Raw genomic sequence first — 56,430 nt, 5'->3', positions numbered from 1 at the left:
TGTGGAACATGTCGACCGTGCTGCCGATCCTGCAGGACACCACGATCGTGGCGGCGGGGCCAAGCGTGCAGAACGTCAGCCTGACCGGGGCCGTGCCGGTGGGCATCGTCGGTGACGCCGGCAATTGGGTGAAGACGACGCAGTAGCGTGCGGGCCTGGTCCCACGGGTTATCATATGTGATAACCAAGGAGCGCCTATGGTGGACTTTGACGACGTTCTGCGGTCGGCGGCGCGGCTGCAAGAGCTGGTACCCGACGCCGTGCTCGAGGGCGGGTCCGCGGCAGTCCTCTATGCCCGCCATCGGACTTCCTTCGATCACGATCACGTCTTGGCCGACCTCACCCACCGGTTCGACGCTGTTCTCGAAGCACTGGACAGCGATCCTGAGTGGGTCTTGAACCGCGCCGTACCGGGCAAGATCCTTCTCGGCAGCCTGGGCGAAATTGAAGTCGGCATTCGTCAGCTCATCCGTCGGCGTCCGCTGGAGACACAGACAGTCAATGTGCCCGGCGGTGGGAGCGTCGTGGCACCGACACCCGAAGAAACGTTGCGCATCAAGGCTTATCTGCTTGTGAAGCGCAACCAGACGCGCGACTACATCGACGTGGCCGCATTGGCCGACCGCTTCGGAACGCCATGGGCCGCAGAGACACTCGCCGACATCGATCGGTATTACGACGAGGGCGAACCGGGCGAGAATACCGTGGCGGCACAGCTTCTCCGTCAGCTCAGCGAGCCCCGGCCTGCGGATTCGCGAACGACAACCAAACTCGGTCAGTACAAGAATCTGGACCCGAAATGGCAGTCATGGTCGACCATCGTTGCTCAGTGCCAAGCAGTCGCAGATGCGATGCTGACCGTAGAGGGGTAAACGGTATGCGCACTCTGCAGTTTCGAAATATCAATGCTAGTCCTGATGACCCCGTCGAATGTTGGGGTGTCGAAGGCATTCTGGCTGCGATCGATCGAGGCTCGCTGCCGCACTGGCGGCGCATCGCTGCCGCGGTGCGTCAGGATCCGTGGGGTCCCGTCGCGACCGATCTGGAAGAGGCGCTAGATCTTGCCGAGGACGTTGGAGTGGTTGCGGCTCTTCGGCGTTCGCTCGCTAGGGTGCGTTCCGATGCTGAGGCGTCGGCTCGCGCCGAAGTGCGCAGGCGCCTGCAGGAGTTGGTGGATTCCTCAGGGCTGACCGCCGCGGAGTTCGCGCGCCGATTGGGCACCTCTGCATCTCGGATGTCGACATACTTGAGCGGCAAGGTGGTGCCGTCGGCGGCGCTACTCGTGCGAGCTGAAGCTGTCGCCGGAAGCACTCAGCGCGCGGCGAAGCGTGGCCGCCAACATTAGCCGCTGACCTCGTCGCTCACTGCGTCGCCGACCTTTTCGGCCGCATCGCGCGTAGTGTCGGTGACGGTCCTGATGGCGCCAGCCCGTGCGACGATGCCCGGAGGCGTCAATTCATCATCCGTTTACTCTGCAGTTGCGCGAACGCGTATGACCAAAAACAGTGGGCCCCTCCGAGGGGCCCACTGCATTACTGGCGGGTTACTCAGTGCCGCTGTCGGATTCGCTTTCGCCTGAGCTGCTGCTGCTCGAATTGGCTGAGCTGCTGGAGCTCTCGCTCTTGCCGCTGAGGCGTTCCGTAAAGTTGCGAACGCCGTTGCGGAATCCGTCGACGGCGCCGCTAATCCCGTCGCGGAGGTTCCTGAGCGGCCTGACCTGATCGGCTTCGCCTGAATCGGTAGCGGTCACGCCGGGTGTGGCGACGAGGCTGTTCCTGACCAGATCCGCGTCATCGGACTTCCCCGTGTTGTCTGTGGGAGCCGGATCCTCGGGTTCCGTGCTCGCCGTCTCCGGTGCTTCTGCGGCAACGCTGTCGGCCTCACCTTGTCCGAGACCTTCTGCACCTTCGGCATTTTGAGCGAGGTCAACCGTCACCGTCGCCGCGGCTTCGCTCGTCGTTGCGTTCGCGGCCAGCCCGGGCGGCTCCGGGGGAGTGATCGCCTCGACGAACGTGTTCCGAATCGTCAAGAAGACCGAGATGATCCCAAGTCCTGGCGAGAGGAGACGTGGCGTTTGCGTCGGGTCATACCCATTGAGCACTCCGTCGACAATGACGGCCGGGCCGCCGACGACTGCGTTGAGGATCGCTTCGGGATCGCCTGCGGCCACGGCATCGGCAACGGATTGCAAAGGCACCCGTCGACTGGATGAGCGCCGCCGGCGGACCGATCAGCCCGATGCCGCCGAGTAGGACGGCCGTCGGCAGTTCGTTGACAACGTTGACGAAGTTGTTCAACGGCGCGACCAGGGACGGCAGGACCGCGAAGGCCAGTTGCAGAATGGTTTGCACCAGGGTCTGAGAAGCGAGTTCGATGTCACCAGCGAGTAGCTGGTCGACTGCCTCCTGCAGCATGGCCGGCACGCCGAACGGATTCTCGGGATCGAGCGCGTTACAGAGACTTGGCCACCAACAGCTCTGCATTCGCGATGCCGTTCTCGAGTATCTGGGTCAGCAGCGGCGCCGGTCCGTTCGCGAACGCTTGGTCGGCGAGGAGACCGACGTTGGTGACGGTGTTTTCGATCAGCTGGACATAGGGGTCGAAGGGGCTGGCAGTCAGCTGGACTGCCGGGTTCGCGACCCTGACGTCCGGTACCGGCGGCGCGACCGGACTGATCGCTATGGCGCCGGCCCCACCAGCGCCACGCCAGCTGCGAAATATGGACGAGCAGCAACTTGCATGGCATCTCCTTGTGTCGATGTAAACCCCCGACGCCGCAGAAGCTACCTGAGAGTAAGTTAACAAATTGGGCGATTTGGAAAGATTGAATTGATCTCAAAGGGGCGGCCCGGCAGTGAGCAACCAACGTTATTGACGCGCGAAACTAGCTGTTCAACAGGCAAATTGATGGCTGGCGCCGCTTCGTCAGGAGTTGCAAACTGGAACTGGCCGTTGTCATTATGTGAATGCAAATTCACTGCTAGCGAATTGATGGCGGAAGCCGTCAGTTGTTAGCCATACGTGGCACTTGAGATCGGATCGCCTACTGCGCACAGGATGAATACATCGCGCGGGGATCGTGGCGATGTTAACGAGAGAATTTGATTGCCGGCCCACGTTGATCGTAGGCGCAGTCGTGGATTGATCCGGCGACCGACAGGGGCGAGCGACTGCGACGGCTCTGCGGCATGCAGTTTGCTGCTTAGTTGTTATTGCAAAGACATGTCAGCTGTTGCCACTTTCAATGCGGCTACCGACCGAAGCAGTGGGCCCCCTCCGAATGTGGAGGGGGCCCACCGTCGGCCTGGCGAAGCTACGCGGCGTCGCTCGAGCTCGATCCCGAGCCCGCGCCATCGCCCGAGCCGGCGCTCGAGTTTGAGCCGCTTGTGCTTTCGCCCTTCCGGTTCTTCCCGCTGATGCCTTCAGCGGCCTTCTTCAACCCGTCGGTGACGTTTTTGACCGTCCCGCGGATGCCATCGCGGACCTGCTTGACAGGGTTCGTCCGCTCCGACGTCGTCGTACCCGTCTTGCCTGGCACTGCCATCGGGCTGTCCTTCACCGTCGTCGTTCCCGCCGCGGTCTGGGTGTTGTCGGCAGAGGCGTCGACCTTCTCCGACGGCGCGACTTCCTCCGTCGTCGATGCCTCCACTTTGTCCGCGGTCACGGCGGCTGCACCGGCGGCCGCCGTATCAGAGGCGCCCGTATCGACAGACTCGGTCTTGCTCGCTGCCGGCTTCGTCGGCTCGGCTACCTCTGCTGTGCTCAGGTTGACTGTCGCGGCGGCCTCGCCTGCCGTCTCGTTAACAGCTGGGAGACTTGCCTCTTCCGCCGCCGGGACCAGTGGCTCGATGGCGTCCGCGACTGCCTGCCGAAGCGTGAGAAGCGAAGAGACGAGGCCGTACGGGCCAATCAAGCCACTGCCGTACTCACCGTTGAGGATTGCTCCGGTGAGTTTCGGCGCGAAGCTCAACGCGGCGTTGGCGAACGCCTCTGGATTCCCTTCTTCCACCGCGCCGATGAGCGCTTCTCCGGTGGAACCCAGCACGAGGTTGATGTCGCTCAACATGGTGACGGGCGCAAGCGCGGCGGCCAGCAGGCCCGGCGTCAAGGGATTGGTGATGGCGTTGACCACGTTCGAGAGGTTCTCGAACGGGTTCTGGATGACCGCGAACGGATCCAGTTCACCACCCACCAGCGGTAGGGCCGCCGCAACCACGGGTCCAAGTACAGCGCCGACGATGTTGTTCAGCGCGTTGGTGATGTCGCCAGCCGCAAAATCCGCTAGCGCCTGCTGAATGAGCGCCGGTGAGTCGGTCGTGAAGCCTTGCAGCAATCCGCCGCCAAGGACCTGAGCGACCTCTGCGAGCATCTCCGCGCTGCTCACCTGGTTGGCGAGCACGGCCTGGAGGATCGGAGCAGGGTTGGCAGTGATGGTTGCGCCCAACGCCTGGGCGTTCTCGAAGGCCTTCTGGAAGACCTGTTGGAACTCGGTGAGTGGATTCGCCAGGGCCGTGCCGGCAGGGTGTGGCCCCGGCCGGGGGTTGTGATATTGGTCGGCGTAGTGGCAAGCGCGGCCCGACGGCAGTGACTAGCGACACGCTAGTCCGCCAATTGTGACGCGGCCTACGCCAATACTGAACTATCAGTCCGTCCCACATAGCGGGACGGACTGCGGCCCCTCTGCGATGAAGGTCTATCAGACGGTATGAAATCGGTCTATCTCAGGCCGTTTGCTGATGGGCGTTGGCCCCGACGGGATCGGCTGGAGCCCGGCGTCGTTCACCGTTGCGCGCTAGGGTCGCGGCGATGCCGTCGCATGAAGTGCCCCGTCTGCTGTTCGTCCATGCTCATCCCGATGACGAGACGCTGACCACCGGCGGAACCATCGCGCACTACCTCGCTCAAGGCGCCGACGTGCACGTCGTCACCTGCACGCTCGGCGAAGAGGGCGAAGTCATCGGCGAGCGTTACGCCCAGCTCGTCGTCGACAAGGCCGATCAGCTGGGCGGCTACCGGATCAGCGAGTTGACCGCGGCGCTCGACGCTCTGGGCGTCGACGAACCCATCTTCCTCGGCGGACCCGGCCGCTGGCGCGACTCCGGCATGGAAGGCACCCCGCCGCGCCACCATCAACGCTTCATCGACGCCGACATGCGCGAGACGGTCGGCGAACTCGTCGCGATCATCCGGCAACTGCGCCCGCACGTCGTCGTCACCTACGACCCGAACGGCGGCTACGGCCATCCCGACCACATCCAGGCCCACCGCGTCACCACCGCGGCCGTCGAGGCTGCTGGCGGCGGCGAATTTCCGGGACAGCCCTGGAAGGTGCCCAAGTTCTACTGGACCGTCGTCGCCACCAGTGCGATCGAATCCGGGCTGAACGCCCTGACCGACGTGCCGCCGGAGTGGGTTCGCGTGTCGATCGACGAGGTGCCGTTCGGCTACCCCGACGACAAGATCGACGCCGTCATCGACGTGGCCGACTGCCTGCCCGCCAAGGTGGCAGCATTGCGTGCCCACGCCACCCAGGTCACCGTCGCGCCAAACGAAGCGTCGTGCGCGTTGTCGAACAACATCGCGATGCCCATCCCGACCCAAGAGCACTACATCCTCGTGGCGGGAACGCCGGGGGAGCGCGACGCCCGCGGCTGGGAAACGGATCTGCTGGCCGGGCTGAACCTGGAATAGCGCCGATGCGACGGGGTAGGCTCCCGGGTCATGGACCCCGATCTGGACCCGAACCTGCAACACCAGCAGGACCGCGCCGACAACTTCCAATGGGTGGTGGGTTCGCTCGTCGCACTGCTCGACAGCATCCCGACCTGATCTCGACGACGCCGCGCGCCACCGTCGACCCTGGCGCGGAAGACCCCTCGATTCGCGTCGTCGTCCTGAGCCTGCTTGCCGTTGACGGAATCATCTCGGCGGTCGCCGGAGCCTTGTTGTTGCCGTTCAGCATCGGCGCCATTCCATTTCCCGTCAGCGCCTTGGTGACCGGCGCCGTCAACGCCGCATTGGTCTGGGCGGCGATGTACTGGACCGATTCGATGCGCCTGGCCGCGCTGCCGTTGTGGACGTGGCTGGCGACCGTCGCAGCGATGACCCTCGGCGGGCCAGGCGGCGACATCATCTTCGGCGGCCGCGGCGTAATGGGTTACAGCGTGCTGATTTTCATCGCCCTCGGGACGTTACCCGCGGCGTGGCTGCTGTTCCGTCGGCGCTGACTACTCGTCGTTGTCGCTGCCTTTGTCGTTGTTCCCATTCTTGGCGCCGTTGTCTGTGCTCTGACTGCCTTTGTCTGCGTTGCCGCTGACAGCGTTGCGGGCCTGATTACGGGCCTGCTGAAGACCCTTGGCGGCCTCAGTTGCCCCGTCGCGCAGACCTTTCGCCACCGTGCCAGGAGCCTTCGCGACTTCTTGTGTGACCTTGCCCGGCCGACCTGTACGCGCCGCGCCGGTGACGTCCTCGGTCGCCGTTTCGATCGACTCGCGCACTTCACCTTGGGCCTGCACGAGACCCTTTGCGACGGCCTCCGGTGCCTTGGCGAGCCTTTGAGCCTGCTCGGCGCGGCGCTCGGCCGCCGCGGACACTGTCGCGAGGGCCTCAGAGCGCGCCGCCTCCGCGGTCTTGCCGAGTTCTTCAACGGGCTTGACCGCGTTGTTCACGAGCGGAGTTTGGCCGGCGTCGTCGGCGCCTCCCGCCAGTAGCACATCGAGGCCGGCGTCGACCGAACCCGCGTCTTCCGGCGTCGTGGCCACCTCATTGGCGGCGGTGGCGGCGAACGGAATCCACCCGCCGCCAAGGACGTAATCGACCTCAGCGATTCCCGTGTTGATGAGTGCGTTGATGGTTGCGTTGCCGACATTGAACGCGCCGTCGATGTAGCTGTTGATGTTCAGCGGGTCATTGAGCACTGGGTCGATCAACCCGAAGACGACGCTGTCGGCGATTGGTTCGGCGAGGACGTCATACAGGAGGTTCACCTGGTCGCCGACAATTTCGACGAAAGGAATCGGGTCAAGTACAGCCTGCAGTACGTCGACGCCGTAGCTGATGCCGTCTCGCACTGGTATGTAGATCGCGTTGACGAGGTCGCTTGCGGCATTCGTGACCCCAACATCAGGCGGCTGCAGCGTTTCGGCGGCAAGGAACGGGTCTTGCGCCGGCGGTCGCGGTGGTAGCGGGAAGGGCAACGGGGGCAGGGGAGGCAGGAAGTAATTCCACTCGTCAATACCCAGCCAGATAAAGGCTGCGCCGACATCGAGGCCGAAGTCGACCACGTTCTCGATGATGCCGCCCTGGCCTCGGAGCCAATCGGTGAAATTGAAGACGGCACTGGCGACAATGCCTTCTCCGAAGGTGTAAAAGACCATGATCTGGCCGGCGAACCAACCGACGGCCGGGATCCAGGACACCACATCGGTAGCAACCTCGAAACCCCACCGCACCCAGGGTTCCGCCCAGATATAGACCTGGTCGATGGTGTTCGCAATGTTGGGTGCGATCGGTATTGCGGACAGCTGAGGGGAAGGCGTAACCGACCCGAGCGGCGCTGCAGGCCCCAGGAGGCGCACCGGGTCGTCGAGCAGGACTTGCAGCAATGGGTCCTGCGGTGCCGCGAGTTGTCCAGCCGCCGCCGCTGTTAGCGCGCTGTTCGAAACCGGACCTGCCACGGTCTGCGTCATCCGCTGCGCCGCTGCCAGCAGATCGACCATCGCCTGGGACATGGCCGGTGTGCTGGCGGTCTGCTGCGCCGGAACAGTGATGTCAGGCAGCGTCGGGTGGATCGGCGCGAGGGCGACGGCACCGGCGCTGACCGTGGCTAGACCTGCCATGAGATACGAGCGGACGGATACGTTCATGACAGCTCCTTCGCCTTCCGCCCCGACAGGTTCTCAACTTACGCGCAAGTCAACGTGGCCGCGCAGCTATTCCGGCCGTGTCGGCGACGGGCGACGCACCCACCTGTTGCGCTCGGACTACCCTGACCGATATGCCAGGCGCTGTGGTTTCAGATAGTGAGACACGCGGATGAATCTTGACGACATCGGGGTTACACGGGAGTGGCTCTGAACCCCCAGCCCGGCGCCGACTTGCCTAGCCCGGTGGTCCCACCGAAATCCGGCTCTGCGGCCCTGAGGCGCGTGCTACGACGGGCCCGCGATGGCGTGGCGCTCAACGTCGACGAAGCCGCCATCGCGATGACCGCTCGCGGCGACGACCTGGCCGAGCTGTGCGCCAGCGCGGCGCGGGTGCGCGACGCCGGCCTCACCTCTGCGGGACGACGCGGCCCCAACGGCCGCCTTCCGGTCAGCTACTCGCGCAAGGTGTTCATCCCGATCACCCATCTGTGCCGAGACACCTGCCACTACTGCACCTTCGTGACCGTCCCGGGCCGGCTGCGCGCTCAGGGGATGGGCATGTACATGGAGCCCGACGAGATTCTCGACGTGGCCCGTCGCGGCGCCGAACTCGGTTGCAAGGAAGCCCTTTTCACGCTCGGCGACCGGCCGGAGACGCGTTGGGACGAGGCCCGGCAGTGGCTTGACGAACGCGGTTACGACTCAACGCTGGACTACGTGCGGGCAATGGCCATCCGGGTGCTCGAGGAAACGGGCCTGCTGCCGCACCTGAATCCCGGCGTCATGACCTGGTCCGAGCTCTCGCGGCTCAAACCGGTGGCCCCGTCGATGGGCATGATGCTGGAGACCACCTCCCGTCGCCTCTTCGAAACCAAGGGCCTGGCGCACTACGGCAGCCCCGACAAGGACCCCGCGGTGCGGCTGCGGACGCTCGACGACGCCGGGCGGCTGTCCATTCCGTTCACCACCGGACTGCTCGTCGGCATCGGCGAAACGCTTGGCGAGCGCGCTGAGACCATGCACGCAATCCGACGCTCGCACAAGGAATTCGGGCACGTTCAAGAAGTGATCGTGCAGAACTTCCGGGCCAAGGAACACACCGCGATGCAGTCGGTGCCCGACACCGATATCGACGACTTCCTCGCCACCGTCGCCGTCACCCGCCTGGTGCTCGGGCCCAAGATGCGTATCCAGGCGCCCCCGAACCTGGTGTCGCGCTCCGAGTGCCTGGCGTTGATCGGGGCCGGGGTGGACGACTGGGGCGGTGTCTCGCCGCTGACGCCGGATCACGTCAACCCCGAGCGGCCGTGGCCCGCTCTGGACGACCTTGCCGCCGTCACCGCCGAGGCCGGCTATGACCTGGTGCAGCGGCTCACCGCGCAGCCACAGTATGTGCAGGCCGGGGCGGCGTGGATCGACCCGCGTGTGCGTGGGCACGTCGACGCGTTGGCCGACCCGGAGACGGGTTTCGCGTTGGACGTCAATCCGGTCGGGCAGCCATGGCAGGAGCCCGACGAATCCTTGGAGTCCTTGGGCCGCACCGACTTACACGCCGCCATCGACAGTGAGGGCAGGCTGACGGAGACCCGCAGCGATCTCGGCAGCGCGTTCGGCGACTGGGAGTCGATCCGGGAGAAGGTGCACGAGCTTGCCGCCCGCGCGCCGGAACGCATCGACACCGACGTGCTGGCGGCGCTGCGCTCGGCGGAGCGTGACCCGGCCGGCCTGAGCGACGACGAGTATCTGGCGCTGGCCACTGCTGACGGTCCCGCGCTGGATGCCGTTGCCGCGCTGGCCGATTCGCTGCGCCGTGACGTGGTTGGCGACGACGTCACCTTTGTCGTCAACCGCAACATCAACTTCACCAACATCTGCTACACCGGCTGCCGGTTCTGCGCGTTCGCGCAGCGCAAGGGCGATGCCGACGCGTACTCGCTGTCGACGGCCGAAGTCGCCGACCGCGCCTGGGAGGCGCACGTCGCCGGTGCCACCGAGGTATGCATGCAGGGCGGCATCGACCCCGAACTGCCCGTCACTGGGTACGCCGATCTGGTGCGCGCGGTCAAGGAACGCGTGCCGTCGATGCACGTGCACGCCTTCTCGCCGATGGAGATCGCCAACGGAGTCACCAAGAGCGGGTTATCGATTCGCGAATGGTTGATCTCGCTGCGCGAGGCAGGCCTGGACACCATCCCGGGCACCGCGGCTGAGATTCTCGACGACGAAGTGCGCTGGGTGCTGACCAAGGGCAAGCTACCGACATCGATGTGGATCGATGTCGTCACCACCGCGCACGAAGTGGGGCTGCGGTCGAGCTCGACGATGATGTACGGGCACGTGGACCAGCCACATCATTGGGTGGGCCATCTGCGGGTGTTGCGTGAGATCCAGGACCGCACGGGCGGTTTCACCGAATTCGTGCCGCTGCCGTTCGTACACCAGAGCTCACCGCTGTACTTGGCCGGCGGGGCGCGTCCCGGGCCGACGCACCGCGACAACCGTGCCGTTCATGCTCTGGCGCGGATCATGTTGCACGGCAGGATCTCTCACATTCAGACCAGCTGGGTCAAGCTGGGTGTCGAGCGCACGCAGGTGATGCTGCAGGGCGGGGCCAACGATCTGGGCGGCACACTGATGGAGGAGACCATTTCGCGGATGGCCGGCTCGGAGTTCGGTTCGGCCAAGACCGTCGAGGAATTGGTGGCGATCGCCGAGGGTATCGGCCGCCCGGCGCGCCAGCGCACCACCACGTACGCACCGTTGGCGGCCTGAACCGGTTGTGGCGCTGCGCCAGAGTGCGGTGCCGCTACGAGACTGTGATGACTTCGATGTCTTAGTCTTTGAGGACGTCGGTCTCCTCGCCCGCCTCGACAGGTCGCAAGACTTCGGCGGTGTGGTTCCGAAGATCGCGCGGCGGGATCGTAGCCACGCCACGAACGCAGCGCGAAGCCACTAAGACCTACAGCCGCGCCGCCAGCTCGGTGCCTTGCCTGATCGCCCTCTTCGCGTCGAGTTCCGCCGCGACGTCGGCCCCGCCGATGACGTGCGGCTCGATGCCGTTGGCGCGCAGCTCGTCCACGAGATCGCGCACCGACTCCTGACCCGCGCAGACCACCACGTTGTCCACGGCCAACACCCGGCGGTCGGCGCGCTCGGGTCCGAAGCTGATGTGCAGCCCGTCGTCGTCGATGCGCTCATAGTTCACGCCCGAAAGCTGATGCACTCCTTTGGCTTTCAAAGATGCCCGGTGGACCCAGCCTGTTGTCTTGCCCAGCTTTCGGCCCTGTGCCCCCTTGGTCCGCTGCAGCAGGTACACCTCGCGCACCGCCGGTGCGGGCAGCGGCGTCACCAATGCGCCGCGAGCCTCCTGCGGATCTGCCACACCCCATTCGGCCTTCCACTCCTTGAGGTTCAGCGTCGGGGACTCGTCGGTCACCAGAAACTCGCTCACGTCGAAACCGATGCCGCCGGCCCCGACGATAGCCACGGACCGGCCCACCGGCTTGCCCGTGATCGCCTCCGCATATGACAGCACCATCGGATGGTCGATGCCCGGGATGTCCGGAATCCGCGGCGCCACACCAGTTGCCAACACGACCTCGTCGAAACCCTGTAGCACCGACGCGTCGGCCCGCACACCGAGCCGGGCGTCGACGCCATGCTTATCCAGCATCGTCTTGAAATAGCGGATGGTCTCGTTGAATTCCTCCTTGCCCGGAATCCTTCGTGCCAAGTCGAATTGGCCGCCGATCACCTCTGAAGCCTCGAATAACGTGACCGCATGCCCGCGCTGCGCGGCCGTCACCGCCGCAGCCAGCCCAGCCGGTCCGGCGCCCACCACCGCCACCCGCTTGGACACCCGCGTTGGTCCCAGCACCAGCTCCGTCTCCCGGCCGGCTCGCGGATTCAACAGGCACGACACCTTCTTGTGCACGAAGGCGTGATCCAGGCACGCTTGATTGCATGCGATGCAGGTATTGATCTCGTCCGCGTGATCGGCGGCAGCCTTCAACACCCAGTCCGGGTCCGACAGCAGCGGGCGCGCCATCGATATCAACTGCACCTGCGTCTCGGCGAGGATCTGCTCGGCCGCTTGCGGCATGTTGATCCGATTCGATGCCACCACCGGGATCGAGACCTGCTCGGCCACCGCGCTGCTGATGTCGACGAACGCGCTGTTGGGTACTGACGTGACGATCGTCGGCACTCGCGCTTCGTGCCACCCGAAACCCGAGTTGATCAGCGTCGCCCCGGCCTCTTCGACTTCCTGTGCCAGCGCGACGATTTCGTCCCAGCTCTGGCCGTCCTCGACGTAGTCGGCCATCGACATCCGGTAGCAGATGATGAAGTCGGATCCGACCGCCGCACGGGTCTGGCGCACGATCTCGACCGGGAAACGCCGCCGGTTCGACGGCGAGCCACCCCACTTATCCCTGCGCTTGTTGGTGCGCGGCGCCAGGAACTGATTGAGCAGATACCCTTCGCTGCCCATGATCTCGACGCCGTCGTAGCCGGCTTCCCGCGCCAGCAGTGCACACCGGACGAAATCGGAGATAGTGCCCTCGACGTCGCGCAAGGCCCGTGGCTTGAACGGATTGATCGGCGCTTTGATCGGGGACGCGCTGACCGAAAACGGATGGTACGCATAGCGGCCCGCATGCAGGATCTGCAGGAGGATCTTGCCGCCGGCCTCGTGCACGGCCTCAGTGACCTGGCGATGCTGCCGCGCCTCCGACGACGACACCAACTGCGATGCGAACGGTAGCAGCCATCCCGTTCGGTTGGGGGCGTACCCGCCGGTGATGATCAGTCCGACGCCGCCACGGGCCCGCTCGGCGAAATACGCTGCCAGCTTGTCGATATCGCGCGCACGGTCCTCAAGCCCGGTGTGCATCGAGCCCATCACCACGCGATTGCGCAGTGTGGTGAAGCCAAGATCCAACGGTGACAACAGGTTCGGATACGTCACGAAGATCCCTTCAACGCCGCCAAGACTTCGTCGAGCCAATCGATGGCACTTTCCTCGGCGCGGATGCCGCCGCGCAACACCAGGTATTGATGCAGCGCGCTGCCCTTCAACGCGCGAGGGGATGGAAACTGTCGCTTCTCGAATTCCCGGTAGGTGTCCAGCAATTCGGCTCGCTCGGCACGCAATGCCTGTGCCTGGGCCTGTACGGAAGAGATGTCGCCGTAGGCGGCGGCGCGCACCTTCACCGCCAGATCGCGGGTCCGGTTGTCGGCGACGGTGCTGCCTCGACCGGACAGCGGCGCGGCGATCCAGCGTGCCAACTCGACGCGGCCGGCGTCAGAGACTGTGTACACCTTCTTATCGGGCCGCCCGCGCTGTTCGACCACCTCGACATGGACCCAGCCATCGGACTCCATGGTCCGTAGCGTGCGGTAGATCTGCTGGTGCGTGGCGGCCCAGAAATAGCCGATGGACCGGTCGAACCGGCGGGCCAGCTCGTAGCCGGAGCCGGACTGCTCGCACAGCGACACCAGGATCGCGTGGGGGAGTGCCACCCGGGCAGCCTAGGGCCGTCCAGGGTTCATATGCAACTAGTTGCACTGCACCGGCGTGCATAGACCCTGTAGTAGGCGTGCGGTAAATGCAACGATTAGTATCTGTAACCACGCGGCACCCATAACGGGTGGCGCGGAAGTTAGGGCACACTGAGACCGGCGTCCAGCTATTGGGCAGAGATACTTTCTGCATACTGGCGTCGACTTCGGCGGACCCCGACAACGACGGACAGCCCCACCGGACAGGTAGACCGAGAGGACTTGAGGAGAACTCAGTGACGTACGTCATTGCCGAACCCTGCGTCGACGTTAAAGACAAGGCGTGCATCGAGGAATGCCCAGTCGACTGCATCTACGAGGGTGCACGCATGCTGTACATCCACCCCGACGAGTGCGTCGACTGCGGTGCCTGCGAGCCGGTCTGCCCGGTGGAGGCTATCTACTACGAGGACGACGTGCCCGACCAGTGGAGCAGCTACACGCAGATCAATGCGGACTTCTTCACCGAGCTCGGGTCGCCCGGTGGTGCCTCGAAGGTGGGCCAGACCGACAACGATCCGCAGGCCGTCAAGGATCTGCCGCCGCAGGGTGAGGACTGATAACGGCTCGCCCCGCACTGCGTAAGCGCGTCTCGGCGGCGCTGCCGGTTTTTCCGTGGGACACGCTGGCCGACGCGACCGCGCTGGCGCGTTCGCATCCCGACGGCATCGTCGACTTATCGGTCGGCACGCCCGTCGATCCCGTCGCGCCGCTGATCAGGGAGGCGCTGGCGGCTGCCAGCGCCGCGCCCGGCTACCCGACCACCGCAGGCACCCCCGCACTGCGCGCATCGGCGGGAGCCGCGCTGCAACGGCGCTATGGCGTCACCGACCTGGCGCCCGACGCGGTGCTTCCGGTGATCGGCACCAAGGAACTCATTGCGTGGCTGCCAACGCTGCTCGGTCTCGGCCCCGACGACCTCATCGTGGTGCCCGAACTCGCCTATCCCACTTATGAAGTCGGCGCACAGCTGGCCGGTACCCGGGTGGCGCTGGCCGACTCGCTGACGCAGCTGGGGCCGCAAACGCCCGCGCTGATCTACCTCAACTCGCCGAGCAACCCCACCGGCCGCGTGCTGGGCGTCGACCATCTGCGCAAGGTGGTCGGCTGGGCGCGCGAGCGCGGTGCACTCGTCGCGTCCGACGAGTGCTATCTGGGCCTGGGCTGGGACGCCGAACCGGTGTCGATCCTGCATCCGTCCGTGTGCGACGGCGAGCACACCGGCCTGCTGGCCATTCATTCGCTGTCGAAGAGCTCGTCGCTGGCCGGGTACCGCGCCGGCTTCGTCGCCGGTGATCCCGAGGTGGTCGCCGAACTGCTGGCGGTGCGCAAGCACGCCGGGATGATGGTGCCGACGCCGGTGCAGGCGGCCATGGTGGCGGCCCTTGACGACGACGAGCACGAGCGCGAGCAGCGCGATCGCTACCAGCGGCGCCGCTCACAGCTGCTGCCGGCGTTGCAGGCGGCGGGGCTGACGGTCGACCACTCCGAAGCCGGGCTCTATATCTGGGCCACCCGTGGCGAGCCCTGCCGCGACACCGTCGGATGGTTCGCGCAGCGCGGCATCCTCGTCGCGCCCGGCGAGTTCTACGGGCCCCGCGGCGCGCAGCATGTGCGAATTGCGTTGACCGCCACCGACGAACGGATTGCCTCCGCGGTCGCGCGGCTGAGCTAGCGTCACACCATCGATGCGAAGCGCCGGAACAGCGGCGCGGCCTCGGCGACCAGCGCGGCTTCCTCGTCACTCATCTCCGACAGTTGGCGGCGAACCGCGTCGACCCAGAACGCATCGATCAGCTTCTTGTATTCGACGGCTTTGCCGGTGAGCTGCAGCCGGATCGACCGCCCGTCGCGGGCATCGGGGATGCGTTCGACGAGTCCGCGCTGGACCAACCGCCGCACGGTGGTGCTGACATTGCTGGGCTGCTGCGCGAGCAATCTGGCCGCGTCCGTCACGGTGATTGCGGGATTGTCGGCCACGGTGCGCAGCACCTCGAACTCCGAATGTGGCAGCGGTTCCAGGCCGACCTGACTCGAGCACGAGCCATTCCCGCTGATCTGGATCGGCGTGTTGGCGTTGCTCACCGCGGTCGCACCGCTGGCCACCGACATGTACCTGCCGGGACTGCCGGCGAAGGCCGACGAATTCGGCACCAGCACATCGGCGATTCAGCTGACCCTGACGACGTTCATGGTGGGCCTGGCGGTGGGTCAGCTCGTCATCGGCCCACTGTCCGACCGCTTCGGCCGGCGCCCGCTGGTGTTGGCCGGCACGTTGGTCTGCATCGCTGCGAGCGCGGCCTGCGCGCTGGCGCCCTCCATCGAACTGCTTGCCGCATCTCGCTTCGTTCTGGGTTTCAGCGGTGCGGCAGGCGTGGTGCTGAGCCGAGCGGTAATCACCGACCGAGCGCGCGGCGGCGCCGCTGCCAAGATCTTCAGCCTGATGATGATCATCAACGGCGCTGCACCGGTCGTTGCGCCGTTGCTGGGTGGCGCGCTGCTCGCGCCCATCGGCTGGCGCGGTGTGTTCTGGGTGATCACCGGACTCGCGGTGGCGATGTTCATCGGCGCGCTGGTGTGGCTGAGCGAAAGTCACCCGCACGAACACCGCACCACCGGCGGTCTCGTCGCGTTGGCCCGCAATGTGCGTACCCTGCTCGCCAACCGCCGCTATCTCGGATACACGTTGGCATTCGCGTTCAGCTTCGCCGTGATGTTCGCCTACATCGCTGCCTCGCCCTTCGTCCTGCAAAAGACGCTCGGCCTGTCGACGACCCTGTATTCGATTGCGTTCGCGAGCAACGCGATTGGCTTGATCGTGATAAATGCCGTCAACGCGAAGATCGTCGAGCGGTTCGGTCAGCGGTGCCTGCTGCACACCGGCGTGGCGCTGCTGGTGATGTTCTCCACGCTGCTGGTCATCGACGCGGTGCTGGGGCCCGTGCTGTGGGCCACGCTGGTGCTGCTCGCGTGCACCGTGGCCAGCCTCGGTCTCATCGTCGCCAATGCGACGTCACTTGCACTCGAGGAGGCGAGGCACGCGGCAGGCACGGGTTCGGCGCTGATGGGTGCGCTGCAGTTCGGCCTGGCCGCACTGGCGGCGCCGATGGTCGGGGCGGGCGGCGAGTTCACCGCCATCCCGATGGCGTTGGTCATGGTCGTGAGCGCGACGGTCGCAGCCGGCTCGCTGGCGCTGACAAAGTGATATTACAAATATTCTTCACCTGACTACGAAACTGTAATACCGTCGTCGCATGAGCGATTACGACGTGGAGGCGGTGGACCGGCTTCCCTTCACGACGCCGGAGAAATCCGAGCGCTACCGCACCGAGAACTACCAGGGCGCCGTGGGTTTGAACTGGTATACGACCGATCCCATCCTGCAGACCACGATGGCCTACTACCTGCGGCCCGACGAGCTCGCGGTCGCCGAGCCGCACTTGACGCACATCGGCGAACTGATGGGTGGCCCGGTGGCGCGGTGGGCCGAGGAAACCGACCGCAACCCGCCGCGGCTGGAGCGCTACGACCGCTGGGGACACGACATCAGCCGGGTGGTGATGCCGCCGTCATTCACCGAGTCCAAACGCGCGGTGCTCGACGCGCAGGCTCGGCTACGGGCGGACGCTCGAAAAGCCGGGGTGAGCTCGTCGCTGATGCTGTTCGCGTCGAATTACCTTCTGGACCAAGCCGATATCGGGATGGGCTGCGCGCTGGGCACCGGCGGCGGCATGGTGCAGTCGCTGGTTTCCGCGTATGCGCCCGCCGATGTGCGCGATTACGTGCTGGGCAAGTTCGCGTCCGGCGAGTGGGCGGGGAAGACCGCGCAGATGCTGACGGAGCGCACCGGTGGATCGGACCTCGGCGCGCTGGAGACGACGGCTCGGAGAACGGGTGGGCGCCACGGCGACGCCTGGCTTCTCAACGGCTTCAAGTGGTTTGCGTCGAACTGCAACGGCGAGGCGTTCGTCGTGTTGGCCAAGCCGGAGGGCGCACCGGATTCCAGCCGTGGTGTCGCGAATTTCCTGGTGCTGCGCACGCGACGGGACGGGTCGCGCAACGGCGTGCGGATCCGGCGGCTCAAGGACAAGCTCGGCACCCGCTCGGTGGCCTCCGGTGAGGTGGAGTTCGTCGACGCCGAGGCGTTTCTGCTCTCGGGTGAACCCAGCGCTGACGCCGGACCCGCCGACGGTAAAGGCTTGGGCCGCATGATGGAGCTGACGAATGCGGCGCGGCTCGGCATCGCGCAGTTCGCGTTGGGGAATGCACGACGGGCGCTGGTCGAGTCGCTGTGCTACACGCGGACGCGGGATGCGTTTGGGGGCAAGCTGATTTACAAGCCGTTGATGCAGCGCAAGCTCGCCGAGATGATCGTCGACGTCGAAGCCGCCCAAGCGATGGTTTTCGACGGTACCGGCGCCGTCAACCACCGTCAGCCGCGGCAGGTGCGTCAACGCATCGCGGTGCCCGTCACCAAGCTCAAGGTGTGCCGGCTCGGCATCACCATGGCGTCGGATGCGATCGAGATCCACGGCGGTAATGGCTATATCGAATCCTGGCCGGTGGCAAGGATATTGCGTGACGCGCAGGTGAACACCATCTGGGAGGGGTCCGACAACATCTTGTGCCTCGACGTCAAGCGGGGTATCGAGAAGGCCGCCGCACACGAAGCGCTGTTGCAGCGGCTGCACGACGCGGTGTCGGTGTCCGACGACGACGCTACGACGCAGTTGGTGGCGCGTCGCATCGAGGATCTCGACGCGGCGATCACCGCCTGGACCAAACTCGAAGGCGCGGTTGCGGAGGCGCGGTTGTTCCCGCTCGCGCAGTTCATGGGCGATGTGTATGCCGCGGCACTGCTGTGCGAGCAGGCGGCATGGGAGCGGGAGACCGGTCGCGGGGACCGCAAGGCGTTGGTGGCGCGGCTATTTGCGCGGAGATACCTGGCCGACGCGGGACCGCTACGCGGTATCGACGCCGACACAGACGAGGCGATCGAGCGCTTCGACGAGCTGGCCGCGGGCGCGCTGACTTTGTAGCGCGAACAGACGCAAAGCTGCCCTAAATGCCTTGAAAAAGGGGAGTTTTGCGTCTGCTCGCGAGTTAGAGGAGGCCCAGTCCCATGGCGGTGGTCACCGCCGCGGTGCGGTCGGACACGCCGAGCTTGTTGAACGCCCGCAGCAGATGTGTTTTCACCGTGGCCTCGCTGATGTGCAGGTCACGTCCGATGTCGGCGTTGGTCTTGCCCTTCGCCACCAGTGCGAGCACCTCGATTTCGCGCGACGACAACGACGCCGAAACAGGCTGGCGCACAAAACGAACCAGCCGATCAGCCACCGAGGGCGCCAGCACTGTCTTGCCACGGGCGGCATCACGGACAGCGTCGGCGAGCTCGGCGCGCGACGCGTCCTTGAGCAGATATCCGGCCGCGCCCGCCTCGACGGCCCGCAGGATGTCGGCGTCGGCCTCGTACGTGGTGACGACGATGATCCTGGTCTGCGGTAGCGCGGCGAGGATTCGTTCGGTGGCAGTGACGCCGTCGACATCTGGCATGCGCAGATCCATCAGAATCACGTCGGGCCTTAGGGCTTCAGCCAGCGCGACCGCCTCGCCGCCGGATCCGGCCTCGCCGACGACGGTGAGGTCAGGTTCGGCGTCGATCATGCCCCGCAGGCCTTCTCGGACGACGGGGTGGTCGTCGACGAGCATCACCTTTACGGTCACGTCGGCACCTCGATGTCGATCCGCATTCCGTCGTCAGACGACACCGACATCGTCCCGCCGACTTGAGCTACCCGGGCTCGCATGCCACGCAGTCCGAATCCGTCGGCATGTTCGACGGGTAAGCCGACGCCGTTGTCCGACAACGTCAATCGCACACGATCAGCAATCCGGGTCAGCTCGACGTGCACGGCGCTGGCCTGCGCGTGCTTGCGGATGTTGGCGAGCGCCTCCTGCGTCGCCCGCAGCAGCACCACGTCGACCGCCATGCCCAGCGGAGGCAAATCCTCGTCGGCGTCGACAGTCACGGCGATACCCGTTTCCGCGGTGAGCCTTTCGCACTGCCGCCGGATCGCGCCGGCCAAGGAACCTTCGTCGAGCGCGGCCGGAGTCAGCCCCGCCACCATCACCCGTGCCTCGGCCAGATTCTCCCGCGCGGTGCTGCCGATCAACTCCACATGCTTGCGGGCAGCGGCCGGGTCGGTGTCCAATTCCGCGTCGACGGCCTGCGCTAGCGTCGCGATGCTGGTGAAACCCTGCGCCAGCGTGTCGTGGATCTCGCGGGAGAGTCGCTCACGTTCGGCCGCGGCGCCGGCTTCCCGCGACAGCCGGGCGCTCTCGGCGCGTGTCGCCGCCAGTTCGCCGACCAGGTCGGCCAGCATCCGGCGCTGCCGCATCGACGTCATGATCGCAGTGCCGATGACGGGGGCCGCAACGAGTCCGATGAGCGTCGTGGCAATGGCGAGCGGCAAATTCGGCGACCGCACGCCGCCGCCGATCACTACCAAAGAGAGCGGGATGAGGTTCACCACCGTCGTCACGACCAACGCGGCGGACAGCGGAAGTGCCGCGAAGAACAGTGGGTACAGCGCGGCGATCGCCGCGATGCTCACCGGCGACGCCCACAGCGCGATCACCCAGAGCCCGACGACGGCGCCGATGAACGTCACCGTTCGCCAGTCGACCGTCTCCGCACGGATCACCTTCTGGCCGAACGCCGAAACGCACGCGATGATGCCTGCCAGCGCCGCGATGGCGACCGGCGCGTTGCCGGGGAAGCGGTCGTTCAACAGCACAACGCCGACCATCGCCGCGACAAGGATGCCGAAGACATAGAGCTTCCACAGCCAATGCCACTCGTCCCCGTGCGACGCGGTCATGGGGCGATGTTATCCCTCAGTCGGCACCCAGTTGCCGTGAAAGCCGTGCGGTACCCGGACCGGAAGGTGCACGGTCGCGACCGTTTCCAGCGTCTGCCCGTCCAACAGCACCAGATCGCTGCGGTCGGTTGCGCCGTCGTAGACGAATCCCATTGCCACACCGTCGTCTTCGGCGGCATCTGCTGAGGACGGGACGAAGACGAACTCGCCGGGTTCACGGCCCTCTCCGAACACCACCGCCTGGGTGCGCTGTTCGGCCGAGTCGTGCTTGAGGATTGCATCGGGCGCTTCGTTCGAGAAGCCGACCGCGTAGCCGTAGCGGTGCGGCCGGCCGACCAATCGTTCGTCGACGCGCGGGAACTCCTGCGGCGTGTCATCGAGCCTCTCTTCGACGACCTTTCCGGCGGTGAGGTCGACGGTCCACCGGTCAAGCGATGGAGCCTCCGGCACGATGCGGTGTCCGCTGTTGAAGACCGATGCATGGCGCACGACGTCGAGGACGATGCGCTCGCCGTCTGGATCCGAGATGTCGTAGGCGTTGAGCGGATGGAAGACATAGCACGGATTCACCTCGAACCAGCGAATGTCGGCGGCCGTACCTTCGTGCGGTAGCACGCCGACGCGCGCCTGCCGCTCCGGCGCCCAGCGGTAGGGCATACCGAGTTGCGGCGGCCCCGAGCGTTCGGATCCCCGCATCGCGGCACGCAGCAGGAAATCCGGTGCGGCGTGGCGCTCGGCCAGGCGCGTCAGCAGGTTGGCGACCGCCTTGACGGGCCTGCGGCTGAGCGACCCGCCGAGGTCCAGTGCCACCGGCAGGTCGTAGAGCACCACATATTTCTCGGTCAGCGAGAAGTCGTGCATCATCGTCTGCGCCTTCAGCCGGATGTTGACGGTGCGACGAATCTTGCCGTCGACGCCGGTCACCGTGTATTGAACGATGTTGCCGCGCATCGGGTTATAGCTCACCGCGTGCAGCTCGCCAGTCGCAGGGTCGCGTTTGGGGTGGGCGGTGTAGCCGCCGAACAGCGTGCCGCAGAAGTCGGACGGCCCAACGGTTTCCAGCTCCTCGGTCAGCTCGTAGGGTCGAACACCGGACTCCGCGATGGCCAACGTCTTGCCGGCGTGGCCGATGATGTTGGTGTTGGCAGCGAAATCGAACCCGCCGCCGTGGGCGCCGCCTGACCACGTTTCACCGAGTGCGCGGGCGACGTCGGCGGATCGCACCCACCGGTTGCGGTACCAGTGTGCCTTGCCGTCACGAAGACGCAGACCATGCGCCATCCCTGTACCCAGGAACCAGTGATACCGGCTCGGGTCGGGATTTCCCATCGGGTTCGGCCCGATGCGCAGGTAGCGGCCGTCGAGGTAGTCCGGAATCGTCCCGGTGACGTCGAGATCGATGGCCGTGATCTCCTCGCGCACGGGCGCGAAGTTACCGTTCAGGTAGGGGTTTTCGGACTCGCGCAGCGGGGCAACGGTCGTCATCGTCTCTCCTTCAAATCGATTGCGACTGGATTCCCAGTCTTGAACCAATAGCGGTGCAAATCTTGGACTTTGGTACGCGACGGCAACCCGCGCACATGCAGTGCGCACTCGCAGTAGTCGGTCGGAAACACGTTGTCACAGAGCAGTCGACGTGCATGTTCTCGTTCCGCTGCGTCGTCGATCTCGCGGGCAACACCGTCGTATGTGCCGCCGCGAATCCGCAGGCGCACCAGCGGGTTGGCGCGAATGTTGTGCACCCAGGCGTTGACCCAGTCCGGATGTTGGACGGCGATATGCGGTAGACGCAGGGCGGCGAGATACGCGCGGTCGCCGCTGCGAATCACCCGGACACACTTGCTGCGTCGTTTACCGGTCTTGCGTCCGGTCGTGGTGAGCACGCCGAAACCCGCGGGCGGCGCTACCCGCAGGAAGGGCAGCATCAGCGCGCTGAGGATCCGGCCGTCGCGTCCGGTGCGCAGCAGTCGCCGGTGCTTGCCGATCTCGGCGGCCGCGGCCTGCTGGATTTCCATGGCTTTGATACTGCGCCGCCGAGCCGTGGTTCCGCGACGCCTTGGCGGTTGAACTTCGGTGTCCACCGAACGATGGACAGTCGCTATCCAGCGAGCCCAAGGAACACGATGAGTGCACGGTCGAGCCGGACGAGATCTACGTCGGCAATACGACCGACACGATCACGAAGGTTTGCCCGCGGCATTGTCGTGATTTTGTCGATCATGATGTGACTCAGTTGCTCGATACCCGTGGACGGCGTCGGCTCGATCGCGATGCGGGTCAACGGTGCTTCCACGAGATTCGTCGTCAGTGGGCAGACCGTGACCGAAGCGGTGGCGTCAAACCGGTCGTCCTGAACGATGACGACAGGTCTGGGCTTGCCTGTGTAGGCACCTCGTGCGACCGCAATGTGGATGTCGCCGCGTCTCACTCGGTCCGCTCATCATCGGCGGCCCAATCCACACTGATGGCGTCAACGAACGCCTGATCGTCAGCGTCATGCTCGCTGGCGGCGATGGCGGCCGACTGCCGATGAGCTTCGGCGGCGAATTCCGGCGCGCGCACGTCGGGCACCCAGATCTGAACTGGCCGGAGCCCCTGGGCGCGCAGCCGCCGGCGGTATTCGCGTACCCGCTCCCGAGTGCTTGCCATCCGACCAGGTTACATGTAACGCGACCCACGGGCTACGCCGTCGCTCGCAGACTCAACGCCAACAGCAGCCTCACATCGGGTTCGGCCAACGACGTCGACAGCAACTTCTCGATACGCCGCACCCGATAGCGCACGGTGTTCGGATGCACATGCAGTCGCTGCGCCACCGCGGCGATATCGCCAAACCCATCCAGGTACGCCTGCAGCGTCTCGGCCAGCATCGGGTTGTGCTCGCGCAACTCGCGCACCCGCGGGTCGACCAGCCGGTCGCTGGCGCCGACCATCGACACGATCTCGTCGAGCAGCACCATGGTGCGCGCCTCGGCGAGCGAGGTGACCTGTCCGATCTCGGCGGGATGACGTTCGGCGCTGTCGAAGACGCGGTCCACCTCGGCGCGCGCCGCCGCGGCGGCGGCCAGACCCGCGAGCGGGGCGGCGATCACCGCCCTCAGCGTCAGACCCAGCTCACGGCGCAGCGCCGCGACCACACCCCGCGCCCACGATGTCACCGACGACGGCGCGCCGATCTTGGGGAAGACGACGTAGACTCGCTCACCCGTCGACGCCACCTGCGCGTCAGGCCGAAAAGCGCTGGCGCTCAAAGCGATAACGTCGGCTGGCACCGACGTGGCAACCCCGCGGAATCCGATCAGCGCGGCACGGCCGTCGGCGGCGATGCCGAGCGCACGGGCGATGGCGCCGACGTCGTCGGCGTCCGCTCCGGCTAGGCCAAGCAGCTGCTGCACCTGCACGGTATGCGTCGACGGTGCGGTCGCGAGCCTCGACATGATCCGCGCCGCCAATACCGCCCCGCCGCGCAGCACCTCTTCGACATCGTCGGCCAGCGGCGCCGAACCCTGCTGCAGCCAAATGGTGCCCGCGAAGCCGGGTGGGCGACGCGAATCGGTCGGCGGCAGATGGATACCGACCGCCAGCCGGGGCCGCAGACCCAATTCCGGGCGCTCGGCGACACGCACCACGTCGCCGCTGGCCCGCAGCGCGTCGAAGATGCCCCACTGGCCGATCCACTCCAGGTGCTCGGGCGGCCCGGCACGACCCAAGATGGACAGCCGGCGAAGCTCGTCGGCCTCGTCGCTGGACGCCGAATAGGCGAGCACGTGGGACTGCTCGTCCTCGATGCTGATCATGCCGTGGGTGCGGTCGGCGATGGACTGGGCCAGGCCGAACAAGTCGGTGCCGGAGTCGTAGAGCGGATCGGTGCGGTCGCCGTGGTGTTCGAACGCGTGGGTGACAAGTTTGTAGAGCCGCTCCCAGCGCGCCCGCGGTTCGACGGCGACCACCGCGGTGCCCAGTGCGACCGCGCGCTTGACCGCCGCGTCGGAGGGATTCTTGACGAAGATGGCCGCCGGTACACCGGTCTGTTGCTCGAGCCAGCGCACCGCCTCGTCGTCGGAGACGCCGAGCAGAAAGAACAGGTCGGCCGATCCCGCGGCGGGTGCGAGACCGAGCCGCACGTCGTCAGCGTCGACAAGCGCCACCGACCCCACCGGCATGTCCAGGCCGCGCGGCGCCTCGACCAGGGTGACCATGGTGCGGTCCAGCGCGAGAAGGAGCTGCCCGAGTCCCAGCCGGGCCGACGGTGCCGTCATCGCACCCTCCTTTGTCCGATTCGACTATATCCACCGCCCGGCATTGTTGGATCGGCCATGTGTTCCGCGTCGCATTTTGGGGATCCTTGCTGCATGGATGCCATCACCGACGTTCCGTTCCCGGCCAACGAGCCGGTCCACGACTATGCACCTGGTTCGGGTGAACGCACCCGGCTGATCGACGCGCTGCGCACCCTCGCCAAAGACCCCATCGACCTGCCGCATGTCATCGGCGGCCAACACCGGATGGGCAGTGGCGCGCGCATCGATGTGGTCCAGCCGCACCGCCACTCCGCGCGGCTGGGCACCATGACCAACGCCGAGCATTCCGACGCGACCGCGGCGATCGAGGCGGCCATGGCGGCCAAAGCCGACTGGGAGGCCACGCCGTTCGACGAGCGCGCCGCGGTGTTCCTGCGCGCCGCCGACCTGCTGGCCGGGCCCTGGCGGGAGAAGATCGCCGCCGCGACCATGCTCGGGCAGTCCAAGTCTGCCTATCAGGCCGAGATCGACGCGCCGTGCGAGCTGATCGACTTCTGGCGATTCAACGTCGAGTTTGCCCGCCAAATCCTTGCGCAGCAGCCGATTTCGAGCCGCGGGGTATGGAACCGCACCGACTACCGGCCGCTGGAGGGCTTCGTCTACGCGATCACCCCGTTCAACTTCAGCGCGATCGCCGGCAACCTGCCGACGGCGCCGGCGTTGATGGGCAACACGGTGATCTGGAAGCCGTCGCCGACGCAGACCTTTGCGGCGTATTTGACGATGCAGTTGCTGGAGGCGGCTGGCTTGCCGCCCGGGGTGATCAATCTTCTCACCGGCGACGGGATCGCCGTTTCCGAAGTGGCGCTTGCCGATCCGCGGCTTGCCGGTATCCACTTCACCGGGTCGACGGCGACGTTCCAGCACCTGTGGCGTGAGGTTGGCACGAATATCGACCGCTACCACAGCTATCCGCGCCTGGTAGGGGAGACCGGCGGCAAGGACTTCGTCGTCGCGCACGGCTCGGCGAGGCCGGATGTGTTGCGCACGGCGCTGATTCGCGGCGCCTTCGACTACCAGGGGCAGAAGTGCTCAGCGGCGTCACGGGCGTTCATCCCGCGTTCGGTCTGGCAGAAAATGGGCGATGACTTCCTCTCGGCGACATCCGAATTGAAGTATGGAGATGTCACCGACCTGTCCAACTTCGGCGGTGCGCTGATCGACGAGCGGGCGTTCGCCAAGAACGTTAAAGCCATCGAGCGGGCCAAGAGCGCGGCAGGCGTGACGGTCGCGGCCGGCGGCGAATACGATGACAGCGAAGGCTATTTCGTGAAGCCGACGGTGCTGCTGTCCGACGACCCGACCGACGAGGCGTTCAGCACCGAGTACTTCGGCCCGATCCTGGCGGTGCACGTCTACCCCGACGCCGATTACGAGCAGATCCTCGACGTGGTGGACACCGGGGCCAAGTACGCGCTGACCGGCGCCGTGATCGCCGACGACCGCGCGGCGGTGCATCGCGCCCAGCAGCGACTGCGGCACACCGCCGGCAACTTCTACGTCAACGACAAGCCCACCGGCGCCGTCGTCGGCCAGCAGCCGTTCGGCGGTTCGCGGGCCTCGGGCACCAACGACAAGGCCGGCTCGCCGATAAACCTGCTGCGCTGGACGTCAGCGCGGTCGATCAAGGAGACCTTCGTGCCTCCCACCGATCACCGCTACCCGCACATGGAGGCCTGACGATGGGCGTCTTCAACCGCGTGGCGCGGCCGGCGATCCTGGCCGCAGCGCGCTCGGACAGGCTGCGGCGGACGGCCGAGCGGCTGCCGGTCACCCGCGACGTGGTGCGCCGTTTCGTGCCCGGCGAAACGGTTGCCGACGCGTTGTCTTCGGTTACCGCGCTGCGGGACTCGGGACGGTTGGTATCGATCGACTACCTGGGTGAGGACGTGACCGACGTCGACACCGCGAACGCGACCGTCGACGCCTATCTCGGCCTGCTGGATGCACTGGGTGAGCGGCGCGAGCCTGAGGCGAAGGTGCGTCCGCTGGAGGTATCGCTGAAGCTGTCGGCGTTGGGGCAGGCTCTGCCCCGCGACGGGGAGAAGATCGCGCTGGAGAACGCGCGGGCGATCTGTGCGAAAGCGCGTGACGTCGGCGTCTGGGTGACGGTCGACGCCGAGGACCACACCACCACCGATTCGACATTGTCGATCGTGCGGGAGCTGCGCGCCGACTTCGACTGGCTGGGCACGGTGTTGCAGGCTTATCTGAAGCGCACCGAGGGCGACTGCCGAGAGTTCGCGGAATCCGGCGCGCGAATCCGGTTGTGCAAGGGCGCATATGACGAGCCGGCCTCGGTGGCGTACCGCGACAGCGACGACGTCGACGCCTCGTATCTGCGGTGCCTGCGGGTGCTGATGGCGGGGTCGGGCTATCCGATGGTGGCTTCGCATGACCCGGCCATCATCGAGGCGGTGCCGGCGATGGCCCGCGAATTCAGCCGCGGCGTGGACGATTTCGAATACCAGATGTTGTATGGCATCCGCGACGCCGAGCAGCGGCGGCTGGCCGACGAGGGCAACAGCTTGCGGGTGTACCTGCCGTTCGGCACGCAGTGGTACGGGTATTTCGTGCGACGGCTGGCCGAGCGCCCGGCGAACTTCACGTTCTTTCTGCGCGCGCTGGCGGAGCGTTAGCCTTCGCGCATCGCGCCGAAACTGCGCACAGATCGCGATTTTGGCGATTTTCGCGATCTGTACGCAGTCTCGGCGTACTAGTCCGTCGAGCAGAACGAATGATGCTCGTGCGTGACGGTCCAGCGGCCGTCGACCTTGCGCAGCCCGATGGTCACTCGTAACCGATTGGCGGGGTTTCTTTCGAAATCCGCGGGCTTACCGCACTTCAATAACGCATACGCGAACGCGACGTCGACGCCCGCTGTAACGTCGAGTTCGACGATCTCGAACACCGCGCCCTGGCGTTGCCACTCGAAAAACGGCGGCCAGGAGTCGCGATAGGCGTCGATGCCGCGCACCCCGTCATACGGCGGCGGCACGTCGAACATGACGATGTTCGAATCGTGGTCGGCCAGAACACCGTCCAGGTCTCCGGCGTGCGCCGCGTCGGCCCATCGAGTGATCAGCTCGCAGATCTGCTGCTCATCATTCATCGTAGTGATGTCCCGTCCGCTCGGCCGTGCCTTCGGCTGACACGAGGGTGTAGCCGACGCTGGCGAACAGGATGGGCATCATCACCATCGCTCCGTATGCTGCACTCACCGTGTCACCCCTTTCGGCATCGTGGTGCTCTCGAAGAGGTAGACCATTACAGCGCGCGAAACTCATCGCGGGGTGCGCGCCGCATCGCGTTCGGTCAACAGGAGAAGTGCCCAGGCTGCGATCGACTGCGCATCGGTGATGTCGCCGTCGAGCATCATCCGCTCCACCTCCGCTCGCGAGAACCATGCGCTGTGCATGTCCTGCTCCTCGTGCTCGCGGTCGTGGTCGCCTTCGGTGATGCCGTCGGCCACGAACACCCAGCCGCGCTGGCTGCTCATGCCGGGGGCGACGTCGAGCTGGCCGAGGGCGACCATCGACGCCGCGCGCAGCCCCGTTTCCTCGCGCAGCTCCCGCGCCGCCAACTCGGCCGGTTCGAGGTCGGCGAGCCCCGGCGCCGTGCCCTGCGGAAACTCCCAACGGCGCCGGCCCAGCGGGTAGCGGAACTGCTCGACCAAGCAGAACCGGTCGCCGTCGCGGGCGATGATCAGCGCGTACGTCGGCTTGTCGATGACGCTGTAGACGCCTTCGCTGCCGTCGGGGCGGCGGATCTGGTCCTCGCGCACCACCATCCAGCTGTTCCGATACACCTCGCGGGATGTGATGCGCTGGATCGGGTTCACCCGCCCAGTATCCTCGCCACATGCTGCTGGCCTCGCTGAACGACGCCGCCGCGCGCGATGTCGGCGACGCCGTGCGCATCGACGGGACGGTGCTGAGCCGCAGCGATCTCGTCGGCGCCGCGACGTCGGTCGCCGAACGCGTCGGCGGCGCGCAGCGGGTGGCCGTGCTCGCCACGCCGACGCCCGCAACGGTGCTGGCCGTCACCGGCTGCCTGATCGCGGGCGTGCCCGTCGTGCCGGTGCCCGCGGACGTCGGCGCCGCCGAACGACGGCACATCATCACCGACTCCGGCGCGCAGGCGTGGCTGGGGGAGCGGCCGGCCGAAGACGAAGGGCTACCGCATATTCCGGTGCGGCTGCACGCGCGGTCGTGGCACCGCTACCCCGAGCCGTCGCCGGATGCGATCGCGTTGATCATGTACACCTCCGGCACCACGGGCCCGCCCAAGGGCGTACTGATCAGCCGGCGGGCCATCGCCGCCGACATCGACGCGCTGGCGCAGGCGTGGCAGTGGACGCCCGACGACACGCTGGTGCACGGTCTGCCGCTGTTCCATGTGCACGGGCTGGTGCTCGGGCTGCTGGGTTCGCTCCGCATCGGAAATCGGTTCGTGCACACCGGGAAACCCACCCCGGCCGCGTATGCCGAAGCACACGGCACGCTGTACTTCGGGGTGCCGACGGTGTGGTCGCGGGTGGTCGAGGATCTCGATGCCGCGCTGGCGTTGTCGTCGGCGCGGCTGCTGGTGTCGGGCAGCGCGCCGCTGCCGGTGCCGGTGTTCGAGCAGCTGGCCAAGCTGACCGGTCATCAGCCGGTGGAGCGGTACGGCAGCACCGAGTCGCTGATCACGTTGAGCACCCGCGTCGATGGGGAGCGCCGGCCCGGCTGGGTGGGGTTGCCGCTGACCGGTGCTGAGACCCGGCTTGTCGACGAGGACGGTGCTTCGGTGCCCCACGACGGGGAAACCATTGGGCGGCTTCAGGTCCGGGGCCCGATGATGTTCGACGGCTACCTCAATCTGCCGGATGTGACGGCCGAGGCGTTCGACGACGACGGCTGGTATCGCACCGGCGATGTGGCGGTCGTCGACGCCGGCGGGATGCATCGCATTGTCGGCCGGGAGTCGGTGGACCTGATCAAGTCGGGTGGATATCGGGTCGGCGCCGGCGAGGTGGAGACCGCGTTGCTCGGCCATCCCGACGTGCAGGAGGCGGCGGTTGTGGGGGTGCCCGACGACGACCTCGGCCAGCGCATCGTCGCGTTCGTCGTCGGCTCGGCAGACCCTTCGGTACTGGTTGACTATGTTGCGCAACAGCTTTCGGTGCACAAGCGGCCGCGGGAAGTCCGGGTGGTGGACAGTCTCCCGCGCAATGCGATGGGCAAGGTGCTGAAGAAGGAGTTGGCGGGATGGGCTTGAGATTCGACGAGATCTGCATCGACGCACACGACGCCACCGCTTTGGGCAGGTGGTGGTCGCAGGTGCTGGGCTGGGGCATGACGTCGACGCGGACGGCGACGTCGTTCTTCATGCGCCGCCCGGCGCCGGGCCGAACTGGATCTTCCTGGCGGTGCCGGACGACAAGGTCGTCAAGAATCGCATCCACTTCGATTTCCGACCCGACAATCAGCAGGCCGAAGTCGAGCGGGTGATCGCGCTGGGCGCGCGGCGCGTCGACATCGGCCAGGGCGAACAGTCGTGGGTGGTACTGGCCGACCCCGAAGGCAATGAATTTTGCATCCTCGCCGCCGAGGACTGACGATCCGCGAGCGTGCGCGGTCTGGCAGGGTGGGGACGTGCAGATCCGGATGACACATGCGCTGGCCGCCGCGGCGGCGGCGCTGGCGCTGAGCGTAGGCGGCTCACCCGCGGCCGCCGCCAGCGCGACGCTCAGCCCGTTCGACGTGTGGGACCCGGCGATTGGCCGCCTCGACCCCGCATTGCTGACCGCCATCCAGGACGCAGCACGCGCCGCCGCCGCGGAAGGGGTCGAGATTCGCATCACCTCGGGCTGGCGGTCGCCTGAATTTCAGGTGCAGTTGTTCGACGACGCTGTGCGCAGCTACGGCAGCGTTGACGTGGCCAGGCAGTACGTCCAGGCCCCCGAGGTGTCCCAACACGTCGTCGGCAGGGCGGTGGACGTGGCACCGATCGCCGCCGATGAGTGGCTCATTCGCAACGGCGCGCGGTTCGGCCTGTGCCAGATCTACGCCAACGAAATCTGGCATTTCGAGTTGGCCACCGACGCGTATGGCAACTGCCCGCCGCTGAGGCCCACCGCCGCGGGCTAGTTGGCGTGCAGTGCCTCGTTGAGAGTGATGCCGCTGCCGTCGCGCCGCACCACCTCAACCGCACCGGATAGCGAATTGCGCCGGAACAACAGGTTATTGGCGCCCGATAACTCGCGCGCCTTGACCGTCTGCCCGTCGGCGGTGACGACCTTGGTCCCCGCCGTCACATACAGCCCCGCCTCGACGACGCAATCGTCGCCCAGCGAAATGCCCAGCCCGCAGTTCGCACCGAGCAGACACCGCTTGCCGACGGAGATCACCTCTTTGCCGCCGCCCGACAGCGTGCCCATGATCGACGCGCCGCCGCCGACGTCGGAGCCGTCGTCGACCACCACGCCCGCGGAGATGCGGCCCTCGACCATCGACGTGCCCAGCGTGCCGGCGTTGAAGTTGACGAAGCCCTCGTGCATCACCGTCGTGCCCGCCGCCAGGTGCGCACCCAGCCGCACCCGGTCCGCGTCGGCGATGCGCACGCCCGTCGGCGCGACGTAGTCGACCATCCGCGGGAACTTGTCGATGCCGTACACAGTGACCGGCCCGCGCCGCCGCAGCCGGGCGCGCACCGTCTCGAAGCCCTCCACCGCGCACGGGCCGAAGTTCGTCCACACCACATTGGCCAGCACCCCGAAGATGCCGTCGACATTGGCGTCGTGTGGCTTGATCAGCCGGTGGGAGAGCAGATGCAGCCGCAGGTAGGCGTCGTAGGTGTCGGCCGGCTTGTCGTCCAGCGACGCGATCACGGTGCGCACCGCCACGGCCTCGACGCCCCGGTCCTCGTCGCGGCCGGTGAGCGCCCCCAGCTCGTCGGGCGCCTCCGACAGCCGCGACGTGCCCGACGGCCCGTCGGCGCCGAGTTCGGGCGCGGGGAACCACGTGTCGAGGACCGTTCCATCGGCGGCGATGGTGGCCAGCCCGATGCCTGCAGCAGAAGTCACGTCGCAAGAGATTACCGTTGACCCCATGGGCCTGGACCTGCACGGTGATCCGATCGCGCTGACCGCCGCGCTGGTGGACATCCCGAGCGAGTCCCGCCACGAAAAGCGCATCGCCGACGAGATCGAGGCCGCCCTGCGTGAGCAGACCCAAGGCTTCGAGATCCTCCGCAACGGCGACGCCGTGCTGGCCCGCACCAATTACGGTCGTGCGTCGCGGGTATTGCTCGCGGGCCACATCGACACCGTGCCCGCCGCCGACAACCTGCCCAGCCGTCTGGAGGGCGACGAGCTGTTCGGCTGCGGCACCTCCGACATGAAATCCGGCGACGCCGTCTTTCTTCACCTGTGCGCGACGGTCGCCAAACCAGCGCACGACATCACGTTGGTGATGTACGACAACGAGGAAATCGAAGCCGCCGCAAACGGTTTGGGCCGCATCGAACGCGAGCTGCCGGACTGGCTTCGCGCCGACGTCGCGATCCTCGGCGAGCCGTCGGGCGGATACATCGAGGCCGGCTGCCAGGGCACGCTGCGCGTCGTCGTCACCGCGAAGGGCACCCGCGCACACTCAGCCCGATCCTGGTTGGGCGACAACGCCATTCACAAACTCGGAGAGGTCCTCGCCCGCCTGAGCGCGTATCAAGCGCGCAGCGTCGACATCGACGGGTGCGTGTACCGCGAGGGCCTTTCGGCCGTGCGCATCGACGGGGGCATTGCCGGCAACGTCATCCCCGACACCGCCTCGGTGACAGTCAATTTCCGCTTCGCGCCGGACCGCAGCGTCGATGAAGCCCTGCACCATGTACGCGAGGTGTTCGACGGCCTCGACGTCGAGATCGAAGTGACCGATGCGGCGGCAGGCGCGCTGCCCGGCCTGACGCAGCCGGCCGCAGCCGCGCTGGTGAAGGCGGCTGGGGGACAGGTGCGTGCCAAGTACGGCTGGACCGACGTGGCCCGCTTTGCGGCACTGGGCATTCCGGCGGTCAATTACGGGCCGGGTGACCCCAACATGGCGCACCGCGCCGACGAACGGGTGCAGGTGGCCCAGATCACGGCGACGACGGAGGTGCTCCGCGAATATTTATCGGCTTGACGGGCGTTACTACCATGGTCGTTGCGAGTTATTGACCGATTGAGGTGGGCTGAAGACATGCGGGGAGACGACATCTCCGGTTGATCCCGTTGATCCCGGAGCCATCAGCCGTCCCTACCCTCGTCACGAGAGTTCTCTCGCATGTCTATTACCTGTTCGAATCTGTCATTTGCCTGGCCCGACGACACCGCGTTGTTCCAGGATCTGTCCTTCACCGTGGGTGCTGGCCGCACCGGTCTCGTCGCGCCGAACGGCGCCGGCAAGAGCACCCTGCTCAAGCTGATTGCCGGTGAGTGCCGGCCGACGTCCGGATCGGTGGTCGTCGACGGGCGGGTCGGTTATCTGCCGCAGACGTTGCCGTTTGACGCCGAGCGGACCGTGGCTGAGGTGCTGGGCGTCAAGCGGGTGCTCGACGCGCTCGACGCGCTGGCCGCCGGCGATGCCGACGAGAAGGTGTTCGCCGACATCGGCGACGACTGGGATATCGAGGAGCGCACCCGCGCACAGCTGGACCGGCTTGGCCTCGGCGATATCGCGCTGGAGCGTCGGCTGGGCACACTCTCCGGAGGAGAGGTCGTCTCGCTTGGGCTGGCGGCGGAGTTGCTGAAACGGCCCGACGTGTTGCTGCTCGACGAGCCCACCAACAACCTCGATCTCGATGCCCGCCGCAGGCTCTACGGCGCGCTCGATGACTTCACCGGCTGCCTGCTGCTGGTGAGCCACGACCGTGTCCTGCTGGACCGGATGGACCGCATCGCCGAGCTCCATCGCGGCGAAATCCTCTTCTACGGCGGCAATTTCACCGGCTACGAGAACGCGGTTGAGGCCGCCCAGCGGGCGGCACAGAACCACGTCCGCAATGCCGAGCAGCAGCTCAAACGCGAGAAGCGACAGCGTCAACAGGCCCGCGAACGCGCCGCCCGGCGCGCGAGCACGGCCGCACGCAACGTCAAGGACGCCGGGCTGCCGAAGATCGTCGCGGGCCAACTCAAGCGCAACGCGCAGGAGAGTGCGGGCCGCTCCGATGAGGTGCACGCCAAGAGGATTGAGGAAATGCGGTCGCGGCTCGACGATGCCGAACGGGCGCTGCGCGACGACGATGCGATCGTCTTGGAACTGCCCGACACCAATGTGCCGGCGGGGCGCACGCTGTTCAGCGGTGAAGGTCTTCAGGTCTGTCGTGGGGAGCGGAAGTTATTCGCCGACAACGGCATTGACCTGTCTATCCGCGGACCGGAGCGAATCGCGCTGACCGGCCCCAACGGTGCGGGCAAGTCGACGCTGCTGCGGCTGATCCACGGCGCCGTGCGGCCAGACGCCGGCACCGTCCAGCGGGCCGACGGCCGTATCGCCTACCTTTCGCAGCGGCTGGACCTGCTCGACGACGACCGCACCGTCGCGGAAAACCTTGCTGCGTATGCGCCGAGCCTCTCGCACACGCGACGGATGCATCTGCTGGCGCAGTTCCGGTTCCGCGGCGACCGGATTCATCTGCCGGTGTCCGCGCTCTCCGGTGGCGAACGGTTGCGCGCGACGCTGGCGTGCGTGCTCTACGCCGAACCGGCGCCGCAACTGCTGCTGCTCGACGAACCGACGAACAACCTCGATTTAGTCAGCGTCGGACAGCTGGAATCGGCGCTGAACGCCTACGAGGGTGCGTTCGTCGTGGTCAGCCACGACGAACGTTTTCTCGCCGAGATCGGCATCGATCGGCGGCTGCGGCTGGCAGACGGAGAGTTGGCGTCGCGCTAATCCGCCTGCGGGCGCGTCTGCGCGGGTTCGGCCCGTTGCAGCGGCGGCACCGGCGCGGCCTCGCGCGTGTTCTCGCCGGGCTGTGCCTGATCGCGCTGCTCGGATACCTGGTCTTTTACCTGTTCTTTTTCGGAGGTTTCGCGTGGTGCGTTCTCGCCAGGTCCGGCCGCCTCGGGCCGTCCGGCGTCCGGCACCCGGGCGCCGAGGTCTTTCGCTTGACCCGATCCTGCCGCCTGGGTGGCCGTTTGAACGATCCCCTGCACGCCCTGCATGACCGTCTGAGGCATCTGCGCCAGCCCTTGGGCCATCCCCGCCAGCGGCGCAGCGATCGACTGACCCAGCTGCCCGACCTGTTGTCCCACCTGACCCATCATCTGGCCCATAGAATCGGCGCCCCCGGCGGCGGGATTGCCCGCGGCGCTCGTCGCACCGGGCGCCCCGCCTGTGGACGTTCCGGGCGAGCCTTGCATCGCGTCGGCCGCGGCCTTGAGTTTGTCGCCGCTGCGCTGGTCGCCGCGCTCGTATGCTTGCGCGGCCTTCTGCAGCAGCTCCGACAGAGTGCTGCCGCTGGTCGCGGTGGTTTGGATGGTGCCGTCGCGGGCACCGAGAAGCCCGTTGAGTGCTGTGCTCACCGCCGACGCAATCGGTCCGTGCGAAGTCTCCACGCCCGACGCCACCGCGCCCGTCAATTGGGAGATGCCCGACGCGATGTTGGAATGCGTCTGCGAAAACGTCCGCAGCCCGTCGGTCTGCACGAACAGGTTTTCACTCATCGCCGGGATTGCTCCTTCGCCTTCTTTTTGCAGCTGGCAAACAATTCTACGGTTGTTCGAAGGAGGTCAATGCACTGTTTATGTCAGCGCGAGCGCTGCAACAGTGGAGTCTTAGCGTGTTGATCACTCGCGTATATCGGGGGTAATCAACCCCTTAGCGGATGCGGCCTGGGCGGCCGCATCGGCGGCCGCCCCTCGCATGCCTAGAGCGGCGAACCGCGACGAAACCTCCTCCAACGCACTCGCGTCGCCCAGCGCGCGGGCATGATCCAGGGCCAGCCGCCCGAACGCGCACTCGACGCCGAGCCGCGCAATTGCATCACCCGCGCGGGCGTCACCCAACCGCACTGCGTCGTGCAGGGCCCGTAGCGCCACCGCCGACTGGCCGCCACGCTCGGCGGCCCTCGCCGCTTCCCGCGCGGCGGCGACGGCGCCCACCGAATCCCGACGCGCAGCAAGCGTCCACGCACGCGCCAGCGCCAGCTCGGGCGCAAACAGCATCGACTTGAGGCCATGCCGAGACTCGGCACGGGACAACGCTTTTCCCGCCTCGACGGGCACGCACTGCTGACCCAATGCCTGCGCCAACAGCATCGACGCCAGCGGCCCCCACGAATAGCCGGTCGGCGCCAGCGTCGCGGCCGCCTCCCGCAACAGCGCCACGGCCTGGTCCAACTCGCCGCGCGCGATCAACACGTCGGCCAGCAGCACGTCGCCGATTGCGCGGCCGGGCTGCTGGAACTGCGCGAACTCCGTGAGCTGCCGGGCCAACGCCTCGGCCCGGTCCAGCTCGCCCGACAGCAGCAACGTCGTCGTCTGCCCGAATCCGCTGGTGAACCGCAGCAATCCCGGGTGGTGCGCCTCCATCGCCCGGTCGGCCAGCGCGTCGACCTCGGCGAACCGGCCCATCCGCGCACAGCTCAGCGCCGCGGCGGCCGCGGCCCAGCCGATGGCCGTGTCGTCGGCGGCCGGTGACGCCAGCACGTCCTCGGCGATCTCCATGGCCCGTCGCGGGCTACCCGTGTTCATCGCGAACGTCGCCGACAGCGCGTCGAGCGTGGTGCGCGCGGCCAGCGACGACACCCGCCCCCGCATCGTCCGCAGGAATGCGCTGGCCCGCTCCGGCTCCGAGCGCATCCAGAACTGATTGGCCGCCCGTGGAAGCGCCCACTGCATCAGCTCGACCTCGGAGAGCCCGGCGGGGTCGACCTCGTCCAGCACCGCGTCGGCCTCGCGCCCGCGGCCCTGCCATGCCAACGCATACCCGAGCACCAGCCGCGCGCGCAGGCCCGCACCGCGCTGTACCGCAGAGTGCCCGAGCCGCTCACTCAACTCGAGGTCGCCCAGCCGCAGCGCCTCCTCCGCGGCGGCGACCACCTCGTCGACCGGTCGCGGCGCGTCACTGTCCAACGCCAGCACCGCCAGCCGCAACCAGCTCACGACGCCTCGAGGCTCGGGCAACTGCGTGACTACTTCCGTGCGCAGCCGACGCAGCTCGGGCCCGCCCAGCGCGTCGCGGATGGCCTCGCCGTACAGCGGATGCGCGCAGCGCGCCACGGAGCCGTCGACGGTGATCACGCCGGACACCACCGCCTGCTCGACGGCCTCGTGCCCCGCCAGCGCGTCAAGATCGGCCCGCGACAGCGGGTCCGCGACGGCCAAGTACTGCAGCGCCCGCCGCACCGACGCGGGCAACTCGTCGATGTACTCCGACGCCTGGGTGGCCAGCCGGCTGACCTCGTGGCCAGGCGGCTCGACGTCGACGCGGGCCAGCACGTCGTTACGCCACAGCGATGAAATAGCCTCGGGTACAGGGCCTTCCGATCCGACCGTGACGATCAGGCGGCAGTTGCCGCCGACCGCCAACTGATACACCAGCGTCGCCGAGAGCGTGTCCAGCAGATGCGCGTCGTCGACGACCAGCAGCATCCCGGCCATCGCCTCTCGCGCGACGCGCAACACCGCCGCCGTCTTGCCCGCCACAGGCACGTCGACGAGGTCCACGAACGCGCCGAACGGCACCGCCGCCGACGACGCCGTCCCGGTGACCCAGCCGGCCCGACCGAATTCCGGTCGCAGCCGGTCGAACGCCAAGCGTGCCAGCGAGGTCTTGCCGACACCGGCGGGTCCGATCAGCACGGCGCCGACCCCTTCGCGCACACCGGCGGTGAGCAGTTCAAGCGTCGGCTCCTGCGGCGCGGTCACCCACTCAACAGGCACCGCCGGATCATATGAGCACACCACTAAGTTGGTGAGGTGTCTGGAGAACCCCGAGCATGGGCTGTCTGTGTCTACTGCGCGTCGGGCCCTACGCATCCGGAGCTGCTGGCGCTGGCGAGCCAAGTGGGCGAAGCCATCGCCGAGAACGGCTGGACGCTGGTGTCGGGCGGCGGCAACGTCTCGGCGATGGGCGCGTTGGCCGGCGGAGCGCGGGCCCGAAACGGCCGCACCGTCGGTGTCATCCCGAAGGCGCTGGTGCACCGTGAGCTTGCCGATACCGAAGCCGACGAGCTGATCGTCACCGACACCATGCGCGAACGTAAGCAGGTGATGGAGGATCGGGCCGACGCGTTCATCGCGTTGCCGGGCGGGATCGGCACGCTCGAGGAGTTCTTCGAAGCGTGGACGGCGGGCTACCTGGGTATGCATGACAAACCGCTGGTCATGCTCGACCCGCTGGGGCACTACGACGGTCTGCTGGCCTGGCTGCGGGGTCTGGTCGACACCGGCTATGTCAACCCGGCCGCGATGGACCGGTTGGTCGTCGTCGCCGACGTCGACGCGGCAATAGCGGCGACCTCGCCCCCGGGTGATGTCGATCACCTGCGCCGCTAGGGTGAGTCCGACACAGGAGGGGATTGGCCGCATGACCGACCAGAAATCGGGGACCCGCAGCAGCGTCGGGCTGCTCGACATCGCCACCAAGGTGCCCAGCTTGCTGATGGACGCGCCCGTCATCGTGCGTGGCGCACTCACCGGATTTTTGGCCCGGCCGTCGGCCAAGACGTCGATCGGCAAGGTGTTCCAGGAGCGCGCGGCCCGCTACGGCGATCGGGTGTTCCTCAAATTCGACGACCAGCAGATCACCTACCGGCAGGCCAACGAGACGGCCAACCGCTACGCCGCCGTGCTGGCCGCGCGTGGTGTCGGGCACGGCGACGTCGTCGGCATCATGTTGCGCAACTCGCCGGACGCCGTGCTGCTGATGCTGGCGGTGGTCAAATGCGGCGCGGTCGCCGGCATGCTGAACTACCACCAGCGCGGCAAGGTGCTCGCCCACAGCATCGGGCTGCTGGGCGCCAAGGCCGTCGTCGCCGAAACCGACCTGATCGAGGCGATCACCGAAAGCGGCGCCGACACCACGGGTTTGATGACGCTCGACGAGTTGCAGCGGCTGTCCGCCACCGCGCCCACGGGTAATCCGGCCACCACCGCCGCGGTGCTGGCGAAGGACAAGGCGTTCTACATCTTCACCTCGGGTACCACCGGGCTGCCGAAGGCCAGCGTGATGACGCACTACCGCTGGCTGCGCGCCCTGGCCGGGTTCGGCGGTCTGGGGTTGCGCCTGCACAGCCACGACACGCTGTATTGCTGCCTGCCGCTGTACCACAACAACGCGCTGACGGTGGCTGTCGGCTCGGCGCTGAATGCGGGTGCGACGCTGGCGCTGGGCAAGTCGTTCTCGGCGTCCAAGTTTTGGGACGACGTAATTCGTTACGACGCAACCGCGTTCGTTTACATCGGTGAGATCTGCGCGTATCTGCTCAACCAGCCGCCCAAGCCCACCGATCGTCAGCACAAGGTACGGGTGATCATCGGCAACGGGCTGCGGCCGGCGATCTGGGACGAGTTCACCGAGCGATTCGGCATCGAGCGGGTGTGCGAATTCTACGGTGCCAGTGAGGGAAACACCGCGTTTGTCAACGTGTTCAACGTCGACAAGTCCACCGGCATCTGCCCGACGCCGGTGGCGTTCGTCGAGTACGACCCCGACACCGGCGAGCCGGTGCGCGGCCCGGATGGCCGGCTGCGCAAGGTCCGTCGCGGCGAGCCCGGGCTGCTGCTGTCCAAGGTCAGTAGCTTCCAGCCGTTCGACGGCTACACCGACAAAGAGGCATCCGAGAAAAAGCTGGTGCGCAACGCTTTTCGCGACGGCGACGTGTGGTTCAACACCGGCGACCTGATGCGCTCGCAGGGCTTCGGCCACGCCGCGTTCACCGACCGTCTCGGCGACACCTTCCGGTGGAAGGGCGAGAACGTCGCCACCACCGAAGTCGAAGCCGCCGTCGCGACTCATCCGTCCGTCGAGGAGTGCACGGTCTTCGGCGTGGAGGTGCCCGACGTCGGCGGCCGCGCCGGCATGGCGGCGATCCAGCTCAAAGACGGCGAGGAGTTCGACGGCAAGGGCCTGGCCAAGGCGGTCTATGACCATCTGCCCGGCTATGCGGTGCCGTTGTTCGTGCGGGTGGTCAAGGAGCTGGCGCACACGTCGACGTTCAAGAGTCAGAAGGTCGATCTGCGCAAGGAGGGCTACGGGCCCGATATCGACGATCCGATTTACGTGCTGGCCGGGCGCGACGAGGGCTACGTGCCGTTCTACGAGCAGTACCCGAACGAAGTGAAGGACGGCAAACGCCCGAAGTAGGCGATTTCGGCGCGCCGGGTCGCGCTGAGCGCGACCAGACGCGCCGAAATCGCTGGCCCGTAGCCTGGTAGGCGTGCAGTCGACCTTCTGTGGCCGTCCGGTGGCGGGTGATCGCGCCTGGATCATGGCGATCGTCAACCGGACACCGGATTCGTTCTACGACCGGGGTGCCACCTTCTCCGACGAGGCGGCGATGGCGGCCGTGCACCGGGGCATCGAGGAGGGCGCCGACGTCATCGACGTCGGAGGCGTCAAAGCCGGGCCGGGCGAGACCGTTGACGCCGACGAGGAAATCGCCCGGGTGGTGCCCTTCATCGAGTGGCTGCGCGAGGCCTACCCCCACCAGCTGATCAGCGTCGACACCTGGCGCACCGCGGTGGCCAAACAGGCGTGCGCGGCCGGCGCCGACCTGATCAATGACACCTGGGGCGGCGCCGACCCCGGCCTGGCCGAGGTCGCCGCCGAATTCGGTGCCGGGCTGGTGTGCTCGCACACCGGTGGCGCGGCCCCGCGTACGCGGCCCTTCCGCGTCCACTACGGCACGTCCGAACGCGGCGTCGTCGACGACGTGATCGCCGAAGTGACCGCGGCCGCGGAACGGGCGGTCGCGGCGGGCGTGGCGCGCGACCGCGTGCTCATCGATCCGACGCACGATTTCGGCAAGAACACTTACCACGGTCTTACTTTGTTGCGCCACGTAAAAGACCTTGTAAACACTGGATGGCCTGTGCTGATGGCGCTGAGCAACAAGGACTTCGTCGGGGAGACTCTCGGTGTGGGTTTGACCGAACGCCTGGAGGGCACCCTGGCTGCGACAGCTTTGGCAGCCGCCGCCGGAGCCGCCATGTTCCGAGTGCACGAGGTGGGGCCTACCCGACGCGTACTGGAGATGGTCGCGTCGATCCAGGGCGTGCGCCCGCCGACACGCACGGTGAGGGGATTGGCATGACGACCACACCAGAACTGGCCGCCACGGACACGGTCGCAGCCCACCGCTGGTTGACCGATCGCAGCTGGAGCCGGCCGACATGGACGGTCGCTGCGCTCGAGGCCGCCAAGGCCGGGCGCACCATCTCGGTGGTGTTGCCTGCGCTGAATGAGGAAGAGACCGTCGCCGACGTCGTCGGCAGTATCACCCCGCTGCTCGGAGGCCTTGTCGACGAGCTGATCGTGCTGGACTCCGGCTCCACCGACGACACCGAGATCCGCGCCGTCGCGGCGGGCGCGCGGGTGATCAGCCGGGAAGCCGCGCTGCCCGAGCTGCCGCCGCAACCCGGCAAAGGCGAGGTGCTGTGGCGATCGCTGGCCGCCACCACCGGCGACATCGTGGTGTTCGTCGACTCCGACCTGATCGACCCCGACCCGATGTTCGTGCCGCACCTGGTCGGCCCCCTGCTGTTGGCCGATGGCGTGCACCTGGTCAAGGGCTTCTACCGGCGCCCGCTGAAGGTCAGCGGCAGCGAGGACAGCAACGGTGGCGGCCGCGTCACCGAGCTGGTGGCGCGGCCTTTGCTGGCGGCGTTGCGCCCCGAGCTGACCTGCCTGTTGCAGCCGTTGGGCGGTGAGTACGCGGGCACCCGGGAGCTGCTCACGTCGCTGCCGTTCGCGCCCGGCTACGGAGTGGAGATCGGCCTGCTCGTCGATACCTACGACCGGCTCGGCCTGGACGCGATCGCGCAGGTGAACCTGGGTGTGCGGGCGCACCGTAACCGTCCGCTGACCGAACTGGCCTCGATGAGCCGACAGGTGATCGCCACCTTGCTGTCACGTTGCGGTATCCCCGACTCGGGGGTGGGGCTCACCCAGTTCTTCGCCGACGGCGACGGCTTCACCCCGCGGTCATCGAGCGTGTCGCTGGACGACCGTCCACCGATGGTCACGTTGCGCCCGCGCTGAGCTCTCGCAGAACTGGAATTCCGGGCGGCGAAACCTCGCCGTTGACGACCCGGAATTCCATTTCGCGGCAAAATGGCGAGACGTGACGCTGATTCTGCTGTACGTGGTGGTGCTGATTCTGGTGGCGGTCGTGTTGTTCGGGCTGGCCAGCGCGCTGTTCGGGCGGGGCGAACAACTGCCGCCGCTGCCGCAGGACACCACCGCGACGAAGCTGCCCGCATCCGGCCTCACCGGCGCTGATGTCGACGCCGTGAAGTTCGCGCAGGTCTTCCGCGGCTACAAGACCAGCGAGGTCGACTGGGTGCTGGATCGCCTGGGTCAGGAGCTCGACTCGCTGCGCGGTGAGCTGGCGGCGGTGCGCGCCGCGCACGAGCGCCACGACGACACCGAACACGAGCGCGAACATCCCGCGCACGCGAAGCTCTCTGACGCCGAAGAAGATTCATGATTGTCGACGACGGTCGTGTCCGCTGCGGCTGGATCGACGGATCACGTTTGGCGCCAGCAGATTTCATTTTGTACCGCGATTACCACGACACCGAATGGGGTCGGCCGCTGCATGATTCGGCGGCGTTGTTCGAGCGCATCAGCCTCGAGGCGTTCCAGAGCGGGCTGTCGTGGTTGGTCATCTTGCGCAAGCGTGACAATTTCCGGCGGGCGTTCGACGGGTTCGACGTCGAGCGCATCGCCCGCTACTCCGACAAAGACGTCGCCCGCCTGATGGGTGACACCGGCATCGTGCGTAACCGCGCCAAGATCGAGGCCACCATCGCCAACGCCCGCGCCACGGCCGACCTCGACGTCGACCTTGGGGAGCTGCTCTGGTCCTTCGCCCCGGCGCCTCGGCCGCGACCGGCCGAGGCGTCGCAGGTGCCCGCCGTCACCCCGGAATCGACGGCGATGGCCAAGGAATTGAAGCGGCGCGGGTTCAGATTCGTCGGCCCGACAACCGCCTATGCCTTGATGCAAGCCACCGGGATGGTCGACGACCACGTGGCGTCCTGCTGGGTGCCTCAAAGGAACTAAGGGCGTCATAACCGGGTCTTTGCACACCGACCGCCGCGGATAAGGAACAATAGGGGGAGTTCAGTAGCTTTTGGAGGGAGCACTCGATGGCGGCGATGAAGCCCCGGACCGGCGACGGTCCACTGGAAGCAACCAAGGAGGGGCGCGGCATCGTGATGCGGGTACCACTGGAGGGCGGTGGACGCCTCGTCGTCGAACTGACCCCGGAGGAGGCCGCTGCTCTCGGCGACGAGCTCAAGGGCGTCACCAGCTAGCACGTCGTCCTACGCGGACACTTTTCGGTAGATCTCCAAAGTCTGCTCTGCGATGTGCGCCCAGGAGAACTCCTGAATGCACCGCTGCCGACCGGCCTGGCCATACTGGCGCGCCTTGTCCGGCTCGGCCACCAACGAGTTGACCGCGTCGGCCAGTCGCGTCTCGTAGAACGCCGGGTCGCGGGGGTCGTAGTGCACCAGCAGCCCGGTCTGACGGTCGGCCACCACCTCCGGAATGCCGCCGACGTCGGACGCCACTACCGCCGTCGCGCACGCCATCGCTTCCAGGTTCACAATGCCCAGCGGTTCGTAAACCGACGGGCAGACAAAAACCGTTGCCGCAGAGAGTATTTCACGGATCTTGCCAATCGGCAGCATCTCCCGCACCCAGAACACGCCGGTGCGTGCGCGGGCCAAATCCTGCACCGCCGCCGTCACCTCCGCCGCGATCTCGGGGGTGTCGGGCGCGCCCGCGCACAGCACCAGCTGCGCCTCGGGGGCGAACTGGTGGGCGGCCGCGACCAGATGGGCGACGCCTTTCTGCCGGGTGATGCGCCCGACGAACGCCACCACCGGCCGGGCCGGATCCACGCCCAGCTCCGCCAGCACCGATTCGTCCGGCTGCGGCTCGGCGGGGTACCACATGTCGGTGTCGATGCCGTTGCGCACCACGTGCACCCGGCTGGGGTCCAACGCGGGATAGGTGTGCAGCACGTCGTCGCGCATGCCGTTGCTGACCGCGATCACCGCGTCGGCGGCCTCGATCGCAGTCTTCTCCACCCACGACGACACCCGGTAGCCGCCGCCGAGCTGCTCGGCTTTCCATGGCCGCATCGGCTCCAGCGAGTGGGCTGTGAGCACATGCGGGACGTCGTAGAGCAACGCGGCCAGGTGACCGGCCAGTCCGGTGTACCAGGTGTGCGAGTGCACGACGGACGCGGCGGACGCGGCGTTGACCATGTTCATGTCGGCCGACAGCGTCGACAGCGCCGGGTTGGCGCCCCGCAGCGCCGGATCGGGCTGGGCGGCAACCGCGTCGGCGCGCGGTGCGCCCATGCAGTGGACGTCGACCTCGCACAGGTGGCGCAGCTGGGCGACGAGCTCGGTGACGTGCACGCCGGCCCCGCCGTAGACCTCGGGCGGGTACTCCCGTGTCATCATCGCCACCCGCATGGTGACGACGTTAGTGCGCGCCGCGCCCCGTCGCAGGTTCTTTTGGGGGTGCCTGGTGGTGGCCCAAATACCTTGATGGATGGTGCGAATGGCTGGCCCCGCCGCACAGGTGCGGATAGGTTTGAACCATGAGGGAACTGCCACACGTGCTGGGCATCGTCCTGGCCGGCGGGGAGGGCAAGCGGCTGTACCCGCTGACCGCTGACCGGGCAAAACCGGCGGTTCCCTTCGGTGGCGCCTATCGGCTGATCGACTTCGTGCTGTCCAATCTCGTCAACGCCCGATATCTGAGGATCTGCGTTCTCACCCAATACAAGTCGCATTCACTGGACCGGCATATCTCGCAGAATTGGCGGCTGTCCGGGCTGGCGGGGGAGTACATCACCCCGGTGCCTGCCCAGCAGCGGCTGGGCCCGCGCTGGTACACCGGGTCGGCCGACGCCATCTACCAGTCGCTGAACCTGATCTACGACGAGGATCCCGACTACATCGTGGTGTTCGGCGCCGACCACGTGTACCGCATGGATCCCGAGCAGATGGTGCAGTTCCACATCGAGAGCGGCGCGGGCGCGACGGTGGCGGGCATCCGGGTGCCACGCAGCGAGGCCAGCGCATTCGGCTGCATCGACTCCGACGAATCCGGCCGCATCCGCGGCTTCATCGAGAAGCCCGCCGACCCGCCGGGCACCCCCGATGATCCCGAGCAGACCTTCGTGTCGATGGGCAACTACATCTTCACCACCAAGGTGCTCATCGACGCCATCCGCGCCGACGCCGACGACGACCACTCCGATCACGACATGGGCGGCGATATCATTCCGCGGCTGGTCGCCGACGGGATGGCCGCCGTCTACGACTTCAGCAACAACGAGGTGCCCGGCGCCACCGAGCGCGACCACGGGTACTGGCGCGACGTCGGCACCCTGGACGCGTTCTACGACGCCCACATGGATCTGGTGTCGGTGCACCCGGTGTTTAACCTGTACAACAAGCGCTGGCCGATCCGCGGCGCCACCGAGAACCTTGCGCCGGCCAAGTTCGTCAACGGCGGCTCCGCGCAGGAGTCCGTGGTCGGCGCGGGCAGCATCATCTCGGCGGCCTCGGTGCGCAACTCGGTGCTGTCGTCCAACGTGGTCGTCGACGACGGCGCCATCGTCGAGGGCAGCGTGATCATGCCCGGCACGAGGGTGGGTCGCGGCGCGGTGGTGCGCCACGCGATCCTGGACAAGAACGTGGTCGTCGGTCCGGGTGAGATGGTCGGCGTCGACTTGGAAAAGGACCGCGAGCGGTTTGCGATCAGCGCCGGCGGCGTGGTGGCGGTCGGCAAGGGGGTTTGGATCTGAGCAGGCCTTTGCGCCGAAATCGAATTCCCGGTCGCTAACCGCGCGGCTTAGCGACCCTGCCTTCTGTTTCGGCGCTCCGGCTCCGGTGCCGCCAGCGCCACAGCCGAAACACTCCGTAGGCGGAACGCCTGCCCAGTGCATGATGATCGGTGCACCGGGCAGGGCTAGGTCGCCACACGTATCAGAACTTGCCGGTGATCGCGTTCGTGTGGGCACCGAGCGGGCCGGCTCCATTGCCCGGAACGAACCGCGCGAGGACATAGACCTCGTCAGTGTCGTCGCCGCATCCCGAACTGAAGCAGAAGTCCTCGTCGAGTTGGTGCTTCGGCACGCTGAGGTGGCGGCCGAAGTGGATGCCATTCGTGTTCGCGTAGAGGTAGCCGCCGGGCGGGCCTGGGGCGCCAATGAATCCGTGGGGGAACCCGATGCGGCCGTCGTCCTCGCCGGGGTCGTCGGCGAACACAAGGTAGTCGATGCCGCCGCTGGACCCGAGATTGTTGATTCTGTCGTGGGCTGAGCCCTCACTCATCGGGAAGACACCCTGCACCCACAGCAGATAATTGCCTCCATTGGCAGGGTCGTCGCCGCGCATCGTCAGGGTGACACCCGGGCTCTGCGGCGGTGCCGCCGAGGCGGGGACGAGCCCGACGGTGGCAGCGAGGGCTGCCGCGGCGGCAGCCCCGACCATCCAGCTGATCTTCTTCCTTCGCATGGTCATGGTTTAGTTCCTCTCTGTGATGGCTGAAGTGGGTCCCGCTGGCATCGATACAGACGTCGACTCTCGGGAACGGTTGCACTTGCCGTGCCGCTCAGGTGCAGCAGCTATCGCCAGCCCCGCGATGCTCGGCTTCGCACTTCACGGCGCATTCGGAGGTGCTCTGCGCGTCGGGGTTGGCGGGGTTGTCGTCGGTCACCGTGTAGAACTCCCACCACCCGTTGGGCACGTCCGGGGCGGCGACGAACACCTTGTCTTGCACGGCATGACAGCACACGTCGTGTTCGGCGACGGTTGTCGACAGCCCGGCCGCTTGGAACCGGGCCAGCGCGGCCGACACCTGTTCGGATGTTTCGGCTTCGACGCCGACGTGGTTGAGTCGCTCGGCCGCACCGGGATTCTCGATCAGCACCAGCTTGAGCGGCGGGTCGGCGACGACGAAGTTCGCGTAGCCGGCTCGCTGCTTGTGTGGACCAACCCCGAAGAGCTTGGTGTAGAACTCCGCAGCGGCCTCGACGTCATTGACGTTGAGGGCGAGCTGGATTCGCGTATCTGCCATCGTGAGCACTCCTCTAATTCGTGACACCGGCCGAATCCACTGCGAACTCGTCTCACCGCATGTCACCGGTACTGACGGTGGAGGTCCGGGAAGGATGCAGGTGGCGGCAACGACCTGGACTCCGACGCCTGCATCCTTCCCGGCCGGTCGACGTCTGTGTCAGCGCCAAGGCGCCAGACACGTCAACCCAAAGGAGTGCAAGATGAACAGTGCCGAACAGAGATTCGCCCCGACGGTCGAGCAGGATGAGGAGGACCGCCGGCTCAAGGCCCAGCATCGCGCCCTATGGGCGTCGGGCAACTACCCCGCCGTTGCCGCGGAACTGATCCCAACGCTCGGTCCTGAGCTGGTCGCAGCCAGTGGGGTCCGGCCGGGTGATCGGGTTCTCGATGTAGCGGCCGGATCGGGCAACGCCGCGATTGCGGCCGCCGCCGCGGGTGGCATCGTGACCGCCAGCGACCTGACGCCCGAACTTTTCGAGGCTGGGCGCCGCGTCGCCGCCGAGCGCGGTGTCGAAGTGGAATGGGTGCAGGCCGACGCGGAGATGTTGCCCTTCGCGGACAACAGTTTCGACGTGGTGATGTCGAGCGTCGGCGCGATGTTCGCGCCACACCATCAGGCGACCGCCGACGAACTCGTGCGCGTCACCCGGCCGGGTGGGACCATCGCGATGATCAACTGGACGCCGGAGAGCTTCATCGGCAAGATGTTTGCGACCATCAAGCCCTACGCGCCACCGCCGCCGCCCGGCACCAGCCCGCCGCCGCTGTGGGGGGATGAAGCCCACATCCGAAAGTTGTTGGGCGACAGGATAACCAACCTACGGATGCAGCGGCGAAGCGTCGTGATGGACCACTGCGCGGACCCGCTCGAGTTCCGTGAATATTGGAAGCGCAACTACGGACCGACAATCGCCGTGTACCGGTTCAACGCCAACCGGCCGGAGCGCATCGAGGCGCTGGACCGCGAATTCCTGCGCTTCCTCACGGCGTGGAACCAGGCAACCCAGCCCGGCCGCACCGCCTATGACGCGGAGTATCTGCTGCTCACCGCGGTCAAGCGTTAGCATTACCCGCGCCCGGCCGCGTGGCCGTTTAAAGCTGACTCGAGCGCGGTCATGACGGCCCGTGGCCCGAACCGTCCGATCAGCCCGGCCACGGTCCCAGCCGGGCTGCTTGGCCATCGCAGGTGCCACGACGGCGAAGGCGTAGTACAGCACTCCCCAGGAGATCAGCTGGGTGGTCGCCAGGGCGACCGTTGCCCGCCGGAGTCCCGGCGGGCCCGACCGTAGCGCATCAGCCGCAGCACGCACTGGTCGCCAGTTCGAATTCGGCTATCTGCGTCGCCGGTTCGTTTTTCACACCGCAGGCCGATCCGGATGCCGGCAGGACGAGTTCCACGCGGCCGGCCGCCTCGTGATCGCCAGCGAGTTCTGCGACCACTGAGCGGGCTTGCTCGTAACCGGTGGCCAGCAACAGGTTGGGCGCGCGGCCGTAACTCTTGGCGCCGATGGCATAGAACCCCTGCTCGGGGTGGGCCAGTTCGGCCGCGCCGTGCGGCGGCACCGAGCCGCAGGAGTGCACGTTTGGGTCGATCAGCGGGGCCAGCGCTCGGGTGCTTTCCACCCACGGGTCGAGGTCGAGGCGAATCTCGCGCAGGAAGCCGAAGTCGGGGCGGAATCCGGTGGCGGCGACGATCTCGTCGAACGGACCAGCCTTGCCGCCGTCGGCGGATAACAACTCGAGACCGGATTCGCCGATCACGGCGCGTTCGATCCGGAATCCCGTCTCGAGCTGCACCCGGCCGGAGGCGACCAGCCGGTGCGCGTCGGCGCCGAGTTTCCCCCGCTCGGGAAGCCGAGCGTCGGCCTGGTCGCCGAAGACGTTGTCGGCGCCGCCTCGGCGCACGATCCAGGTGATCGTGGTGTCGATGACGTCTTCGGCCAGCAGCGACAAGTCGCGAACGACGTGTTTGGCCGAATGGCCGGCTCCGACGACCGCTACGCGCTTGCCCGCGTAGCGTGCGCGGTCGACGCCGAGCACATCGGGGATCCCGTAATGGATCCATCGGGCCGCGTATTCCTCGCCGACTGCGGGGATCCCTTCGGCGCCAATCGGATTAGGACTCAGCCAGGTTCCGGTCGCATCCATGACGGCGCGCACCGGCGTGCGCGTGATGCCGGCCGGACCCTCGGTGGTGACGATGAAAGGCCGATGGCCGCGGTGATCGTCGCGCAGCTTGTCCACGCCCTGCCGGGTGACGCCGATGACGCGGTGGCCCAGCCGCACGTGGGGGGCGATCGTGGCCAGCCTCGCCAGCGGCATCAGATACCGCTCGACGAGGTCGGTTCCGGTGGGGTAAGTGGCCGGCTCCGGCGGCCGCCATCCGTCGTCGGTCAACAGGCGCTGCGCGGCCCGATCGATGTTGTAGCGCCAGGGAGAAAAGAGGCGCACATGTCCCCACTGCTGAACGCTGGCGCCCACCGATTCACCGGATTCGAAAACGACGAACGGCACGCCGCGTTCGGTCAGATGCGCGGCTGCGGCTAGCCCTGCTGGGCCGGCTCCGAGCACGGCGACGGGAAGCTGGGTGGTCATGGTGGTTCCTCCTTGCTCGTGGTGTCGCAGGTTCTGACGCGCGGACGGAGGGATGGACGCGATCGGCCGCGCAGGTGCATCCTTTTGCCGACAGCACCGTCTGTATGGGCGACAGCCCTAGGCTCGACCCGACAGGAGGCTGATATGACGTCGAACCCGGTGGCCGCGCAAGCGGAGCCGACAATCGAGGACGTCTGGCGACGTTTCGGCCGCGAGATCCGCTCGTTTGTCGGCCGGCGGGTATCCGATCCACACCACGCCGACGACATCGTCGGCGAGATCCTGCTGCGGGTCCATCGCAGCCTGCACACGCTCGATGACAGCGATCGGCTCGCGGCATGGCTGTTCCGCATCGCCCGCAACGCGATCATCGACCACTATCGCCGCACAAGCGACAAACGCGAACTACTGGAGGCCTTGCCCGGCGACCGACTCGCCAACGATGTCACCGAGTTTGACGACGACTACAGCGTGCATCGCGATTTGGCCGCATGCCTGCAACCCATGCTCGATCAACTGTCACCCGAATACCGCCGAGCGCTCCAGCTGACCGACCTCGACGGTGCCACGCAGGCCGTCGCTGCCGAGCTGGAAGGGATCACCCTGCCCGGCATGAAATCTCGGGTTCAGCGCGCCAGAAAACAGCTCGCCGAACTGCTCAACCGGTGCTGCACACTGACGTTGGATGCTCGCGGCATGCCGATGGATTACACGCCCTCCGCACAGTGCGCGCCCGCCAACAGTCCGCGCGCCGGCTGCCAATGCCAATAACTCCGCCGGGCGCCGAGCCAAAGGCACTCTTGTGTGACGTCAAGTGAGGGCGGCGTTTGGTGGATTACGCGTCTGCTCGCGCTGCTTGGCGGCGGCGCCGCCAACGCCACAGCCGAAATGCGCCGTAGGCCAAGGCCAGCAGGACGACGAGGACCAGCACGGGAATCAGGATCGCGATGAACACCAGTCCGACGCTGGTGGCGTCCTCGACCGTGGACAGCACCGGCGCCGCCACCCCGGCCGTCGCGACGTTGGCGGCGGGGCGCACCGCGGATTTCGTCAGCGACACCACCAGCGCGGTGACGACGCCGATCGCGATCGGAATCCATTGACCGGACTGGGCGAAGGCGCCGGGATCGGCGACCGCGGCGGTCTCGGCGGCGGTGCCGGAGCCGAACACGATGCCGCCGGCGGTCGGCCGGACGAACGTCTGAATGGTGTCGTTGATGCTGTCCAGCGCGGGGATCTTGTCGGCGATGACCTCGACGACGAGCAGCACCGCGACGATCGTCATCACCCAGCCGTTCTCCAACCAGGCCCAGCCGTGAGGCAGCGTCACCAGATCGGTGAACCGGGACAACAGGCCCAGCGCAAGCAGCGGGATGTAGGCGTTCAAACCCGCGGCGGTGGCCAACCCGAAGCCGGTCAGCATCTCCATCGCACCAGTATGCGGCTGGCTCAGCCGAGCATGGCCAATTCGAAGCGGCGCAGCCGGTCGGGGTCGGCGTGAATGTCGACTTCGGTGATCTTGCCGGCGGCGACCCGAAACCGCAGCACCGTCGACAGCCGGCCGTTGGTGGCGACGACAATGCCGACCGCGCCGTCCACCAGCGCCGGTTCGGCGAACACGGCTCTGTGCGCGAACCGGTACGCACCGCCGGCCACCGTCCGCGCACCCCGAACCGTCACCGGCCTACCCGCCAACGTCGCGTCGACGTGCAATACCACGTCGCGGTGCAGCACTGCCAGCAGCGCGTCGAAATCGCCGTCGCGCGCCGCGGTCAGAAACGCCTCGACAACGCGGCGCTGCTCGACGAGAGCGGTTGCGGGGTCGGGGTGTTTACCGCGCACACGCCGGCGCGCGCGGGCGGCCAGCTGCGCGGCGCTGTTCTCCGATCGGCCCACGATCGGCGCGATCTCGGCGAAGGGCAGATCGAACATGTCGTGCAACACGAATGCCAGCCGCTCAGCCGGCGACAGCGTCTGCAGGATGACCAGCAGCGCCACTCCGACCGAATCGGCGAGCAGCGCCTCCTGCTCAGGGTCGAGGATGTCGGCTGGTTGTTCTTGCGCTTCTTCGTGGTGCTGCATGCGACGAGCGGCGTTCTCAGCATCGTCTATATGGGGCTGACAGCTGCGAACTCCACCTTGATTGTGAACACGTTCCTGCGTTTCACCGTCGTTCCTGTGTTCGTCATTTGCTGGTGGACGACGCGACGTCACCACACGTAGGGCACCAACCTCGAGCGCACTTTTTGTGTGTATTCGTCGTACCCGCCCAGTTCCTGCCTGAGGAGGTCCTCCTCGTCGCGGATGCGCAGGGCGAGCACCAGCAGCCCGGGAATGAGGAATAGGAGCCCCCAATACGACCCAAGCGCCAACGGGATACCGATCATCATGATCACATTTCCGAAGTACATCGGGTGCCGGACTAGGGCATAGAAGCCCGTCGTCGTCACCTTTTGGCCCGACTCCACGGTGATGTTCGCTGCGGCATAGGCATTCTGGATCACGACCAGCATCGCGATGGAGAGCCCGAGCGCCACCAGGACGTTCCCGACCACCGACACCGCGGCAGGCACCGACGACCAGCCGAAGCGATGGTCCAGCGCGCTGACGACGATCATCGCCGCCAATGACCCGAACGCGACCACGCTGATGACCTTTTGCACGGTTCGGGTCTCCGACCAGGGGCCGGCATGCATACGCCGCTGCAGCGCAGCGGGATTCCGCACCGCCAGGTAGACGCTGGGAACCAGCGTCGCGACGGCGAACACCGCGATGAACGCCCAGCCCTGCCAGTAATCGAAGGTGCCCGCCGGCCAGAATACCAACAGCCCGAAGACGATCAGGCCGAGCGGCGCCGAAATCAGCGTCTGGACAAGGGTTTTCATGCCAGCATCACCACACTCCGGGCACCAGCCGATGGCGTACCTGCTGGGTGTACTCGTGGTATCCGGACAGTTCTTGCTCCAGCGCCTTCTCCTCGTCGACGATGCGGAAGCCCAGAACGATCGCGCTCGGGATGATGAGGAACAGTCCCCAATAGGAGTCGAGTGCAAGCGGTACACCGATCATCATGATCAGTGCGCCGAAATACATCGGATGCCGCACGAATCCGTATAGCCCCGTGGAGACCAGACACTGGTCCGGCTCGACGGTGATATTGGCGGCTGCATAATTGTTCTGCTGGACGACCAGCATGCCGATGCCGAGAGCGATTGCCACCAGCACGTCACCGAACAGCACAACTGGGATCGGCACATCGGACCAGCCGAAGCGGTGATCCAGGGCGCTGACGACAAACATCGCCGACGAGCACAGGTACACCGCGATAACGATGATTTTCTGCGCGGGCCTGGTTTCCGCCATCGGGCCGGCATTCATGCGCCGACGAAGGACTTCCGGTCTCCGCAGGGCCCAGTAGATTGTGTGCCCTCCGGTCATGGCCGTGAATACTGCGATGAAAAGCCATGCCTGCCAGTAGTTGAACGTGCCCGCGGGCAGAAACAACACCACGCCGAAATAGACCAGGCCGAGCAGGCTGGTCACTGTTGCCTTGGTTGACGTGTCCATGTGTGCGTCCTCCTGCTTTCAGACCGCGTCGCGGCGGCGGTAGATCAACCCCGCGAGCAGACTCACTGCCGCTGCGACAAGCACCATCACCACCAGTGCGCTGGGCGAGTACTCCATCGGTGCTTTGGTCTGTCCCACCGGGGAGAGGTCGATGAGCCATTGCGGCAGCCGTAGCAGCGCGCCGAGATACAGCGAGATGATGACGAAAGCCACTGCGAGCCAACCGATCCACGGGTGACGCAGCGCCACGGCGACGGCAGCGATGCCGGCCAGCACGGCCATGGCGGGCACGTAAGCCAGCCCCGCCAGCGTCAACCGCCAAATCGTCTGCGGCTCACCCACGGTCAGCCCGGCGCCCAATCCGTTACCCAGACCGGCGAAGAACATCAGCACCGCCGACCCGAGCACCGCCGACGCCACTGCCGTCAGCAGCCAGCGCCACCGCGACACCGCACCGGCCAACACCGGCTCGCCCAGACCGTTCTCCTCATCGCTGTACACCCGCAGCACGGCGGCCACGACGTAGGCGGTTGCCGCGGCCGCGAGGAACTGCGTCATCGTGGTGTAGACGCCGTCATTACCCTGGACCGCCAGCACCTGGGCAATCATCTCGTTCTCCTCGGCCATGTCCAGCAGCGACTTGGTCATCGAGCCGAAAGCCAAGCCGGACAGGAACAATCCGACGCCCCACCCGATCGTCTGGCCGCGCTGCAGCGTGACGTGCAGGCCGAAGACGCTCTTGACGGCGTGGGCGTTCGGGCGTTCACCGGTGGATGGCAGAGTGCCGGCGTCGTACTGACGACGGGTCTCCAACACGGCGGCCGTCGCCATCAACGCGATCGCGAGGACAACCAACAGCGCCAGCGGCCACCAGCGCACGTCGACGAACGCGCGCATCTGCTGCGCCCAGGCGATCGGTGACAGCCAGCTCACCGGGCTACCGGAATTGTTGATGACATCGCCGATTCCGCGGACCACCGCGGCGAGCGCGAGGGCCGCCAGCGCGGCGCCCGTCGCCGTACGGGCCTGGCGCCACAGCTGGGCGGTGACGGCGGCCACCGCGCCGAACACCATCGCCACGGCCGTGACACCCACACACATCGCCGCGGTGTCGACGACGGCGAAACCCATCGCCGACATGGCCACCGTCATGGTGAGCGTCAGCACGGCGTTGACGCCACCGACGAGGATCAGCGCGGCGTAGGTGCGGGCATACCGGCCCATGACCGAGGACAACACCAATTCCGCTGCGCCGCTTTCCTCTTCGGCTCGGGTGTGACGGATGACGGTGAGGATGGACAAGATTGAGGTCGCAATGATCAGCGTGAGCATCAGCTCGTTGGCCATCATCGCGCCCAGCTCGGTCTCATTGACGCCGAACATGGGCCCGCCCATCATCATCGCCGCGGGCGTCTTCATCAGTTCGACGCGGGCGAGGCGCTGCGCTTCCTCCGGGTAGGCCAGCTTGATGGCGCTGGGTGCGTACACCATCATCAACGTCAGCGCGGAGATCCACACCGACAAACGCACGCGATCACGGCGCAGGGCCAACCGGAGCAGGGTGCCCACCCCGGTGAACGACGAGCCGGAAGCCGCGGCTTGATGCCGGCCGACGTGCGGCGCGACGGCGGTGGTGGTCATCGGACGACCTCCTGGTACTCGCGCAGGAACATGTCCTCCAGCGATGCCGGCGTCACGGTCAACTCCTCGATGCCGAGCTTGGTGAGCTGCTCCATCACCCGGTCCAGATCGGCGCGGTCCACCGAGAACCGGCTCTGACCGTCTTGGGCGGTGAAGTCGTGCACGTGCGGCAGCCGCTGCAGCGTCTGGCCGTCGCCGCGGGTGCGGACGGTGACCGACGTGCGCATCAGGTGCCGCAACTCATCGAGTGGACCCGATCGCACGGTGCGTCCGGCACGGATGATCGTGACGTTGTCGCAGAGTTTCTCGACTTCGGCGAGGATGTGACTGGACAGCAGCACGGCCGCGCCCCGGTCGGCAACCTCGCGAACACACTGCTGGAAAGCCTTCTCCATCAACGGATCCAGACCGGAGGTGGGCTCGTCGAGGATGTAGAGCTCGGCGTTGCAGCTGAACGCCGCGACGATGGCGACCTTCTGCCGGTTGCCCTTGGAGTAGGTGCGGGCCTTCTTGTGCGGATCGAGTTCGAAACGCTCCAGAAGCTCGTCGCGGCGGCGGGTGTCGATGTTGTTGCCGCGCAGCCGGGCCAGAAAGTCGATGGCCTGCTGGCCGGTCAGATTGGGCCACAACGTCACATCGCCGGGCACGTAGGCGATCCGTCGGTGCAACGCAACCGCGTCGCGCCACGGATCGCCGCCGAGCAGCCGGACGGTGCCGGCCTCGGCGCGCAGCAGCCCGAGCAGCACCCGGATGGTGGTGGATTTGCCCGCGCCGTTGGGCCCGAGGAATCCGCTGATGTCGCCGGGAGCGACCGTCAGGTTCAAGCCGTCGAGCGCCTTGGTGCGCCCGAAAGACTTGCACAGGCCGCGGATTTCGACCGCGAGCTGCGACCGGCCGGCGGTGTCAGCCCGCTGCGGGGACCCGGTTGCTTGGGCCGTCATCGTGTTCTCCTTCGTCAGATGTGGTGAACGGGAGGCCTCGTTCGCGCTTCTCCAAAAACGCGTCGTACATGGTCGAGTCGGCCATCAGCCCGTGGGTATAGACCTCCAGGGCGGGCAGCACCATCTCTTCCCCGTAATCGCGCAGCACGGCGCGCAGATCGCTGGGGTTCTCGTGCATCTGCAGATACAGCAGAAACCCGCCGCCGCTGGTTATCCCGAGGTATCTGGCCCTGGCCTTCGGATCGCGGCTGGGTTTGAGGGTGCCGGCGCGCACGCCCTCTTCCAGGTACTGCTCGGCGTCGTCGATCATCCGGCGCCAGAACTCCTTTGCGAGCTCACTGCCGGACTGCATGCTGCGCACGAGGTAGGCCATGATCGGCGCGTACGACTCGATCTCGGCCATCGCGGCGAACCACGCCGCCGGGTCGCTCGTCGTCACCGACTCCGTCTTCGCCTCGCGGATCTCCTCGGCGACGTAGTCGTCGCAAACCTTGCGCAGGCCCTCCTTGGACCCGAAGTGATGAATCACCAGGGCCGCGCTGACGCCGGCGGCGTCGGCGATGGATCGCAGCCCGACGTTGAAGCCGTGCTGGCCGAACTGCTCGATCGCGGCATCGCGGATCCGGGCGATGGCTGTTCGATCGTCGATTGAACGCATGTTTAGTACGCTAAACACCCGTTCAGCCACCGGTCAAGGGGATGGCCCGTCAGAAACCCGTAAAGATTTCGGCGCGTTGGGTTGCGCTCACGGGCTGTATCGAAATGGTTTCGCGCCGATTG

Annotated in this window: 54 protein-coding genes and 3 pseudogenes (1 of these 57 only partly in view); 27 read left to right on the top strand and 30 right to left on the bottom strand. The window is 66.8% G+C overall.

What is annotated here, in order from left to right; all coding sequences use genetic code 11:
- The 3 genes in view from CWS39_RS21240 to CWS39_RS30355 are tightly spaced (at most 51 nt apart) and all read left to right on the top strand, a layout consistent with a single transcriptional unit that may run on beyond the window.
- On the top strand, window positions 1–146 hold the end of the coding sequence (locus CWS39_RS21240) for an ABC transporter family substrate-binding protein (RefSeq protein ID WP_431306162.1). 1,738 nt of this gene lie to the left of the window's left edge; the window shows 146 of its 1,884 coding nt (coding positions 1,739–1,884); the start codon falls outside the window, past its left edge; it ends in the stop codon at window positions 144–146.
- Between the two features lie 51 nt (window positions 147–197).
- Window positions 198–872 carry a hypothetical protein gene (locus CWS39_RS21235; protein ID WP_102144889.1) on the top strand — a complete coding sequence of 225 codons (675 nt, stop codon included), beginning with the start codon at window positions 198–200 and terminating at the stop codon, window positions 870–872.
- The gene (locus CWS39_RS30355; RefSeq protein WP_431306159.1) at window positions 800–1,345 is read left to right on the top strand and encodes a helix-turn-helix domain-containing protein; all 546 of its coding nucleotides are present in this window, start codon (window positions 800–802) and stop codon (window positions 1,343–1,345) included. Before CWS39_RS21235 ends, CWS39_RS30355 begins: the two co-directional genes overlap by 73 nt.
- A 198-nt stretch (window positions 1,346–1,543) precedes the next feature.
- Here CWS39_RS30355 and CWS39_RS21225 read toward each other — a convergent pair whose 3' ends face one another.
- Window positions 1,544–2,197 (bottom strand): hypothetical protein, encoded by a 654-nt coding sequence (locus CWS39_RS21225; protein WP_102144887.1) that lies wholly within the window; start codon window positions 2,195–2,197, stop codon window positions 1,544–1,546.
- A gap of 1,116 nt (window positions 2,198–3,313) precedes the next feature.
- Window positions 3,314–4,399: a hypothetical protein gene (locus CWS39_RS21215; RefSeq protein WP_142386898.1), complete on the bottom strand. Its 1,086-nt coding sequence runs from the start codon at window positions 4,397–4,399 to the stop codon at window positions 3,314–3,316.
- A 407-nt stretch (window positions 4,400–4,806) separates the two neighbouring features.
- On the opposite strand from CWS39_RS21215, the gene mshB reads away from it, so the two are divergent.
- Complete coding sequence (gene mshB, locus CWS39_RS21210; RefSeq protein WP_102144884.1) at window positions 4,807–5,691, top strand: N-acetyl-1-D-myo-inositol-2-amino-2-deoxy-alpha-D-glucopyranoside deacetylase; 885 nt, start codon at window positions 4,807–4,809, stop codon at window positions 5,689–5,691.
- An 89-nt stretch (window positions 5,692–5,780) separates the two neighbouring features.
- A complete protein-coding gene (locus CWS39_RS21205) occupies window positions 5,781–6,227 on the top strand; it encodes a hypothetical protein (RefSeq protein ID WP_102144883.1) in 447 nt (148 codons plus the stop codon).
- Here the strand turns inward: CWS39_RS21205 and CWS39_RS21200 are convergent, their stop codons facing one another.
- Window positions 6,228–7,865 (bottom strand): hypothetical protein, encoded by a 1,638-nt coding sequence (locus CWS39_RS21200; RefSeq protein ID WP_102144882.1) that lies wholly within the window; start codon window positions 7,863–7,865, stop codon window positions 6,228–6,230.
- A gap of 201 nt (window positions 7,866–8,066) precedes the next feature.
- Here CWS39_RS21200 and CWS39_RS21195 point away from each other — a divergent pair, with 201 nt between their 5' ends.
- Window positions 8,067–10,637 carry a bifunctional FO biosynthesis protein CofGH gene (locus CWS39_RS21195; protein ID WP_102144881.1) on the top strand — a complete coding sequence of 857 codons (2,571 nt, stop codon included), beginning with the start codon at window positions 8,067–8,069 and terminating at the stop codon, window positions 10,635–10,637.
- A gap of 64 nt (window positions 10,638–10,701) precedes the next feature.
- On the opposite strand, the pseudogene CWS39_RS21190 reads toward CWS39_RS21195, so the two are convergent.
- From CWS39_RS21190 to CWS39_RS21180, 3 genes and pseudogenes are all read right to left on the bottom strand, one after another.
- A pseudogene (locus CWS39_RS21190) lies at window positions 10,702–10,794 on the bottom strand (type II toxin-antitoxin system Phd/YefM family antitoxin); the annotation flags it as partial.
- Between the two features lie 30 nt (window positions 10,795–10,824).
- Window positions 10,825–12,834 (bottom strand): oxidoreductase, encoded by a 2,010-nt coding sequence (locus tag CWS39_RS21185; RefSeq protein WP_431306158.1) that lies wholly within the window; start codon window positions 12,832–12,834, stop codon window positions 10,825–10,827.
- Complete coding sequence (locus CWS39_RS21180) at window positions 12,831–13,388, bottom strand: PadR family transcriptional regulator (RefSeq protein ID WP_102144880.1); 558 nt, start codon at window positions 13,386–13,388, stop codon at window positions 12,831–12,833. The genes CWS39_RS21185 and CWS39_RS21180 overlap by 4 nt, the downstream gene beginning before the upstream one ends.
- A gap of 275 nt (window positions 13,389–13,663) precedes the next feature.
- Here CWS39_RS21180 and fdxA point away from each other — a divergent pair, with 275 nt between their 5' ends.
- Together fdxA and dapC are read left to right on the top strand one after the other, a co-directional pair.
- Window positions 13,664–13,987: a ferredoxin gene (gene fdxA, locus CWS39_RS21175; protein ID WP_102144879.1), complete on the top strand. Its 324-nt coding sequence runs from the start codon at window positions 13,664–13,666 to the stop codon at window positions 13,985–13,987.
- A gap of 17 nt (window positions 13,988–14,004) precedes the next feature.
- On the top strand, window positions 14,005–15,102 hold the full coding sequence (gene dapC / locus CWS39_RS21170; protein ID WP_199178236.1) for a succinyldiaminopimelate transaminase: 1,098 nt from the start codon (window positions 14,005–14,007) through the stop codon (window positions 15,100–15,102).
- A 2-nt stretch (window positions 15,103–15,104) separates the two neighbouring features.
- Here dapC and CWS39_RS21165 read toward each other — a convergent pair whose 3' ends face one another.
- Window positions 15,105–15,512, bottom strand: a complete 408-nt coding sequence (locus tag CWS39_RS21165) for a MarR family winged helix-turn-helix transcriptional regulator (protein ID WP_233213610.1) — start codon at window positions 15,510–15,512, stop codon at window positions 15,105–15,107.
- Between the two features lie 25 nt (window positions 15,513–15,537).
- Between CWS39_RS21165 and CWS39_RS21160 the strand changes: the two genes are divergently transcribed.
- Both CWS39_RS21160 and CWS39_RS21155 read left to right on the top strand, forming a co-directional pair.
- Window positions 15,538–16,632, top strand: coding sequence for a multidrug effflux MFS transporter (locus CWS39_RS21160; RefSeq protein ID WP_233213613.1), 1,095 nt, complete (start codon window positions 15,538–15,540; stop codon window positions 16,630–16,632).
- 49 nt (window positions 16,633–16,681) lie between these two features.
- A complete protein-coding gene (locus CWS39_RS21155) occupies window positions 16,682–18,466 on the top strand; it encodes an acyl-CoA dehydrogenase family protein (protein WP_102144876.1) in 1,785 nt (594 codons plus the stop codon).
- A 64-nt stretch (window positions 18,467–18,530) separates the two neighbouring features.
- On the opposite strand, the gene CWS39_RS21150 is transcribed toward CWS39_RS21155, so the two are convergent.
- The 7 genes from CWS39_RS21150 to CWS39_RS21120 form a co-directional block, all read right to left on the bottom strand.
- Window positions 18,531–19,136, bottom strand: a complete 606-nt coding sequence (locus tag CWS39_RS21150; protein WP_102144896.1) for a response regulator — start codon at window positions 19,134–19,136, stop codon at window positions 18,531–18,533.
- 11 nt (window positions 19,137–19,147) lie between these two features.
- Window positions 19,148–20,308 carry a sensor histidine kinase gene (locus CWS39_RS21145; RefSeq protein ID WP_102144875.1) on the bottom strand — a complete coding sequence of 387 codons (1,161 nt, stop codon included), beginning with the start codon at window positions 20,306–20,308 and terminating at the stop codon, window positions 19,148–19,150.
- Window positions 20,309–20,317: 9 nt separating this feature from the next.
- Window positions 20,318–21,793 carry a carotenoid oxygenase family protein gene (locus tag CWS39_RS21140; protein ID WP_102144874.1) on the bottom strand — a complete coding sequence of 492 codons (1,476 nt, stop codon included), beginning with the start codon at window positions 21,791–21,793 and terminating at the stop codon, window positions 20,318–20,320.
- Entirely contained in the window at window positions 21,790–22,323 is a 534-nt protein-coding gene (locus CWS39_RS21135) for a nitroreductase family deazaflavin-dependent oxidoreductase (RefSeq protein WP_102144873.1), read from the bottom strand. The genes CWS39_RS21140 and CWS39_RS21135 overlap by 4 nt, the downstream gene beginning before the upstream one ends.
- 83 nt (window positions 22,324–22,406) lie before the next feature.
- Window positions 22,407–22,736 (bottom strand): type II toxin-antitoxin system PemK/MazF family toxin, encoded by a 330-nt coding sequence (locus CWS39_RS21130; RefSeq protein ID WP_102144872.1) that lies wholly within the window; start codon window positions 22,734–22,736, stop codon window positions 22,407–22,409.
- Window positions 22,733–22,957, bottom strand: coding sequence for an antitoxin MazE family protein (locus CWS39_RS21125; RefSeq protein ID WP_102144871.1), 225 nt, complete (start codon window positions 22,955–22,957; stop codon window positions 22,733–22,735). The genes CWS39_RS21130 and CWS39_RS21125 overlap by 4 nt, the downstream gene beginning before the upstream one ends.
- A gap of 32 nt (window positions 22,958–22,989) precedes the next feature.
- On the bottom strand, window positions 22,990–24,567 hold the full coding sequence (locus tag CWS39_RS21120; protein ID WP_102144870.1) for a PucR family transcriptional regulator: 1,578 nt from the start codon (window positions 24,565–24,567) through the stop codon (window positions 22,990–22,992).
- Window positions 24,568–24,660: 93 nt separating this feature from the next.
- On the opposite strand from CWS39_RS21120, the gene pruA reads away from it, so the two are divergent.
- Together pruA and CWS39_RS21110 are read left to right on the top strand one after the other, a co-directional pair.
- Window positions 24,661–26,289: an L-glutamate gamma-semialdehyde dehydrogenase gene (gene pruA, locus CWS39_RS21115; RefSeq protein WP_102144869.1), complete on the top strand. Its 1,629-nt coding sequence runs from the start codon at window positions 24,661–24,663 to the stop codon at window positions 26,287–26,289.
- Window positions 26,290–26,291: 2 nt separating this feature from the next.
- On the top strand, window positions 26,292–27,248 hold the full coding sequence (locus tag CWS39_RS21110; RefSeq protein WP_102144868.1) for a proline dehydrogenase family protein: 957 nt from the start codon (window positions 26,292–26,294) through the stop codon (window positions 27,246–27,248).
- Between the two features lie 77 nt (window positions 27,249–27,325).
- Here CWS39_RS21110 and CWS39_RS21105 read toward each other — a convergent pair whose 3' ends face one another.
- Together CWS39_RS21105 and CWS39_RS21100 are read right to left on the bottom strand one after the other, a co-directional pair.
- Window positions 27,326–27,721, bottom strand: coding sequence for a nuclear transport factor 2 family protein (locus tag CWS39_RS21105; RefSeq protein WP_102144867.1), 396 nt, complete (start codon window positions 27,719–27,721; stop codon window positions 27,326–27,328).
- A gap of 171 nt (window positions 27,722–27,892) precedes the next feature.
- Entirely contained in the window at window positions 27,893–28,399 is a 507-nt protein-coding gene (locus tag CWS39_RS21100; protein ID WP_431306161.1) for an NUDIX domain-containing protein, read from the bottom strand.
- A gap of 71 nt (window positions 28,400–28,470) precedes the next feature.
- On the opposite strand from CWS39_RS21100, the gene CWS39_RS21095 reads away from it, so the two are divergent.
- The 3 genes and pseudogenes from CWS39_RS21095 (at window position 28,471) to CWS39_RS21085 (ending at window position 30,740) form a co-directional block, all read left to right on the top strand.
- A complete protein-coding gene (locus CWS39_RS21095; RefSeq protein WP_102144865.1) occupies window positions 28,471–29,868 on the top strand; it encodes an acyl-CoA synthetase in 1,398 nt (465 codons plus the stop codon).
- Window positions 29,869–29,930: 62 nt separating this feature from the next.
- Window positions 29,931–30,208, top strand: a pseudogene (locus CWS39_RS21090) (VOC family protein).
- 37 nt (window positions 30,209–30,245) lie between these two features.
- Window positions 30,246–30,740, top strand: coding sequence for a M15 family metallopeptidase (locus CWS39_RS21085; protein ID WP_233213609.1), 495 nt, complete (start codon window positions 30,246–30,248; stop codon window positions 30,738–30,740).
- Here the strand turns inward: CWS39_RS21085 and dapD are convergent.
- Window positions 30,737–31,702 carry a 2,3,4,5-tetrahydropyridine-2,6-dicarboxylate N-succinyltransferase gene (gene dapD, locus CWS39_RS21080; protein ID WP_199178235.1) on the bottom strand — a complete coding sequence of 322 codons (966 nt, stop codon included), beginning with the start codon at window positions 31,700–31,702 and terminating at the stop codon, window positions 30,737–30,739. The genes CWS39_RS21085 and dapD overlap by 4 nt on opposite strands.
- Between dapD and dapE the strand changes: the two genes are divergently transcribed.
- Together dapE and CWS39_RS21070 are read left to right on the top strand one after the other, a co-directional pair.
- Entirely contained in the window at window positions 31,701–32,768 is a 1,068-nt protein-coding gene (dapE, locus tag CWS39_RS21075) for a succinyl-diaminopimelate desuccinylase (RefSeq protein WP_102144862.1), read from the top strand. The two genes, dapD and dapE, sit on opposite strands and share 2 nt — an antisense overlap.
- A gap of 141 nt (window positions 32,769–32,909) precedes the next feature.
- On the top strand, window positions 32,910–34,520 hold the full coding sequence (locus CWS39_RS21070) for an ABC-F family ATP-binding cassette domain-containing protein (protein WP_102144861.1): 1,611 nt from the start codon (window positions 32,910–32,912) through the stop codon (window positions 34,518–34,520).
- Here CWS39_RS21070 and CWS39_RS21065 read toward each other — a convergent pair.
- Together CWS39_RS21065 and CWS39_RS21060 are read right to left on the bottom strand one after the other, a co-directional pair.
- Window positions 34,517–35,293, bottom strand: a complete 777-nt coding sequence (locus tag CWS39_RS21065; RefSeq protein ID WP_102144860.1) for an ESX-1 secretion-associated protein — start codon at window positions 35,291–35,293, stop codon at window positions 34,517–34,519. The two genes, CWS39_RS21070 and CWS39_RS21065, sit on opposite strands and share 4 nt — an antisense overlap.
- A gap of 123 nt (window positions 35,294–35,416) precedes the next feature.
- Window positions 35,417–37,513, bottom strand: a complete 2,097-nt coding sequence (locus CWS39_RS21060; protein ID WP_102144895.1) for an ATP-binding protein — start codon at window positions 37,511–37,513, stop codon at window positions 35,417–35,419.
- A 36-nt stretch (window positions 37,514–37,549) separates the two neighbouring features.
- Between CWS39_RS21060 and log the strand changes: the two genes are divergently transcribed.
- The 7 genes from log (at window position 37,550) to CWS39_RS21025 (ending at window position 43,114) form a co-directional block, all read left to right on the top strand.
- Entirely contained in the window at window positions 37,550–38,128 is a 579-nt protein-coding gene (gene log / locus CWS39_RS21055; RefSeq protein ID WP_102144859.1) for a cytokinin riboside 5'-monophosphate phosphoribohydrolase, read from the top strand.
- Between the two features lie 31 nt (window positions 38,129–38,159).
- Window positions 38,160–39,938 (top strand): long-chain-acyl-CoA synthetase FadD6, encoded by a 1,779-nt coding sequence (gene fadD6 / locus CWS39_RS21050; protein WP_102144858.1) that lies wholly within the window; start codon window positions 38,160–38,162, stop codon window positions 39,936–39,938.
- A 124-nt stretch (window positions 39,939–40,062) separates the two neighbouring features.
- Entirely contained in the window at window positions 40,063–40,887 is an 825-nt protein-coding gene (gene folP / locus CWS39_RS21045) for a dihydropteroate synthase (protein ID WP_431306160.1), read from the top strand.
- Window positions 40,884–41,834 (top strand): glucosyl-3-phosphoglycerate synthase, encoded by a 951-nt coding sequence (locus CWS39_RS21040; RefSeq protein ID WP_102144856.1) that lies wholly within the window; start codon window positions 40,884–40,886, stop codon window positions 41,832–41,834. The genes folP and CWS39_RS21040 overlap by 4 nt, the downstream gene beginning before the upstream one ends.
- 82 nt (window positions 41,835–41,916) lie before the next feature.
- The gene (locus CWS39_RS21035; RefSeq protein WP_102144855.1) at window positions 41,917–42,282 is read left to right on the top strand and encodes a DivIVA domain-containing protein; all 366 of its coding nucleotides are present in this window, start codon (window positions 41,917–41,919) and stop codon (window positions 42,280–42,282) included.
- Window positions 42,279–42,860 carry a DNA-3-methyladenine glycosylase I gene (locus CWS39_RS21030; RefSeq protein WP_102144854.1) on the top strand — a complete coding sequence of 194 codons (582 nt, stop codon included), beginning with the start codon at window positions 42,279–42,281 and terminating at the stop codon, window positions 42,858–42,860. Before CWS39_RS21035 ends, CWS39_RS21030 begins: the two co-directional genes overlap by 4 nt.
- An 86-nt stretch (window positions 42,861–42,946) precedes the next feature.
- Window positions 42,947–43,114 (top strand): DUF3117 domain-containing protein, encoded by a 168-nt coding sequence (locus tag CWS39_RS21025; protein WP_003931055.1) that lies wholly within the window; start codon window positions 42,947–42,949, stop codon window positions 43,112–43,114.
- Window positions 43,115–43,123: 9 nt separating this feature from the next.
- Here the strand turns inward: CWS39_RS21025 and glgA are convergent, their stop codons facing one another.
- Window positions 43,124–44,287: a glycogen synthase gene (glgA, locus tag CWS39_RS21020; protein WP_102144853.1), complete on the bottom strand. Its 1,164-nt coding sequence runs from the start codon at window positions 44,285–44,287 to the stop codon at window positions 43,124–43,126.
- Between the two features lie 128 nt (window positions 44,288–44,415).
- Between glgA and glgC the strand changes: the two genes are divergently transcribed.
- Window positions 44,416–45,630 (top strand): glucose-1-phosphate adenylyltransferase, encoded by a 1,215-nt coding sequence (gene glgC / locus CWS39_RS21015; RefSeq protein ID WP_102144852.1) that lies wholly within the window; start codon window positions 44,416–44,418, stop codon window positions 45,628–45,630.
- A gap of 181 nt (window positions 45,631–45,811) precedes the next feature.
- Here glgC and CWS39_RS21010 read toward each other — a convergent pair whose 3' ends face one another.
- Both CWS39_RS21010 and CWS39_RS21005 read right to left on the bottom strand, forming a co-directional pair.
- Entirely contained in the window at window positions 45,812–46,348 is a 537-nt protein-coding gene (locus tag CWS39_RS21010) for a hypothetical protein (RefSeq protein WP_102144851.1), read from the bottom strand.
- Window positions 46,349–46,439: 91 nt separating this feature from the next.
- A complete protein-coding gene (locus CWS39_RS21005; RefSeq protein WP_102144894.1) occupies window positions 46,440–46,904 on the bottom strand; it encodes an ArsI/CadI family heavy metal resistance metalloenzyme in 465 nt (154 codons plus the stop codon).
- A 202-nt stretch (window positions 46,905–47,106) separates the two neighbouring features.
- Between CWS39_RS21005 and CWS39_RS21000 the strand changes: the two genes are divergently transcribed.
- On the top strand, window positions 47,107–47,970 hold the full coding sequence (locus tag CWS39_RS21000; RefSeq protein ID WP_102144850.1) for a class I SAM-dependent methyltransferase: 864 nt from the start codon (window positions 47,107–47,109) through the stop codon (window positions 47,968–47,970).
- Window positions 47,971–48,199: 229 nt separating this feature from the next.
- Here the strand turns inward: CWS39_RS21000 and CWS39_RS20995 are convergent, their stop codons facing one another.
- On the bottom strand, window positions 48,200–49,501 hold the full coding sequence (locus tag CWS39_RS20995; RefSeq protein ID WP_102144849.1) for an NAD(P)-binding domain-containing protein: 1,302 nt from the start codon (window positions 49,499–49,501) through the stop codon (window positions 48,200–48,202).
- 144 nt (window positions 49,502–49,645) lie between these two features.
- On the opposite strand from CWS39_RS20995, the gene CWS39_RS20990 reads away from it, so the two are divergent.
- Window positions 49,646–50,272, top strand: coding sequence for a sigma-70 family RNA polymerase sigma factor (locus CWS39_RS20990; protein WP_102144848.1), 627 nt, complete (start codon window positions 49,646–49,648; stop codon window positions 50,270–50,272).
- A 64-nt stretch (window positions 50,273–50,336) separates the two neighbouring features.
- Here CWS39_RS20990 and CWS39_RS20985 read toward each other — a convergent pair whose 3' ends face one another.
- From CWS39_RS20985 to CWS39_RS20955, 7 genes and pseudogenes are all read right to left on the bottom strand, one after another.
- Window positions 50,337–50,930: a DUF4126 domain-containing protein gene (locus CWS39_RS20985; RefSeq protein ID WP_102144847.1), complete on the bottom strand. Its 594-nt coding sequence runs from the start codon at window positions 50,928–50,930 to the stop codon at window positions 50,337–50,339.
- 20 nt (window positions 50,931–50,950) lie between these two features.
- A pseudogene (locus CWS39_RS20980) lies at window positions 50,951–51,583 on the bottom strand (sigma factor-like helix-turn-helix DNA-binding protein); the annotation flags it as partial.
- 128 nt (window positions 51,584–51,711) lie between these two features.
- Entirely contained in the window at window positions 51,712–52,386 is a 675-nt protein-coding gene (locus tag CWS39_RS20975; protein WP_102144845.1) for a methyltransferase family protein, read from the bottom strand.
- A gap of 7 nt (window positions 52,387–52,393) precedes the next feature.
- Complete coding sequence (locus CWS39_RS20970; protein WP_102144844.1) at window positions 52,394–53,068, bottom strand: methyltransferase family protein; 675 nt, start codon at window positions 53,066–53,068, stop codon at window positions 52,394–52,396.
- Window positions 53,069–53,086: 18 nt separating this feature from the next.
- On the bottom strand, window positions 53,087–54,709 hold the full coding sequence (locus tag CWS39_RS20965; RefSeq protein ID WP_199178234.1) for an ABC transporter permease: 1,623 nt from the start codon (window positions 54,707–54,709) through the stop codon (window positions 53,087–53,089).
- On the bottom strand, window positions 54,706–55,650 hold the full coding sequence (locus CWS39_RS20960) for an ABC transporter ATP-binding protein (RefSeq protein ID WP_102144843.1): 945 nt from the start codon (window positions 55,648–55,650) through the stop codon (window positions 54,706–54,708). The genes CWS39_RS20965 and CWS39_RS20960 overlap by 4 nt, the downstream gene beginning before the upstream one ends.
- Entirely contained in the window at window positions 55,613–56,308 is a 696-nt protein-coding gene (locus CWS39_RS20955; RefSeq protein WP_199178233.1) for a TetR/AcrR family transcriptional regulator, read from the bottom strand. The genes CWS39_RS20960 and CWS39_RS20955 overlap by 38 nt, the downstream gene beginning before the upstream one ends.
- Window positions 56,309–56,430: the final 122 nt, after the last annotated feature.

The organism is Mycobacterium hubeiense (genome assembly GCF_002838065.1).
In the GTDB taxonomy this organism is placed as follows: Bacteria; Actinomycetota; Actinomycetes; order Mycobacteriales; family Mycobacteriaceae; genus Mycobacterium; species Mycobacterium hubeiense.
This window is presented reverse-complemented; position numbering and strand designations above follow the sequence as displayed.

Bases quoted from the DNA above. Each gene is read 5' to 3' on its own strand.
- CWS39_RS21235 (WP_102144889.1), top strand. From the start codon at position 198: ATGGTGGACTTTGACGACGTTCTGCGGTCGGCGGCGCGGCTGCAAGAG.
- CWS39_RS30355 (WP_431306159.1), top strand. From the start codon at position 800: ATGGCAGTCATGGTCGACCATCGTTGCTCAGTGCCAAGCAGTCGCAGA.
- mshB (WP_102144884.1), top strand. From the start codon at position 4,807: ATGCCGTCGCATGAAGTGCCCCGTCTGCTGTTCGTCCATGCTCATCCC.
- CWS39_RS21205 (WP_102144883.1), top strand. From the start codon at position 5,781: ATGGGTGGTGGGTTCGCTCGTCGCACTGCTCGACAGCATCCCGACCTG.
- CWS39_RS21200 (WP_102144882.1), bottom strand. From the start codon at position 7,865: ATGAACGTATCCGTCCGCTCGTATCTCATGGCAGGTCTAGCCACGGTC.
- CWS39_RS21160 (WP_233213613.1), top strand. From the start codon at position 15,538: ATGTACCTGCCGGGACTGCCGGCGAAGGCCGACGAATTCGGCACCAGC.
- CWS39_RS21155 (WP_102144876.1), top strand. From the start codon at position 16,682: ATGAGCGATTACGACGTGGAGGCGGTGGACCGGCTTCCCTTCACGACG.
- CWS39_RS21150 (WP_102144896.1), bottom strand. From the start codon at position 19,136: ATGCTCGTCGACGACCACCCCGTCGTCCGAGAAGGCCTGCGGGGCATG.
- CWS39_RS21145 (WP_102144875.1), bottom strand. From the start codon at position 20,308: ATGACCGCGTCGCACGGGGACGAGTGGCATTGGCTGTGGAAGCTCTAT.
- CWS39_RS21140 (WP_102144874.1), bottom strand. From the start codon at position 21,793: ATGACGACCGTTGCCCCGCTGCGCGAGTCCGAAAACCCCTACCTGAAC.
- CWS39_RS21135 (WP_102144873.1), bottom strand. From the start codon at position 22,323: ATGGAAATCCAGCAGGCCGCGGCCGCCGAGATCGGCAAGCACCGGCGA.
- CWS39_RS21125 (WP_102144871.1), bottom strand. From the start codon at position 22,957: ATGGCAAGCACTCGGGAGCGGGTACGCGAATACCGCCGGCGGCTGCGC.
- CWS39_RS21120 (WP_102144870.1), bottom strand. From the start codon at position 24,567: ATGACGGCACCGTCGGCCCGGCTGGGACTCGGGCAGCTCCTTCTCGCG.
- pruA (WP_102144869.1), top strand. From the start codon at position 24,661: ATGGATGCCATCACCGACGTTCCGTTCCCGGCCAACGAGCCGGTCCAC.
- CWS39_RS21110 (WP_102144868.1), top strand. From the start codon at position 26,292: ATGGGCGTCTTCAACCGCGTGGCGCGGCCGGCGATCCTGGCCGCAGCG.
- CWS39_RS21105 (WP_102144867.1), bottom strand. From the start codon at position 27,721: ATGAATGATGAGCAGCAGATCTGCGAGCTGATCACTCGATGGGCCGAC.
- CWS39_RS21100 (WP_431306161.1), bottom strand. From the start codon at position 28,399: ATGGTGGTGCGCGAGGACCAGATCCGCCGCCCCGACGGCAGCGAAGGC.
- CWS39_RS21095 (WP_102144865.1), top strand. From the start codon at position 28,471: ATGCTGCTGGCCTCGCTGAACGACGCCGCCGCGCGCGATGTCGGCGAC.
- dapE (WP_102144862.1), top strand. From the start codon at position 31,701: ATGGGCCTGGACCTGCACGGTGATCCGATCGCGCTGACCGCCGCGCTG.
- dapD (WP_199178235.1), bottom strand. From the start codon at position 31,702: ATGGGGTCAACGGTAATCTCTTGCGACGTGACTTCTGCTGCAGGCATC.
- CWS39_RS21070 (WP_102144861.1), top strand. From the start codon at position 32,910: ATGTCTATTACCTGTTCGAATCTGTCATTTGCCTGGCCCGACGACACC.
- CWS39_RS21065 (WP_102144860.1), bottom strand. From the start codon at position 35,293: ATGAGTGAAAACCTGTTCGTGCAGACCGACGGGCTGCGGACGTTTTCG.
- fadD6 (WP_102144858.1), top strand. From the start codon at position 38,160: ATGACCGACCAGAAATCGGGGACCCGCAGCAGCGTCGGGCTGCTCGAC.
- folP (WP_431306160.1), top strand. From the start codon at position 40,063: ATGGCGATCGTCAACCGGACACCGGATTCGTTCTACGACCGGGGTGCC.
- CWS39_RS21040 (WP_102144856.1), top strand. From the start codon at position 40,884: ATGACGACCACACCAGAACTGGCCGCCACGGACACGGTCGCAGCCCAC.
- CWS39_RS21030 (WP_102144854.1), top strand. From the start codon at position 42,279: ATGATTGTCGACGACGGTCGTGTCCGCTGCGGCTGGATCGACGGATCA.
- CWS39_RS21025 (WP_003931055.1), top strand. From the start codon at position 42,947: ATGGCGGCGATGAAGCCCCGGACCGGCGACGGTCCACTGGAAGCAACC.
- glgA (WP_102144853.1), bottom strand. From the start codon at position 44,287: ATGCGGGTGGCGATGATGACACGGGAGTACCCGCCCGAGGTCTACGGC.
- glgC (WP_102144852.1), top strand. From the start codon at position 44,416: ATGAGGGAACTGCCACACGTGCTGGGCATCGTCCTGGCCGGCGGGGAG.
- CWS39_RS21010 (WP_102144851.1), bottom strand. From the start codon at position 46,348: ATGACCATGCGAAGGAAGAAGATCAGCTGGATGGTCGGGGCTGCCGCC.
- CWS39_RS21005 (WP_102144894.1), bottom strand. From the start codon at position 46,904: ATGGCAGATACGCGAATCCAGCTCGCCCTCAACGTCAATGACGTCGAG.
- CWS39_RS21000 (WP_102144850.1), top strand. From the start codon at position 47,107: ATGAACAGTGCCGAACAGAGATTCGCCCCGACGGTCGAGCAGGATGAG.
- CWS39_RS20995 (WP_102144849.1), bottom strand. From the start codon at position 49,501: ATGACCACCCAGCTTCCCGTCGCCGTGCTCGGAGCCGGCCCAGCAGGG.
- CWS39_RS20990 (WP_102144848.1), top strand. From the start codon at position 49,646: ATGACGTCGAACCCGGTGGCCGCGCAAGCGGAGCCGACAATCGAGGAC.
- CWS39_RS20985 (WP_102144847.1), bottom strand. From the start codon at position 50,930: ATGGAGATGCTGACCGGCTTCGGGTTGGCCACCGCCGCGGGTTTGAAC.
- CWS39_RS20975 (WP_102144845.1), bottom strand. From the start codon at position 52,386: ATGAAAACCCTTGTCCAGACGCTGATTTCGGCGCCGCTCGGCCTGATC.
- CWS39_RS20970 (WP_102144844.1), bottom strand. From the start codon at position 53,068: ATGGACACGTCAACCAAGGCAACAGTGACCAGCCTGCTCGGCCTGGTC.
- CWS39_RS20965 (WP_199178234.1), bottom strand. From the start codon at position 54,709: ATGACCACCACCGCCGTCGCGCCGCACGTCGGCCGGCATCAAGCCGCG.
- CWS39_RS20960 (WP_102144843.1), bottom strand. From the start codon at position 55,650: ATGACGGCCCAAGCAACCGGGTCCCCGCAGCGGGCTGACACCGCCGGC.
- CWS39_RS20955 (WP_199178233.1), bottom strand. From the start codon at position 56,308: ATGCGTTCAATCGACGATCGAACAGCCATCGCCCGGATCCGCGATGCC.